This window comes from Photobacterium sp. AWH4_225 (assembly GCF_056158405.1).
Window position 1 is genome coordinate 2,476,987 of the sequence record NZ_JBSWTF010000004.1, and the last position, 57,671, is coordinate 2,534,657.

The window sequence follows — 57,671 nt, forward strand, 5'->3', positions numbered from 1 at the left end:
GTAGAAATACAAAATCGCCCATATAATATTCTGCACCTTAGAGAGGTTTGAATATATAGGGCGATTTTTGTATCTAATAAACAAGCGGTTAAGCTTGTTTCTCTACCCATTCATTACGCAAGCGAGTGATACGCTTCTCTGTTTCCTGCCACTTCGATGTCTTAATCAAGTCCCGATATTCCCCTGTTGGCTTTTTGCAAAGCGATTCAAGTAAAGGAACCTGTGTTTGAGGTAGACCATCCAATGCCTCGATGGCTCCTTCACGGTTGTTACAGAGCATGACCATATCACAGCCTGCTTGTTGGGCAGCGATAGCTCGCTCGCGGTAGCTACCTAGAGCATCTGCACCTTTCATATTTAGATCGTCAGAGAAGACAACGCCTTTGAACCCCATGTCTTCTCTTAGGACTTGTTTCAACCAGTAATTGGAGCCACTTGCTGGTGAATCATCGTAATGATCAAAGATAACGTGCGCTGGCATCATGGCATCGAGAAGTTTTGCTTCGATCAGAGACTGGAAAACGATCATATCGTGTTGCTTGATAGTATCGCGAGGGTCGACTGGCGTCTCGTGATGAGAATCAGCTATGACACCGCCATGGCCAGGGAAGTGTTTACCTGTTGCTGCCATACCGGCTAACTTCATGCCTTTGATAAATTCGGAGGCGTACTTGATCACTTGCTGTGGATCATCTGAGAATGCTCTGTCGCCAATCGCCTTACAGTCAAAGCCGAGGTCTAACACTGGGGCAAGACTAAGATCAATATCCATAGCAAGCAGTTCTGCGGCCATCAACCATCCGCCATCATAAGCTAAAGATTTCCCTTCATCACTTTGGGCAAAAGCTTTGGCTGGTGGAAGTAATGTAAATTCTTCACGGAAGCGCTGGACACGGCCACCTTCCTGATCGACAGCAATAAGGAGAGGGCGCTTAGCCGTATTGCGGATATCTTTGGTCAAGGCGCGAAGTTGTTCACGATCATGGTAGTTACGTGCGAAAAAAATAATCCCACCAACGGTAGGGTGTTGGATGATCTCGCGATCTTCTGCATCTAGCTCATAGCCAGCTACATCAAGCATCAGAGGGCCCATGAATTCTCCTTACGGAATTTATCTAATAATTACAACCAGATAATTATGCCCTATATTCAGGGAATACCATACTAAACACGCTTAATTATAGAGAGATTTGACTCACTATTAGCAAAGCGGCACCTATTGGCGAAAACGAAACTGTATTTTTCTCACAAATAGTGTGCGATTTGGAGACTTATTTTTGTTTCTCAGTGGAAACATTGAGTTTTGTAATGGATTGCATGAGAGGAGGTGTTTTTACTATTTCAATTATAATTATCTGAAATAAAAAGAAAATATTACAGGCTTTTATTTATCTATGATGTAACTGGTTATTGTTGCATTAAAAATGTGATCGGTAGCACTTTAATGCCGCCGTTTGTTCCTTAAACTGTTTCCTTAACAGTCCAATAAAGGAAATGAATGATGTCTACCCTGGTCGCTATTGCTATTACAACTGGAATTCTCTCAGGGATATGGGGATGGGTTGCCGTATCTCTCGGTTTACTAAGTTGGGCAGGTTTCCTCGGTTGTACGGCATATTTTGCTTCCCCGAAAGATGGTATTAAGGGACTATTACTGAGCCTTGCGACCACAATGAGTGGTGTTTTTTGGGCTATGGTGATTATCCACCTTTCAACCTCAGTAGGTATAGAGATCATTGGGTATGTCATTACCGCTGTCGTTGCTTTCTTTATGTGTGTTCAAGCTAAGCAAGCGTGGTTGAGTTTTATCCCAGGAACATTTATTGGCTCATGTGCAACGTTTGCCGCTGCAGGTGACTGGCAGTTGGTCGTACCATCGCTAGTACTGGGTATTGTATTTGGTTATACAATGAAGGCGTCAGGTTTGTGGCTTCAGCAAAAATTGGCTAAGCCAGAGGGAAGCCTTGCGACAGCAGATTAAACCCCAAATTAAATTGAAAAAAAGCCGCTTTAGCGGCTTTTTTTGGTTATGGACATTTGGTTATAGGCAGGGGATGTAAAGGCCGTTGAATTCTTCAATAAGCGGCTTCAGGCTGGTTTTGGCTTGTGATTTTGAAGCGAGAACACATACCCTTAGGCCTTCATCTAGCTGATGTTTTACCTGAGCTTTTAGTGTTTCATCATTATATGGCTCACGATCGGCATCCCGACGGCATAAATCGACAAAAGCATCATCAGCGCCTTCCAAGCTATCTGCTTCACCAGGGTAAAGAACAAATTCAGCTTGCTGCATCAGTCGTAATGCTTTCAATGTCAGCATTTCCGTATCTGTACCTGTTTCTATCAAATACAACGCAGCCTGCGGCTTTTGATTGTGCTGAAGGAGTTCCACAAAAACTTGTTCGAGTTCATCCTTCGTTCTGGCATGCTCAACATCCGCATGGCGGAAAAATAGCTCCCAGAACTTGCGTCTTTCATCAACAGTAGAAAACGTCTTTTTAATTCGTTCCCGTTGCTCACCGGCATAACTGGCGAGTAGCGATAAGTTATGCGGTAGTTGTGTCTCCAGTTTTTCCCGAAGGTAACGAACAAGTACAGGCGAAGCTCCACCACTTGATACCGCGACTTGAATCGGGCTTCTATCAATCATGGAAGGGGTAATAAAGTCACAGTATTCCTTGTCATCGACTACATTTATCCAGATACCGAGATCAGTCGCATCTTCATGGACTTGATGATTGAGGGAGGGGTTGTCCGTAGTTGCCCAGACTTGATATGACCCTACAAGATCACTTTTTTCGTATGACTTATTTTTCCAATGAATATGACCGTTGTTTGCTAATACGGCTAAATGGTTGTGCAATTTAGGAGATACAACAGTAATGGATGCGTCAGCTTTACGAAGTAAGTCAACTTTTCGACAAGCAACTTCTCCACCGCCTATAACTGTTACTTTTCTCTGTTTTACAGAGAGGAAAATCGGGAAATAGTCCATATTAGATATTCTTTCTAGGTATATGTGCTGTCTCTAAGTCACTGACTTGTAGTGATATCTTTTTCTAGCTACTATAAAAACACAAAAATAAAAGGTTTGAAATAATTTGAAACACTTGCTTGGTGAAAATGTTTCAATACACATAACTGTTCAGCTTGGATTAAAGGCATAATGCTAGTTTATGCGAACTATAATGATAGTTTTTTTTGAAACCTTAAATAACCTCAACTTACTCTGATTTCACTAGAATGATTAGACATTTAGCGATAGCTAGAGTGATTGAATATAACAAACTTTAAGCGTAGTTTTTACATAAATTTAAGATGGTCGGCAATATGAATAAAAAACTTATGATAGCGACACTGATAAGCACAAGCCTGCTTGTTGGTTGTGGCGATAAGTCGTCTGGTCCAGCAGGGGGAATGGTTCCGCTGGTTGCAGTACAACCTGTTACTGTGATTGATTATCAACAGGGAAAACAATTTGTTGGTAGGACTGAAGCAATTGAAGATGTGGCCATCACAGCTCAAGTTTCAGGCTACCTTAAAGCGCGTTCTTTCAATGAAGGTGAGGTTGTACAGCAAGGACAAGTCTTATTTGAAATTGAGCCTGCTGCATATGAAGCGCGTGTAGCAAGTGCTGTTGCTGCAATCGCCCAAGCTGAGGCGACATTACAGCGCGCAAACCTGGATTGGAAGCGTGGTCAAAACCTTTTGCCTAAGGGCAGTATTAGCCAATCTGAATTTGACCGCCTAACTGCTGAAAAGCTGAGTGCTGAAGCACAGCTTAAATCAGCTAATGCCCAGTTGAAGGCTGCAGAAGTTGATTTGTCATTTACTAAGATCACTGCACCATTTACTGGCCGCATCAGTGATAGCAAAGCCAGTATTGGTGATCTTGTCTCGCCAAGCTCGGGTGTATTAACCACACTGGTTAGCCTAGACCCAATGCAAGCTTCTTTTAACGTGAGTGAGCGTGAGCGCCTAAACCTTGGTATTGATAGCTTAGACGGTGCTGGAGAAGGCCAAGGCGATGTCGAAGTTGTATTGACGCTGACTAACGGCAAAGAATATAGCGAGCTAGGTAAAGTTGACTTTATTGGTAACCGTATTGATCTTCAGACCGGTACCATCGCCATGCGTGCTAGCTTTGCTAACCCAGAGCAATCTCTGCTTCCTGGCCAACACGTTCAAGTTTTCCTTCGTGAAAAAGAGCCTGTTAAGCGCATTGTGATCCCACGCCGTGCCGTACAAAGTGACCTAGAAGGTGATTTTGTCATGGTTCTGGCTGACGACAATGTTGCCGAGCGTCGTAATGTCGTCCTTGGTCCACAAACTGAGCACGGCATCATCATTGCTGAAGGTATCAACGATGATGACGTTGTAATGACCAAAGGTCTTCAGCGTGTCCGTAACGGTGTGACAGTCCGAGTTGAAGAAACAGGGGCGCAAGAGTAATCATGCTAAGTCGCTTTTTTATCCAGCGCCCTAAGTTTGCGCTGGTCATTTCGATTATTCTGACACTGGCAGGTGCGATAGCCGTACTTAACCTGCCTGTGGCTGAATACCCAAAAATCAGTCCACCGTCGGTGGGTGTAACCGCTTTCTATTCTGGTGCAAGTGCCGAAACCGTTGAAGAGGCGATAGCCGACCCGATTGAAGCATCGGTCAATGGTGTAGAAAACATGATCTACATGTCTTCTAAGAGTGCCAACGATGGTTCATACAATTTGAACGTGACCTTTGATATCGGTACCGACCCTGATATGGCACAGGTTAACGTTCAGAACCGAGTTTCTCAGATCGAGTCAAAGCTACCTGCGGAAGTACGTATGGTAGGTGTGACGGTTAAGAAACGTTCGCCTGACTTGCTGATGGTACTTAACTTCTATTCACCTGACGGTAAGTATGATGACCAGTTCCTGATCAACTACATTAACCTTAATGTAAAAGATCAGTTGGCACGTGTTACAGGTATTAGTGAGGTTAATGTAATCGGTGGTGGTGAATACGCAATGCGTGTTTGGCTTAACCCTGAGAAAATGGCCAACCTGAACCTGACAACCTCTGATGTCAATGCAGCGCTTTCTGAGCAGAACGTTCAGGTAGCTGCAGGTCAAGTAGGTGCTGCACCATACAACAATCCTCAGGAAGTGCAGTTCAACCTGGTAACCAAAGGTCGACTACAGACTGTTGAAGAGTTCGAGAACGTGGTTCTTCGTGCCAACAACGATGGCTCTATGGTCTACCTGAAAGATGTGGCACGTGTAGAACTGGGTAAGAAGTTCTACAGCGGTAACGGTATGTTCCGTGGTCAAGATGCTTCTATCGTTGCGCTAAACCTTCAGTCCGATGCCAATGCACTGGAAAGTGGTCAAGCGGTAATGGACTTGCTTGAGCGCTTGAGTGTCGACTTCCCTGAAGGCATGGAATACGAGACCAGTTACGATACAACCCTTTTCGTTGCTGAATCTATCAAAGGTGTTGTGGTTACTTTGATTCAGGCTATCTTGCTGGTAATTGCCGTAACTTACATGTTCCTGGGTAGCGTACGTTCTACTTTGATCCCGGTTGTTGCGATCCCTGTATCGCTTATCGGTACATTCGCTATCATGCTGGCGGCAGGCTTTACGATCAACACCGTGACCTTGTTTGGTTTGATACTGGCCATCGGTATCGTGGTGGATGATGCGATTCTGGTTATCGAGCAGGTCGATACCAACATGAAGCGCGATCCAAGCCTGACTCCGGCAAAAGCGACGCTGATTGCGATGAAGGAAGTAACTGGTCCGATTGTGACCTCAACACTGGTACTTCTTGCGGTATTTGTTCCAGTTGCCATGCTGCCAGGTATAACCGGTATTATGTATCGTCAGTTCGCACTAACGATCTGTATTTCGGTAATCATTTCATCTATCAACGCATTGACGCTTTCACCAGCACTTTGTTCTCTGGTTCTTAAGCAAGGTGGCGGTAACACAGCACGTTGGTTCGAAGTCTTCAACCGTGGCCTTGAAAAGGTAACTTTGAAGTACGGTGCCATAGCTGGCTTCATGGTTCGAAAAGTTGCACTGCTAGTGACTTTCTTCGTACTTGCAGTTGGCGCGGTAACCTTCCTGTCGAAAACAACGTCTACGGCGTTTGTACCGACGGAAGATAAGGGTATCTTGCTGGTAAATGTTCAGTTACCTGACTCGGCTTCTCTGTCTCGTACCGAAGAAACCACCGAAAAACTTCAGGAAATCCTAGCTGACGAACCAGGTATTGAAGGTATTACTGTTGCAAATGGTTATGCATTCATGACAGGTGCTGCAGCTTCAAACGGTGCGTCTCTGTTCATTAAGTTGAAAGATTGGGATGAACGAAATGCAATGGAAGGGGATCACTCATCTTTTGCAATCTCGAACCGTGTGAATGGCCGAGCAGCTATGGAGCTTCCTGAAGCGATTGTGTTTGCGATGGGTGCTCCGGCGGTACCGGGTATGGGTGCGGCTGATGGTTTCGAGTTTGTGCTTGAAGATACATTGGGCCGAAGCCGAACAGATCTTGCCAATGTTATGGGTGAAATGATCCAGGCTGCCAACCAGCAACCTGAGATCCAATTTACCTTCAGTACATTCCGTGCAAACGTACCTCACTACTATATTGATGTTGACCGTGTTAAAGCCAAGCAACTGGGTATTCCGCTAACGGAAATCTTCCAGACGCTACAGGGTAACCTTGGCTCAATGTATGTGAATGACTTTACCTTATATGGTAAGAACTTCCGTGTAACAGTACAGGCAGACAGTGATTACCGTGATGGTCTAGATGCACTTCAGCGTTTCCACGTACGTTCATCTTCGGGTGAGATGATCCCGCTAAGTACCATTACTTCGGTCGAGCAAGTGTTCGAACCAGATGTTGCATGGCGTTACAACATGTACCGTTCAGCGGTTATCCAGGGCAGCCCAGCTCCGGGTTACTCGAGTGGTGATGCTATCGCAGCGATGGAACGTGTTGCGGCAGAAATTCTTCCTCAGGGCTACCAGTACGAATGGACGGGTATGGCTTACCAGGAAGTTAAAGCGGGTAACCAAGCAATCTATGCTTTCGCACTAGCACTTGTGTTTATTTACCTGTTCATGGTGGCTCAGTACGAGAGTTGGAGTATTCCTTTAGCGATCATCTTGGTGGTACCTGTGGCGACCTTGGGTTCATTCTTGGCGCTGGCACTGACAGGAACGCCGTTGAACTTGTATGCTCAGATCGGTTTGGTTCTCTTGATTGCACTTGCAGCTAAGAACGCCATCCTGATTGTTGAGTTCGCTAAGATTGAGCGCGAAGAGAAAGAGCTGGATATCGAACAAGCTGCGGTACGTGGTGGTAAGCTGCGTTTCCGTGCGGTTAACATGACCTCTTGGTCGTTTATCTTAGGTATTCTGCCACTGATCTTTGCCAATGGTGCGGGTCACATCAGCCAGAACTCTTTGGGTATTTCCCTAACCGGTGGTCTGCTATGTGTGTTGCTGGCAGGTACCTTCCTGATCCCTGGCTTCTTCGCACTGGTACAGCGTCGCCGTGAGAAATTCCATGGTGGCTCAACCAAACTGATCCCACTTGATGATGAGTAACTTGGAAGTGTAATCCTAAGTAATTACATAAATAAAAAGCTCCCTAGGTAGGGAGCTTTTTTTATTCCGTCTTAATCGGTTACTGCTAGAAATCTATTTTACTTTACGACGCAGCAAGGCGAGGGCAGCCAAACTAATCAAGCCTGACAGAGGCAAGCTACCACCACCTGAGCCGCCAGAGTTAGAGCCAGTTTTACTCTGTGGGTCACTCACTTTCTCAAATGGATCAACACTGAAGGTAGGGGTGGTTTGTGAACCGAGATCTAAGCCTGTTCTCAATTCAATCCAATCATAATATGAGGCGAGCTCAGTATATAGGCCGTTTTGTTGAGCATCAGAGTTACCAGCCTCTTTTTCATGGCAGTATGGACCATTGCTTGTTACACCAATTACACGTAAACCAAAATCACTATCATTGATTTTAGTAGGGTTTTGCCAAACAAGCGGGCCACCTGAGTCACCACGACAGACATCTTTTTTAATATCTGGTGTGTTGCTGTCTGCACATACAAAATGAGATTGGCTGCTAAGAGGATATTGACCATAATCACATTGACTCATCGGTATACCGCCTAGTTTGACTACCATCAATTCATCCGGTTGGTCAAAATCAGGCTCCATATAACCCCAGCCAGAAGCAATTAAATTTGCTTTCGAATATCCACTAGCATTCCAAGTGTTAGCGAATTGGCTATTAGCAGTCTCTTGTTCTGCCTGAGTGGCAATTTTGATAGGCTTAGCGACTTCTAGCATTGATCTATCAACTTTCAACAAAGCGATATCGTGGTCTAAATCAAAAACACCGTTGTAGCCATAATGCTTGGTCTTTTCTGTGATCGTAAATTTATACTTTGCATCAATATCATCGGCTGTGTGAGCTTTGTTTTTGATTACATTAGACCCTACTATCAAGGTGTTACTCATTTCAGGAATAATACAGTGCGCAGCGGTTACTGCCCAAAATTCGCTAATTACAACAGCACCACAGCCTGATGTGATATAAGTTCCATCATTGAGTTGTGGTTCCGTGAGAAAAGCGGCTTGCCAAGGCAAAAGTAGGTCATCAGCTAACTTACTGGCTTCCTCGCCATTAAGTATTTTGGTGCTGATCTGTAGTTCTTCGGCAAAAGTTGGTGCTGTGAATGCAACGGCTAAGGCTAGCGCAACTGGGGTGAATTGATTCTTCATAAGATCCTTTTATTTTTCTTTTTAAGCTTAGTTAATGAGTTACTATCAAGTGATGAGTAGCGATGAACCATTACTCAACATGCTTTCAGTGATTTAATGTACATTGTTTTTATGAGGGGTATGTTAAATACTTTTCCTTGTTATTCCAAACAAAAAATCGCTTTGTGTGATATTGGTTTTTGGTTTTATATATTTAATCAATGGATTGGGGCAGTTAGAGGAGAATATTGATCTAATGCAAACCCTTGTCATCTACTGTTCGTGATCAATGGTGTAGCACGTTATACTGCAGTCTGATATTGAGTAATAACAAAGAGTTGCAGTTTATGACTTACAAGCACGTTATTGGCTTTGGGGTGGCGGGAAATTTTGCTGGCCACCTAGAGCAAGCTGGTGAAGACAAAGATTTTTTAGCGGTTGAAGTTAAAGAAGCGGTTCAGCCAAAAGCTATATTTCCATTTTATGTCCCATCAGACAAAGCTGGGTTCCTATCGACTTACCCGTTATCTTCTGATGCCATTATTCCACCTAATGATGCTGATAATCTGCAAATTGAACCTGAAGTCGCGCTGATTTGTGATATCGAATACCAAGACAACAAAGTTGTTGCGATCAAGCCACAGGCTTTTGCTGCCTATAATGACTGCTCAATCCGCAAACCTAATGCGAAGAAGATCAGCGAGAAGAAAAATTGGGGACCGAATACCAAAGGGATTTCATCTCAAGTGATTTCGGTTGATAACCTAAGTGAAGGTGGCAAACTGGATAATTTCCGTATCGCGAGTTTTCACAAGCGTGGCGAAACGATTTCGCGTTACGGTGAAGACAGCCCTGTTGTTGGTTATAGCTATTTCCACGAAAAGCTGCTGAAATGGATTGTTGATCGCATGAATAATCAGCAAGATGTTGGTCCGACGGAGAACATTGCAGACTACCTTGCTGGAGCGGATTACCCGTCACAAGCTGTCATCAGCATTGGTGCAACACGATACACCGAATTTGGTGAGACCACTTTCTTGAAGCCGGGTGATGTCAGCATGGTTGTTGTCTATGACGGGACGGTCTACAACCCTGAAGAGATCACGGCGATGGCGGAAACCCAGACTTTCAAAGAGCAGGGCATCTCTGCTCTGATTCAATCTGTTGCTTAGATTATCAAGAATCTATTAACAAGAAAAAGCACTGTAAAAACAGTGCTTTTTTACTATATAGGTTACAGGGTGACGTGATAGGGTAGTTGGTTGCTGTGACTAGAGTCGCCAGAATACTTCTAAAGAGCCGTTTGAATTTGAGCGATGTTTAGCTTCTTTAAATTCGGCAGTATTAGTTGCAAAACTTAGACTAAGGCCCCATCTAGTCTGATAGAAAACCCCGCCGATGACGGCTGTTGCCTGCCAGTGTTCAACTTTGGTATTGGGTACTTCACTAGGGCGATCCCCATCAATGGTTATATCGTTGAATCGGTAGCGACCTTCTATGCCGGTGAACAGGAAGTAGCCGGATGAGCTGGAAGATAGCACACCAATATCAACGAAATTGCCAGGAGAGAAGCCTGTTGTTCCAAAGTTACCCGCCAGATCTTTACCCCAGCGAGCCACACCCCCAACGGCCAACTCACTTTGGTAGTTACCGACGTTTATTCGGCCCACGCCACTTAAATCGTAATCATCTAGCCAAAAAGCCTGTTTGCGCGTAAGTAGTCGGTGCCCTTGATAGCCGAGGTTGAAGACTAGCGAATTTTCAATCTGATAATCCCAGCCCATAGGCTCATCAGACCCAACTATGTCATGAATGAATTTCTGACCTTGTTCGGCAAATGAGTTAGGACCAACAACGCCTAGCATTAAGCTAAACTTGTCGACAAAAGTTGGCGAGAATTGATATGCGCTGGTTTCTAAAAACAATAAGCCTGCGTAAGGGCGTTCATTTTCGGGTGGTTCAACCGACTCAATGTCTTCCGGTGTCCACATTTGCTGGCCGAGGGTTAAGCTCCAGCCTTGTTTAGTACCATCTTCAAATGGCAAGTAGCGACTTAACTGACGGATAGGTGTTGGGGCTGCTACTGCTAGGTCTGATGTGTAGGGAGAATTGTATTCAAGGAAAACACCGTTGGTGTAATTTTGGTCGGTACCAACTATCCCATCATTGTCCATGGAAAAGGAAAAGCTGCCTGAGTTATATGCCCATACATTGGGAGCGAGGGCAGAAAGGCAAGCGAAAAAAACAGGTGAAAATTGTTTCATTGATAATCCTTTGGTACAACAGCAGGAAGACTATACAAAGTGGATGTGAACAGCGCATTTTTTAGTTTTGTATAAAGCGTTACATGCCAATAGGCGCTTTATGTATGTGCTCATCCAATTATTTACTCATGATATCGAAAGGAAGAGATTTTTCGCTAGCGATTTTAAATATTAAGCGTAAATCTTTGTGAATAAGAAACTAGTTAAGGATTAATATGTCAGTGCTCACAATCACATCGCCACTTGTCTCCGTTTCATGGTTAGATCAACACTTGTCAAATCCGCAGTTGGTTGTTCTTGATGCGTCATGGTTCTTACCTGGCTCAGAGAGAAATGGAGAAAAGGAGTGGCAGGAAAAACGTATTCCTGGTGCGCGTTACTTTGATTTCGATAATAAAGTTGCCCATCCCGATGCTTCTTTTCCTCACATGCTACCTGATGCTGAGCACTTCTCCAGAGAGGTAGAAGCTCTTGGGATCTCAAATGATACCAAGGTTGTGGTCTACGATAGCCAAGGGGTTTTTTCTGCCCCGAGAGTGTGGTGGATGTTTCGAGCGATGGGGCATGATCAAGTCGCCGTGTTGGATGGAGGCTTGCCTGCGTGGGAGCTTGCAGGTCATGAGTTAGAAAGCGATGCGCCACAGCCTTTTGAGCAAGGAAATTTTAAATCTGTATACCAAGCACAGTGGGTTATTGACGGCGATACTTTGGTGCAAAGCCTCAACAAGCCCAGTATTCAAGTTCTTGATGCACGAGCGGCTGCGCGCTTTTATGGTACACAACCAGAGCCAAGACAAGGGGTAAGGAGTGGACATATGCCAAGTGCCAAAAGCTTACCTTTTGGACAGCTGCTCCAAGATGGACACTTCTTGCCCAGCGAACAATTACAGCAGCGTTTTGATGCCGTGAGTGACAATGATCAGCAGTTAATCTTTAGCTGCGGCTCCGGGGTAACGGCTTGTATTCTTGCCTTAGCGGCTGAGCTAGCAGGGCGAAAGCAGTTAACCGTATATGATGGTTCATGGACGGAGTGGGGTTCAACCTATAAATACCCAGTGGTTTAATAAAAGAAAAATGGCACAGTTTTTATGGACTGTGCCTGATGTCAGAAAATTTGATGAGATTAAAGATTAATCCAGAACAGACACGTAGCCACGTTGCTCAATCAAATCCTGGCCGGATGCCGAGGTGACATAATCAACAAACGCCTTTGCACTGTCTTTGATTTTTCTTTCTTTATATAGCATCAAGAAAGGTCGGGAAATTTGGTATTTACCAGACTCTAGGTTATCTAGCGTTGGAGAAACGCCTTCAAAATCGAGAGCTTTGATAGAGGAATCAACTGACCCCAGTGATACATAACCAAGGGCGTGCTTATTGCGTGATACCAGGCTTTTTACCGTGCCATTGGTGTTAACAACAAGTACTTGCGGGTTAATATCAGATACCGTTTGTCCTTCGATTTGCTGGGTCAGCCCCATAAAATCTTCAAAGGAAAAACGTGAGCCGGATGCATTTTCACGGCTTACCACTGCGATTTTTAAATCAGGTCCACCGACTTCCTTCCAGTTGGTGATATCACCGTGGTAGATTTTTTCAACTTGCTCCTTGGTCAAGTTGGCTACCGGGTTATCTTTGTGGACGACAAGTGCAATACCATCATGAGCGATCGTCACTGTAACAATATCAGGGTTGATTTCCTCGGTTTTCAAGTATCGAGAACTCATACCCAAGTCAGCGACATTTTGTTTTACAGCCGTGATGCCTGCCGATGAGCCAATACCTTGAACTTCGATATGGGTATCTTTTTGTTCATTACTATATGTTTCTGCAAGCACTTCAACGATGTGGCTGGCTGAGGTCGAGCCTGTCACCGTAACAGTTTCATTGGCATGTACTGAAAAAGCCAAACTGGTAAGCAGGGCGCAAAGCGTGGTTCTGGTAAGCATTTTAATCTCCAAATAACACCAGAAAAGGTTGGCGCTCATCTTATTACGGCTTTATGACACTAATGTGAAAATTATGCATGTTAATAGAGTGGCTTAACGACAAAATTAGACGTAAGTTGCTCGTTTACCTTGTTTTTCTTGGTACATCGCTCGGTCAGCTTTAGCTAGGATAGAGTCTGGATCACTGAGGTTACCCGGGTAGTAGGGGGACAGGCCAACACTGATATCAATACTAAATTGTTGTCGAGCTGAAGCTGACGCATCATATAGGCTGTTTATCCAAGACTGACATAGCTCGGGGTTATCAGAAGGAAGTAACACAACAAACTCATCACCGCCGATACGATAAATATGGCTGCCTTCAGGCGCAGTTTCATTGAGATAACTTGCTATTTGAATGAGTAGCTCATCGCCACATTGATGGTTGAAGTTGTCGTTGACTTGTTTGAAGTTGTCCAAGTCAATATATGCGAGCATGCCTCGTTGTACATTGATAGCCATTTCGTCGAAACGGCGAAATAGGGCACGGCGATTATTAAGCCCAGTAAGATCATCTTCTAATACCAGTCGACTGAGGTTTTTTTCTAATGTTTGAGAGACTTCAACTTGATGATGAAGTTTTGAAATCAAAGTGCGGTGAATATCTAGCATTTTGATAAAACAAAAACAGATTAAAAATACGCCTATATGGAGGAATATATCGTCACTGGTATCAATTAACCAATGGTCATTAAATTCGGGAATCTCATCAAGAAGATCGGCTGTTACCCCAATGGCATACGTACCAAGGGCTAACTTCATCCACCCCCTCATCTCGGGTTCCATATCTTCACGGAGTAACATGATGATAAGAACCAAAGTTAGAATCGAAACCACGATATCAAGTTTACCGCTTGAAGGGACAAGGGCGGATAACAATATCCCGATACATACAATGATGGCCATACGGGTTGGTAATTTAGAGAGCGTGCTCATGATGGGTAATTCATTAGCTATATCGTGCAGTAGGTTTTATCTTTGCAAAGTCAGCACATAGCCACAAAAGGTTTTCTGTTTTGAGAATGAAAATTTAATTCAGGTCAGCTCTTCTATGACATCGAAGTATTGCTTGAGTTGTTTTTGACCCCTTTGTAGGCCGGGTGAGTCAGTGAGCGAAGCTGTTAAATATACCAAGCGTATAACCAGTGCTAGAAAGAAATAAATACTCACCTTGCATTAAAATATCTGCGAATATTTTGGGGAAAAGTGGTGTAAATACACGTTGTTTGAATTTCTATGCGCTTTATCATGTTTTTGTCTCATAACTACACCTCATTATGTTAAGCCTGTCCCATTTATGAAAACAAAGATTGACCTCTGGTGGCGGGTTGAACTCTTTGATATATAAAGACTGTAACAAAATATTTCAGTTTACAATATTGTAACATTTAGTGGTTTGTGTCTATCCTCATAATAAGTACGAAAGTACAGGGATATGACAACTTAAGAGGTCGGAAATATGCTGACAATGGCGAAAAGAGCGCAGCCAAATAAAGCGCTAGTTTCTGAAAGGATTCAGAAATTAATTAAAGCGTTATCTAATGGCGTCTATGAGCGAGAAGAAACAATTAAATTATGTCTTCTTGCTGCGCTTGCTGGTGAGAGCGTGTTTCTACTTGGTCCTCCTGGTATTGCAAAAAGTTTAATCGCAAAGCGTTTGATTCAAGCGTTCGACAACAGCCAGTTTTTTGATTACTTAATGACCCGTTTTTCTACACCTGAAGAGGTGTTCGGTCCACTTTCTATTCAGGAACTCAAAGATAACGGAAAATACGTACGCCTAGTGGATGGCTACCTACCAACTGCGCAAGTCGTTTTCCTTGATGAAATCTGGAAAGCGGGCCCGGCAATTCTTAATACGCTACTTACCGTGGTCAATGAGCGTACCTTCAAAAACGGTCAAGACGTACTACCTGTGCCAATGCGACTGCTAGTTACCGCCTCCAACGAACTGCCTGAAGAAGATAGCGGCTTAGAGGCATTGTACGACCGGATGTTGGTAAGGGTGTTTGTTAACCGTATTCAGGAAAAACAAAACTTTAAAGCCATGCTAATGGGCGAAGGTCCAAGTATCCAAGAGCTTGAACCGGGCTTAGCGATCACTGATGAAGAATACGACGATTGGCAGACCCATATTGAAGATATCAAACTGTCTGAGGATATCTTCGAGAAAATTTATCAACTGAAGACCATGATTGAGCAGCGAGCTGAAGGTGTTGAACACATTGACGAGCATGAAAGTGAGCTCTATATCTCTGACCGCCGTTGGAAAAAATCAGTTAGGCTGCTGAAGGCGAGTGCTTTCTATAATGGCCGTGATGCCATCAACCCGTTAGATTTGTTGCTGTTACAAGATTGTATGTGGCATAGCCCAGAGTCTCGTAATGTGATCCGAGATATCGTCAGTGATTTTGCAATAGAAAAAGCATTCAATCAGGAGTCGGCCCAGATCAGTGCGACTGATGCGCAAACCATTATTGATGATGTAAATTCAGAAGTTGCGAGTGAATTGGCGGTCAACTTAAGTCGTGAAACCATGATGCGTAAGGAGTGGTTTAAATGTGATTTGAGCGGTGCGAAGCGTTATACCGTCAATCACAATTCACGCATGATCAAGCTTGTTATGTTGCAACAAAACCCATCGGTATCTGAACAGGAAAATGGTGATAGCCGCTGGGTATATGTTGACGGTGATGACTTCGAGAAAAAGATCAAAACTGGTCAATGTGATATCTATGGATTTGTAAATAAAAATGCCCATCTATGCCGCCTTCAGTTTGAAGTGGATGCCCAGCAGCGTTTGGTGATCAAAGATATTGCTAACCGCGCTGTACTGGTTGGTATTGCAGGTGAGAATGGCATTACTCAGGAGCAACAGGCCCATTGGGTAGCAATGGCGGAAAAAGCATCAGTCAAAGTGATGGATGCTGAGCATAATCTGAAAGTGTCCCGCAGTAGCTTCCATGGCGCACTACCACATAACTTTATCGACCCTCAATTACCCGAGCGGATTGAGCAGAGTTTATCGCAAGCAACGGATTCAGTGCATGACCTGAAAATAACGGTTGATAAAAATGTATTCCGTATCAGTCATCTGACTGAGTATTTTGCTTAGCGGGAGAGTAGTTTATGCCGGTTTCTGAAGGTATAAATTTGGCGTTGATGCTATCTGAGTCCGGCATCATCGACAATGCAGTACAAGAATTGATGTTACAGCAACAGATCATTGTTGCGGCAGAATCGAACCCTGGTATTAAGTCTGCGATGAAAAAGCAGATCATGAAATGGCGAGGGCAAGTTCAAAAACGAATGACCAATGTGAGTGTTGAGGAACGCTTTCATCAGGAAATAGAACTTTATCAACAGGCTTGTCAGTGGGAATCAGACCACTTTTTGAATCACATTGATGAGGTGGTAAAACAACTAGAAGGCCATTCGGCGTTCTACTTCAAAGCCAAAACGTTACTGGAGCGGGAGCATCAGAAGCACAATCCGATGTTCCAAAGCTATTTTTGTAGTCAGTGGCATAAGTATCTGACGTTGGCACTGACTGAAGCTCAGCAAATTGAGCTTGAGCAACATAAAGAACAGTTACTTGCTGATTTATATCAGCGTATTGAAACCATGCAACACATGGAGGAAGTCACTGAGGCTGGCGATCCAACCAAAGCAGGGCGCTTGTGGGATATGGCCAAGGCTAAGCTGACAAAAACCGATGTCAGCACGCTAAAAAGCATGGCGCATTTCTTGAAGAAAAATAGTGGCCTGAAAGAAATTGCGGAAAAGCTTGGGCGGATGGCAAATGAAGTCGATGACCCGAACAAGGAGCGGGTACGCTCTGAAGATTTGAAAATGGTCGAAGAGCAAAGCGATAACGTCACCGACGATATTGTGGGTATTCATGAAAGTGATGATTTATCGAAACTGTTGCCTAACGAAGCGATGTTTTTGGCTTACCCAGAATTAGAAGTTGTTTTTTATAAACACCTTGTCGATAAGCGTTTGCTTAATTACAAGGTACAGGGTGCACAGCGTAAGCTGCGCCGAGTAAAAGCCTACAAGCGACAAACCAAGCAGGTTGAGCAGGAAAAAGGGCCATTCATTGTTTGTATCGATGCTTCTGGTTCGATGAATGGTTTTCCTGAGCAATGTGCAAAGGCGTTAGCTTATGGTTTGATGCAAATAGCCCTTGCTGAAGACAGAGATTGCTATGTCATTATGTTCTCGACTCAGCAAATCACTTATGAGCTGACCAAGCAAGATGGTTTGAGTGAGGTATTAAACTTCCTTTCTTATTCATTCCATGGTGGTACAGATCTTGGGCCGGTGCTTGATCAGTCCATAGAGCTGATGTTGAGCGAGAAATATAAAAATGCTGACTTGATCGTTCTGTCAGATTTTATTGCGCCTTCTCAGCCTGATGAAATGATGAAGCGCATTGCAAAACTTAAAGAAAGTAAAAACCGTTTTCACGCAGTTAATTTGTCGAAATACGGTAACCCGGAATTGATGACGATTTTTGATCATTGCTGGTCTTATCATCCATCAAAATTTGGGCGCCTTTTTAAGTGGAAATAAACCACATTTGGCAGAATTAACTACACTCTCTTAGTTGTCTTGGCTTTTGGCGCTCAAATGAGCGCCCTTTTTTTATTTGTCGGCAAAGTATTTGTTGAGGGTCTGGCGCCATTCTGGGCTATTACGGATCTTTAGTAATGCGCGGTTTAATTTTTCCCTGTGAGGACTGTTATTCTCGATGACCAGACCGTAATTTTGTTTTTCAAATTGATACGGTAATACCGATAAGCTTTTATATCTTCCATCTTCTTTCGCTTTTTTGATGAGGTATTTTAAAACAGCATCATCGGCAACGATCGCTTCTACATCACCATTATTAAGCGCTTCTAATAAGTCATTGGTTGACTCATAACTACGATGAACAATGCTATGGCTAGTTAAAAACAGAGAGGAAGTAGACTTAGCTTTAGCGCCCACCGATAGGTTAGCCAGATCATTAGGGCCTTTGATATCGCTACTTATTAAACCGAGGGTAAATGTACTGGCAAGAATGGCAGTGATACTAGCAATGAAAAACGTTGTGAAGACCGCTAACAGAACAGTTAAGACTCTGCCTGTTAGGGTTTTAAACTCGTAATAGTTAAAAGGGCCTTTTGTTATAAAAAGAAGCCCCAGAATGAATCCTTCAACCATTTGGGCGAATTTCGAACGCATAGAATACAGTTTGTCATTCACTCTGTGTTCCAGTAGGTAATAAATACCGCCGACAAAGCCTGCAGCAACGAACGCAATCGCTAGCACAAACCATAGCTTGGTATTGGTGAAAATATTTTTAATTGAAGACAGGTAACCCTGCTGTTTGACCGCGATGGCGAGATGGGTCTCGTAGAAAGAGTGGGAGAAATCGAGCACTTCTTCGCGTTCAGGGGTAATGGATATACAAGACACGCCTATGTTAAGTATATTGTCACTGACTTGCTCTAGTAGTTCACCAAGCTCATGGTGGCTGTAGTTGTAGTCAACGCCGAGCTCGAGGGCAATCTGCTGCCAAAGATAAATACTCAACCCTTCAGGAGGTTGGGATTCACTCTCGATAACAAAGGGGGGACAGTGATATGTGCCCACGTTAACCGTGGAATTGCTGGCTGCAATAGAGGGGAGTGAAAATGATATGAGAGAACTGAAAAATAGCCATACACATAACATAGAGTGATGCACTGTTCGCATAGGGTGATCTCACTTGGTAGAGGGCGTTGTTATTGTTCTTTAGTTAATTATAAACATCATGAAATTTTCACAAGCCTGTCATCCGAGACAACTAGCAAACTGCTCCTAGAGACTCTGTCTGCTGTCAATATTGCTTTCCATTTTATTCGCCACTGCAGCAAAGTTGGTTAGTCAATGAAGTCAATGAGCTATGCTTATTAACAAATTGGTTAATACCTTGATGGACAGCAATGGTTGGCTGGAACAAGAGGAATCTTAACGTTTGGTCAGTCATGGCGAGGAGGGTGTATGAAAGTGTTGGCTGTTTTAGCTGCACTCAGCATCTGGTTTTTCAGTCAGCCTTTACTGGCACAAAATGTTTGGGTGATTGAAATATCCGGAGGGATAGGGCCAGCAACCAGTGATTATGTATCACGTGAAATCGAACAAGCGCACAAGGAACAAGCAAGTTTTATCGTACTGAAAGTCGATACTCCCGGAGGTTTGGATACCTCGATGCGAGATATTATTCGAGCAATAACGACATCACCATTGCCTGTCGCCACTTGGGTAGGCCCTGCTGGGGCAAGAGCCGCCAGCGCGGGGACCTATATACTTCTTGCAAGCCATGTTGCAGCTATGGCACCAGGGACTAATTTAGGTGCAGCAACCCCTGTATCTATAACCGCTCCAGGGGGAAAGGATGATGATTCTGGTGGCAACAACCCGTTTGCGCCTAGAAAAGATCAAGAGCCCAAAGACTCCAGTGATGAAAGCGATGATGATGCTGCCGATGATGGCTCTGATGGTGAAAAGGTGACAGCGAAAACGGCGATGGAGAAAAAAGTCATCAATGATGCCAGGGCTTATATACGTGGTCTGGCTAAACTTCATGGTCGAAATGAAGAGTGGGCAGAAACAGCGGTGACCGAGGCGGCAAGTATTGATGCTGAGAAAGCTCTGGAACTCAATGTCATAGACTTTCTTGCTTCTGACTTAGACGGCCTTATCAGCCAGTCTAATGGCCGTACTGTCATTATCAACGGGCTGGAAGCGAAAATTGAACTTTCAGATGTTGCCTATATTGAGAGAGAGCAGGATTGGCGATTTAAATTATTGTCAGTGATAACCAATCCCAATGTTGCATACATCTTAATGCTGATTGGTATCTATGGCCTGCTGTTGGAGTTCTACAACCCTGGTGTTGGTTTACCGGGCGTGTTGGGCGGCATTTGCCTATTGTTAGCCATGTACTCCCTGCAGATGCTTCCCGTGAGTTACGCAGGGTTAGGGTTACTGCTGCTCGGAATCGCGCTTATGGTTGCTGAGGCATTCAGTCCTAGCTTCGGGATCCTAGGGCTGGGCGGGATCGTCGCTTTTGCACTGGGGTCGGTGATGCTGATGGATACCGAAACACCAGGATACCAAATAGCAATTCCTCTAATTGTCGGTCTGACCGTCGTTTCAGGCGTATTTACCTTTGTCATCCTGAGTTTGTTACTTAAAGCAAGGCGTAAACCTGTTACCACAGGTATGGAAGCCCTTTTAGGACAAGAAGCGGTTGTAGTGAGTGGTTTCCCTGGCAGTGGTCGGGTGCTGGTGGAAGGGGAGATTTGGCAGGCTAATTGTGATGTTGCTCTGAGTAAGGGTGACCGGGTAACTGTTGTTGAGATTAACGGTCTCTGTTTGGAAGTAAACCAACGAACGAAATAAATCTAATGTGCATGGAATAACCTTTTTATAAGGATCAATCATATGATCACATATTCATTAGCAACAATAATTGTACTGGTGTTTGTACTTATTGTGAGCATGTTCAAGGTGCTACGAGAGTACGAGCGTGCGGTTGTCTTCTTACTAGGCCGTTTCTACCAAGTAAAGGGGCCAGGTCTGATCATTATCATCCCAATTATCCAGCAAATGGTGCGTGTTGACCTGCGAACCATTGTATTGGATGTACCTACGCAAGATTTGATCACCCGAGATAACGTATCGGTGAAAGTCAACGCTGTGGTCTACTTTCGAGTAGTTGACCCGAAGATGGCCATTAACAATGTCGAGAACTACCTCGAAGCCACCAGCCAACTATCCCAAACCACGTTGCGTTCGGTATTGGGCCAGCATGAACTCGATGAACTATTGTCTGCCCGAGAGGAATTGAACAGAGATCTGCAGGGGATCTTAGATCAGCATACTGACAACTGGGGGATCAAAGTGGCTAATGTAGAGATCAAGCATGTTGATCTGGATGACAGTATGGTGCGTGCACTTGCCCGCCAAGCAGAGGCTGAACGTTCTCGCCGGGCCAAAGTGATACACGCAACTGGTGAGCTTGAGGCATCAGCTAAATTGCGAGAAGCAGCTGAAGTGCTTAACCAGTCGCCCAATGCTGTGCAATTGCGCTATATGCAAACACTCACTGAAATATCAAACGACAGGACGACGACAATTGTCTTCCCAATGCCAATTGATTTAGTCGAGAAGTTAACTGACGTTATGGCAACGGTGAAGTCTAAAGACGAATAGTTCCTGTAGTATTTTGGTCTTGTGGTTATTTGACCATATTGCCCCTCACCATTGAATTAATGATGAGGGGCGATGTATGTTACGAGCGCTGAAGCATAAAGGTTTGATATTCCAAATCATCAAATTGGCTATCTAGCATGATAAGGCCTGTGATGGTTGTCACCAGCATAGTGACTGCAAAACCGTAACCGTAGAATGTTGGTCCTAGGTCGATACTGATATAGGCCAAAACAAGGTTTCCGACCGCCATCAATAATGTTAAGAATAGGGCTGAATAGCGCTTGTCGAGATAATACATGACGTTAAGGATGGCCATGACCAACACTTGTAGACTGACGCCGACCAAGTCGACATAGAGTAAATGTAAGTAGGCAAGGTCTATGTTCAGAAAATTTAGTATATCTTCTGCCCAAAGAATCAAAAGTGCCAACGTTAGACCCTGTACTTTGAATATTTCATAGATACTTTGCTGGCAGGCAAGCACCATTTTATCTTTCAGTAGATAAATAGAGTCCAGCGTTGCGCCTTCACGAACGGCGTCATAAAACTTCAGACAAGCTTCTGCAAAGTCGGTTTCCATCCTGAGCATAAATACGGCCATGCCTGGCACAATAGCCAAGTAGGCGATAAAGATGGGTAGGTCATAAATATAAGATGCCCGGAAAACGTCGATGACCTGATGCGAGGTCTCATCACGGAACCAGAAAACAAATTTATCTAGCCACACACCAAGGTTATAAAGAAAACCACAGATAATCAGGGAATAGAAGGTTTTCTTATGATTCAAAAATTCAAATGAAATTAATTGGTTAGCAGGGAAGTCACGGATGACGTGGAACAGAAAAGCGAAGGTTAGGATAGCTTGGCACAAGCAAAAGATCATCATCAGGCCAAGTAGTCCGAAGGGCGGTAAATAAATGCTCATTAGAACCATTAATCCATAACAGAACATCATAGTGAAAAAGATTCGATAGTACTCTTTCATGCCGCTTAGGAAAATGATGATTAGCCATTGATTGCAGAGCAAAATAAATGACGTAAAAATAGTCAATTTTTCTACGGGAGTAATGGTGTCACAGATTGCGAGGATGGCCCCACCAACTACTGCAGCAATCATGCTTGTGACCAACATAGAGCCTAATAAGTTAGGGACAATGCGATGATCTTGCTCTGCAAATAATAAGTCAGAGATAAATCGGGTAAGCAGTAGTTGAAATAGGCCACTGATGATTAATGAGCCAGCCATCATATAGGTGACAATGACCAAAAATTGTACGATAACATAGGTCGGAAAAACGACTCCAACACTGATAATACCAATGGTCAGTAAAGCCAGAATTGATAACACCCAAGGTCCAGAGCTGATCAATCCCGCCAACCCATAGGCTTCCAGCATTGATAGCAGCGAGTTTTTCTTTAGAATTTTCCTTAATTCAAATCCGATGCCGGCCACTGATTGCCTCCTTGTATAAACTACGGTAAGCCCCGTACATCATAGGTTCGTCGTAGTAACGTTTGACCCTAATACGGCCTACATCACCCGCTTCAAGCCATTTTTCCCTATTGCTCAGAACTTTAACAATGGCTTGTGCGCCTTCAGCAGGGCTTGCGATGGGAATGATCTCACCTGCTGAGCCTATTTCTGCATCTTCGCCGGCTGAACCGTCTATGATTTCGCGGCAAGCGCCAACTTCAGTTGCAATGCAGGGAATACCGGCGGCCATGGCTTCGAGTAACACTAATGGCTGAGCTTCACTGATGGAAGTCAGCATCATGACACCAAGCTCAGGCATAATCTCCGCAACGTTCTTGCTACCAAGCATTTTAACGTTATCTTTTAAGCCCAAACTTTCAATGAGTAGCTCGCACTCCCGGACATAATCTTGATCCTCTTCGGTTGGTCCAATGATCCAGCCTTCAAGTGTGGGAAGGGTTTCTATAGCGCCACGTATAGTACGTATGAAGGTTTTAATGTCTTTGATGGGAACAACACGACCTACTAAACCGACAACCATTGGAGGGCTATCAGGACGGCGTTGGTAAGCTTCTTCGAAACGCTGGGTATTTATACCGTTTACAATTACGCGAGTCTTATCTGTCGGCGCGCCATCGGTATGTTGTCGTTGTCTGTTACCTTCAAATAATGCCACTATATGGTCGGCTTGGTGATAGGCTGATAAACCTAACTGTTCAAAGAACTGAATCCAGGTTTTACGGGTTGTATCCACCCCTTTATGCATTGATATGTCAATGACACTATGGTTGTCTTTGATCCATGTGGCCTGCGATAAGTCAATTTTTCTTTCTTTGGTGTAGATGCCATGTTCGGTCAAAATAAAAGGGGCTTGCGTTTTCTCTCGGCTCATGGCTCCTAAAAAACCTGCATAGCCAGTAGACACACTGTGAAATAGCTTTGCCTTAGGGAGGTTCTGCGACACTTTTGATAACACGAAAAGGGGTTGGTAAATATTTCGGTAAGTCCAAAAGTAATCGACAAAAGATTGCCTTGGGGCAGATTCTAAATATCTTTCGGTGAGTACTTCCCATGAGGCTCTACTGTATAGAAAGTCAGAAAGTGATAGCTTGCCATTTGTATCCAGAAACTCCGAAACTTCAGCGAGCAGATCACCAGGTATTGGCTCACCTTTCTTTTCAAAGTAAGAGAGAAAACGACTCCATATATTAAACAGCTTACTTTTCCCTGAGCGAGCGGAAGGTTTTACATGACCTTGATTGGATAGCAAATAATGCACCTCAAAACCGACGACGTTATCGGGAAATTCATATGCAGGCTGGTCATAAAAATCAGGGTGACCACCTAGAAAAATTAAATGGAATCGGTATTCAGGTAAACCACAGATAATCTGGTGGACCCAGCTTGAAACACCTCCGCGTACATAGGGGTAAGTCCCTTCTAGCAGAAGGCAAACATCGACTTCATCGTCGCTAGTCTTGGTTTTCTGCTTTTGCCAAGTCATCCCCAGTACTCCTTAATTTGACTGAGTTTGTTTCCTTTCTGTTCTGGGAAATAGCTTATGTACTCTTTTGCTGTTTTGTAATCACCTGATATGTAAGCAGCCTCTGCAAGATAGGGAGCAACTTGTTTTATTAACAGGCCACCATCCATTGCAGCTTTTAGAGCCGGAAGGGCATCGGCAGGACGTTTTTGCTGAAGCATAACACGGCCGAGGAGCAGATTCGCTGATGCGGTTATCTTGATACTGATTGATTGGTTGAGGTAGTTTTCTGCCTGTTCCAAATAGTGGCTACGTAAAATACCTTCAGCGATGCCTAGGTAGCAAAGCTCCCAATACTGCTGGGCAATATCGTAGGCTTTTTCAGCTGAAGGTTTATGCTCAAATTGCTTTTTCGAGAGCGAGATTGACTCATTAATTTGCGTTTCGATGTTTTCCAAAGAGGCGTAAGCAAGTAACCGAACATCATCGGTTAAATCTTTCAAAGCCAGTTGTAGAAGGGGGACTGCATGTTGTCGAGGCAAGTGCCTGATAGCATTAACGGCCATTTGTCTTCGTTCGGGATCTTGGTTATGCAGCAAGATTTCTCGCAGCGCTCCAGAACCAAATTGGGTGCCAATGATTTCCCCTGGACTTTGCGGTAGCTCACTCTTTTCACATTCTTGCCAAGTGATATTTGATTTATGCCTTGGTAAGTAGAGGGCTATCAGTAAGGAAAAACTGGTTCCAATCATCCCTGCGACGGGTAGTAACAAATTGAAGACAAATAAGAACGTAAAAGAGCCTGTAACCGGAGTCTTGTATTTTTTCGGTAAAATTAGCCAGCATAAACCAGCGAAACTCAAGCAGGCCAATGCATGGGCGGTTACAAATGCCAGCCACATTGCAGTTGTCATTGGTTGGGTAACAATGATGTACAGCCCAGAGCTCTCAAAGGCTATGGTCTGAAGAAATAACCATGTCTTCATCGTATGCTCCAAGCTCATCCATTAGTTTTCTGATTTCAGGTCTATCCGTTGACATAGAAAGCGGCCCAATAATGTCGATGTCGTTAATTTCCTCACCGAGTTGGTCTTTGAGTAACTCTTGCAACCTGACGATATATTGTTGGGCATCGTATGCTGTTGTCAGTGGAAGTAATACCGCCAGTGCGGCATTACCTTGCTTAGTCCTGCATGACCAATAAACATCGGCACCCCGGCGATAACTAATTGTATTATCCAACTCTTGATGGTGTCTGCCAGCACTGTCGACACAGACCACAACCGAGCTGTCAGCACCGTAGTGACGTTTGTTATAGCTAGCACGCTTGAGATAATTCATAAACAAATCATTTTGGTGCGGCTGCAAGATTGGCGTAATGATTTCATCACTGAGAAGATCCGCGGCGTAGTTAGCGACAAGAGAAAGTAAGGCCACGTTTGCAGGGGTAAGCATGAAGAATTTTGCATTCTCAGCAATGATAGCGGCTTGAAGCGTTCCGCGTGTGTCCATTAAAGGAATACAAAGCTGATATCGTGATTGATGCACTTGGTTGGCTTCGAGCTTGGCAGGGGACAGTAGCTTTTTGGTGGCTAGCATATCTTCCAACATGGCATCGTTTTCGATTAAACGGTGGTGATCACCGAGTGTGGCTGCAGCTTGCGTGTCAATTTTGCCATTGGTGACTTTATAGATCCCTGCGACTTCAAGACCGCCAATGTCAGCCATGAGGTGAAGGTAGGGCTGGCCTAAGTACTCCAATCGGTGCTCAGCATGTTTTGCCGCTATTTTGTGCAACGTACTGATACTTGATCTCAAGCTGACGGTTTGTCCGGCAGTACGTTGCTCCAGCTGGTCGTGCGACACTTTGAGTAAGTGGTAATTCTGGGTAAAGCTATCAAGCTTTTGTGTCATGTACTGATGGTCAAGGATGTGCTTTTGGTTAATGTTATGCCAGTAATCATGAAACTCACCGGCGATCATCGCTACCATTATCGTCCCGATAGCCAGTGAAAGTGGGTAATAATCCAACATACCCGACGCATTCATAATGGTTGCGAGTCCAGCGGTTGTGAACAATGCACAAATAAAACCTTTAGCAAAGCCGTAACGCAACGCTATGAGTAGCGGGCCAAAGAGAGGCCAGAAAAAGTTTTGCTCGGTAGACGTTGGGGTCAGGGAGTCGGACTCTACCCATACGTAAATTGAGAGAATCGCTATGATGAGGGTTTCGAGCCATACATAGCCACTTCTTGAAAAACCGAGAAAAGCTTTGTTGTTGGTTTTCTTATCCATATAAAACAACCATCGTTTGTAAACAGACTAAACCAGTTAAAGACTAGTCATCTTTTGCAGCAACATTCAGGCCACTGAGCAACTCTTCAATCACTATATGCCCAGTACCACTGACGCTTTCACGGCCCCAGCCGCCACGACTTCCTGATGCTTGCCAGTATGTTATTCCGCTCTTGGCCGATTTTACTTCTAGCGTAATGCCAACGGCGGGCTCACCGTCAAGGCCGCTTTTATAATGCCATTCCTCAACAGAGCCAGTGATCACATAGTCGACAGGTTGTGTGGCAAGCCAGGCTTGTGCTTGTTTCTGTTTGGCGGAATCGTCGAGAATACTTTGCAAGTCATTGACAGCAGATGGAGGGTATTTCACTGCAATGATACCTTTTGCAAAGAGCTGACTACTTAAAATTTGTTCTGCTTTCTCTGCGGCTAGCGGGGTACTTGAGTGATTATACATCGGCATAATTGCCCAGCTGCTATCAGCAGGAAATTGATTACTGTCTGTCACCTGGTAGCTACTACAAGCACTCAGTGTTAAGAGGCTGGCTAGGGTAAGTATCTTTTTCATCATAGTCATCCTTGTTAAATTCGATTTAGGTTAAAAGCCATAGTAATAGCCTATTGATACTTTTAATGACTCATCACCATTTCTGTCTTGGCTCTGCCAGTCTGTACTTAAATAGAGTTCGTCATTGCCGAAGATGCGCCAACCTAAGCCCGCGCTTAAGGTGACATCGATTTGCGAGCTTGAAAAGTTATAGCCCAGCGAACTGTCGAACCAATATCTAGGGGAAGGCACCGTTGCGCCGGGCTGGCCCGGCTCGCCATGCCAAACGCGTTGGCCGATACCAATACGTTGGTATTTGTCTTCGATAAAATCACCGCTGGTAAGTGGTGTGCTTTCATTGTTCCAGCGGTTGATGCCTGTTAATGGATCATCACTGAGATTCACACTTTGCATGGTGACATCGGCGTATACCTGCCAAGCTGGGTCGGCAAAGAAAAACTGCTCTGCAAAACGCAAGTTTAAGTCCCATCCCTGGCCAATTTCATCATCAAAACGGGTAGATAGGTCGTGTAGGTTAAATTGGAAGGCGATGGACTCCCTTGCCGTTGGTTGGTACGCAAGGTTAAAACCAAGCAAGTTGTCTTGGCCTGCAATATTCAGCAACTGACTGGCTTCGATGTGGCTATTAAGGCCAAACCGGAACCCAAGGCGCAAATAATCATCGACAGCAAATTGGTACTCACCATTTAAGCCGAGTCGTTGATCACCGATGCCATCGGCAAGATCAACCCCCAAGGCCCAGTAACTTTCGCTCATTTGATGTTGATATCGACCGCGCAAACGGAACTCATTGTCAATGTCGGTATTGGCTAATTGATCCGGTGAGCCTGCACGTTGGTGGTCAATGCCCAAGCGCCAGTTGCCGTGATAATGTGGTGAGTAATAATCTAAGCTCGAACGGTCGACATCCCAGTGAGTAATTTGGGTTTGTTGAGCCCGAACGCTATGTGTCTTCGTAGGATGTTGCAGTACATGTATACGACGTAACTGGTTTTCTGCAGTTTTATCAGCCATCTTGCCAACATTGGCTTGGCCTTGTTGCCAGGCTTCTTGGTGTTTACCAATAAACTGCAAGGCGACGTTTTCATCGGCTTTAGGCAAGTTTACTGAGCGCGACAATATCTCTTCAACCGCAACGCGATCCTTTTTCTGCAGTGCCAATGACAGCTGCTGCCATTCGGGTATTTTATAGTGTCCAAAGGCAGTTCTTTGCTGCCAGAATAGTATTTTTTCACCGTGGCTATGGGCAAGATAATTACCAAATAACTCACTAATGTTTGAGTCCGTCGGGTTAGACAAGGCGTTTTCTTCAATGAGTTGTGAAGCTACACGTTCACTAATAAACATCTCAACAAGTGAGCGATAGCTAATATCGCCATCAGGTAATGCGAGTAATTCATCAGTTTTACTTTTGAGTAAGTAGCGACGCAGTTGGAACGCTTTTTCACCACTACCTTGCTGTTCAAGCAACTGTGCATAGTTCAGTAACACAGAAGGCTCAGCAGAGGCGTCATTAAGCAGTATTTGCCTATACCAAGCATCAGCATCGTGGTTGAAGCCAAGTTGTTGGCTGGCGCTGGCAAAGGCTAGCCAGAGATCTCGCTCAGCTGCCAAGGCGTGTTTGTATTGTAGATAAATTTGCTCAAGGGTTTCAGTATCACCTTCACTGAGAGCAAACCATATTAGATTGCCTACTGCCGATGTATTGAGTGGGTCTAACTGTAATACGGCCAAATAGAGCTGCTTAGCTTGTTCAGGATCACCTTGCCATTCTGCCAACACCGCTTGATAGGTTAGCAATTCAATATTCTGATTGAGAGAAGAGTTTTGCTTACCAAGGCTTATAAGCTCGGACAAAAGAGCCTCATCTTTTATTTCAACAGCGTGTCTTAAAGCAGCAAGAAGTAACTCTGGATTCTGTGTTTTATCATATAGTGCAAGCAACTGATCGAGGTTTTTATCATTTAGCGGAGACATAACATTGATGAAACGGTAGGTATCAATGTTGGTGCTGGCCCGCGCTGCCAGCTCTGTTTGTGAGGCAACAGAGATTACACGGTTGTTGGTCTCCCATGCCAGTGAAGAGACTGCTTCGAGATAATCATCATCAGCTTGCTGCCAGCCTGTCGGGTTGATTAGGGTATTCAGTGCCAGCTTAGGTTGATTTAACATGATATGAGCATTAGCAATTCGCTCAGCTTCAACGAAGTTAAGCGAGCGTCTTTGCTGAAGGCGGTTACCATACCTGATCACTGATTGATGATCACTACGGTAACTGTACAAGCGGGTAGTGTGGCTCAGTAAGTCTGCGTCATATGGCCGTTTTGCAAGTAAGGCGAGCAGACTTCGGAAAGCTGCAGTGGTACCTTCGCCTTTTTCGAGCGCATTCAGCCAAGCACTATATTCAGCCGGGTTAATGAGATTATGAGCAGCGAGTTGTTTGAATAAACGCCCTTCATTAAGGATATCACCGAGCGCTCTGGACTCATCAATACCCGCGCGAATGTGCTTAGCACTAGGGCTTAATGAAACTAGTTTTAAGCTAACCGATTGAGCTTTAGAGATTTCCCCTTGCCAGCGGTATATCTGATGAAGCAATACAAAATGGTTTTGATTGGGTGATAACTCGATTGCTGCTAATAAGAGCTCTTCTGCCAGTTCTAGCTCCCCCAAAGCGATAGCTGTATGCGCAGTTTGTGCATACAGCTCAGATGTTGGTGTGATGGTCAGTAAATGGCGTGAGAGCGATAAGGCGATATCAAGATTACCGATTTGCTTGGCGTGGTTTACTCCAGCCGTCAAAAAGTCTGGGTTGTTATAAAGTTCGCCTCTGTAGCTGGTAAGGAAATCCCTGCTGAGTTGCGACTGGCCACTGATTAGCATTAAGTCGAATAACTTTTGTGCATGAGCAAGATCTTCAAATTCACGAAATGCATCCAGACTTACTTTTAGTGAGCTGTCATAGTCTTCACTTTGTAAGGCAAGTGAAACCAACTCGTCGTATGAAGTCTCACCACTTTGCTGGTGGGGGTATAGGTAACTGAAACCTTTGTCTGGCATCGACAGAGAGATAGCCGTATCAGCAAATTTCCTTGCCAGCTCAGCTTCAGGAACGTAATCAATTTTATCTAACAGGGCCAATAGATCATCATTAGCTTGTTTTTTCAGTTCAGGGTTGTCTTGATAAGTTTGCTCTAGAAGCAGACTAAGGTAGCGGCCAATTGCTCCCCAGTCATCTTTACCTTCTGTTGTTTTGAGGATATTTTCAAGCAGTAAGGTGGCATCTTCCAGTTGCCCCGTAGCGGCATAGTTATCAACGATCTGTTTGATAATGGCGCGGTTTTTAGGATCGTCATTATAGAGCTGCTCTAGAAATGCCAATGACACTTCAGGTGAAGATGAACGGGCGATAAGCTGGATAAGCATGGATTTCGACGGCGCAACAAGCCACAACGCCCATAATGAGGTTGCGGTTAACACCACAAGGGTGAATTTGTTGATGAGTCTTATCCTTGGCTTATTCTTATCTTTTGCCATCGCTTATTGTTTTTTCCTTATCCCTTGTCCTAAAGCATTTGGCACTTCAGGGTGCCTTGCAGTAAGCCTTTCTGTGAACTTGATAATTCGATATTTCCCTTTCCACGGCTTTTGGTGGTTAATTTGACCCCACTAAGGCTTTGACAATTTTTAGCCCCTCTAACGACCATCTTCAGCGGCATGTGAGACAATACAGACCAGTCAATTGTATTTTTTGTTACATCCCACGTTACCAGTTTGCCGTTACTGCTTTTGAGTTGTAGCTCATTTTCTGGTGTATTCGCCGTACTAAAACGGGTCTTGGGCTGCTTCAGGATCATAAACTTGCCATCTGGGCCAGTATTCCAACCAGCAAATTGACTTCCTCTTGGGTAGCCCAATGGCTCAGGTAGACGAACACTAGCAATACCAGTACTGGTTACCTGCCATTGCCCATCAAGCGTTCGCGCAATGCCAGTTTCATAGAGTGCGCTGGCTCTTGTTGCATATTCACTCAAATAAAGCGGTGTCGCTTCTTGGTTTAAGGCCCAGTCATAGACTTTCTTCAGGCCATTAAGAGAGGCTGGGTAGGCTCCTGAATACATATGGTAGTAGATGCTTATACTTTTTAAGCGACGAGGAGAGCCTAAAATTTCAAATGTCTCAACAGCGCGACTGTAGCCATCATGATGTTCAGTCCAAAGGTTGGTGTAGAGATTTTCATTGAGGACTGGCGCATAAACCTGTATTGCACTTGGGTACCAAACTATGGTGGGAGAAACTTGAGTAAAGTTATTATTGCCCCGAACGACATAGGTATTTCCACCATTAACGTTAAGGACATTAGCTTGTTCAGCAATAGCCAGGATTTCCTCTGTTGGATCCGCGCGGCCAGACCACAATATGAGCTCTGCTTTTTTTCCTTTTGGTGCTAGCTCTCTATTGATGTAGTTGATCGACCCTAAAATCTCGTTGTAGTAATCCACGGTATAGTTTGGGATTGGAAGGTTATCGCCATACTGCTTGGTTTGGATATTGGCGGAAAAATCCCAGAAAAATGGGTGGCTAAAGGTATGGGAAGCAATTTCTATGTTTGGTAGACGAAAAATGTCGCGTGCAATGGCTTCCAGTTTGTCACTTTGGTCAGGGTACAAACCGCGTTTGCCAACTTCGCCTTCAATCACTGAAACGGTTTGGGGGATGTCGTATTTTTTAAAGACATAGTCATTGAGCACCTCAGCCGTATAGGGTTTGCCAGGGAACCATGCTTTGGAAGGGAAGCCATCACCGTCGACGTGACTGGTCAATATACGTAGGCCAGATTCGGTGGTTGCATCAGCGGCAGGAATAGGTGGTAAAGGGAACAGCTCATTGATCAACCGGAATGGGTCAATGATCCATGTTTCGCTGCCATTGGCGAGGCTCATCACCGGGAAGGGAGATAAAGCCGCGCCTCCCCAAGGTGCTTTGAACAAAACGGCTGTTGACTCACCCTTGTTATTCCCAAAAGAAATTTCACTGCTCACACCAATTTGTGCTGGTTGCCAAATAGTGTGTTTTTCAAACTGGCTGAAAGATGCTGGATAGAATTGTTTCGTCCAGCTTTGGCCTTGTTGTTGAGTGATATTGCCAGTAAGTTCACCTTTGCTAGCGATGCCTAGTTTGGACAGTAGAGTTTGATTAGTTGGTAGTGTATTGAGAAATAAAACTGGGCGTTTACCCACTAGAGAATTGATCCAGGTTTGAAGTAGGGGCACCTGTCGATAACTTGCTTCTTCTAACCAGAAAAAGAAACCAGCATATCGGCTAATATCGATATTGTTGAAATTGGTTGTGCGTACATCCACGCATTCTGGGACATAACCATAATATTCAATGGGCATCGACATCATTCGGTGACACTGTGACGTTACCATGCGGCCAAATTGACTGTCATAGAAACCGAGCACACGTTTTGCAATAGGTTCTATCGTACTGATACCGAACTCATAGAGTAGCCCGTCACTGATATATGGGGTATAGCCTTCATCAAGCAAGCGTTTGGCGGCTCGTTTTTGGGCTTCACGGTTGCTGGCTGGCAGATAATCGATGACAATCGCCTCAATGCCCGCTTTTTTTACTTCTTCAAGCTTACCTGTTAGCCACTCTCGATCTGATGCTGGCACGAGCTGATAACTATCCGATACTGGGTCATAGCTGTTGTACATCGATTCGGCGGCTAAGGCGTAAGGCTTGAAAGATAGTTGGTCCATGACTTCAAAGCCGCGGTTGAAAATAAGTAATGGCTTTTTCGGTAGGGCATTTAATCCTTCAAGGATCTGACTAAGTGCTGCTTGTTGTTTCTTGGCTTCTGCGGGAGATTTTGCAAATAAGGTATAGCTATCGAGCGTATCGAGAAAAATCCCGTCAAAACCGCGCTTAGTAAGCATTACTGCTTGCTCGATAAGGTAGGTTTGCCATTCTTCTGTCGATAAATCCATTACATGGCTAGACCAGTTAGGATTGATAAGCGGAGATAGTCCTTGGAGCTTTTCTGGTAGTTGTTTGCCATCATACTCACCAATACTGAGATAGGCGAATATCAAAGAATCGGCCTTTTGCAGGGTAGATATTTGTTTATCTGTGATTAGGGCTGGGGTTACAACGACACGGTCGTAATTAATCAACTCCCTTATAGAATCTATATTGTTGTAGTAAAAAGCGACTGATTGACTAGCTTGAACCTTACACAGCGGCAGGAATAATAATAGTAAAATGAGTAATGTGCGTTTGATGACATCCATGTGCAACCTCGTCCTTTAGTCGCTCAGTCCTTAATAGCATTGTTAATGCTTCATATGTAATAGTAAAGTTAAGATTATGAAAATGTACAATTTTATGTAAGATTGTCACGAAATTTTTCTGAATCAAGTGGCATATTGAAATTATTAGCTGCTTGTTAGGCTGATTTTTAACCAAAGTTAATCCTTCGGCGGTTCTAAAGCGCTACAGTTTCAAGTAGGATACTTTTCTTTTTGGCCTTAGGCCGAGCAAAACTCCAAATAGAAAGCGATATGTCACAAAAACATAAGCAGAAAGCGCCGAGTAAGGGGCTGCATCCACGAAACCCTCACCGAGCCCGTTATGATTTTGACAAGCTGATCAAAAGCTGTTCGGAATTGTCGCCATTTGTTGAAAAGAACCCTTATGGTGATTTGTCGGTTAACTTCAGTGACCCGTCTGCCGTTAAAATGCTCAATCGCGCGTTGCTTAGTCACTTTTACTCGGTTTCCTATTGGGATATTCCGGCTGGTTTCCTTTGCCCGCCTATCCCTGGCAGGGCTGATTATCTGCACTATATTGCTGATTTATTAGCTGATTCCAACGGTGGCAAGATCCCTAAAGGAAAGGCTATTAAAGGGCTTGATATCGGAACTGGCGCCAATTGCGTCTACCCAATTATTGGTCACCGAGTCTATGGCTGGCAATTTGTCGCTGCTGATGTAGATCCTATCTCTGTAAAATCAGCCAAGTTCATCGTTGATTCTAATCCTACCTTGAAAGGTGGGATCCAGTGCCGTTTGCAGCAAAACCCAGATCATATTTTTACCGGTATGATCAACGACAATGATCTGTTTGATTTCACTCTATGTAATCCGCCATTCCATACCTCGCTCGAGGAAGCTATGGCAGGCAGTGCGCGCAAAGTGAAGAACCTAAAAGCCAATTCTGAAAAGAAAGGTGGGCATAAGAAAGCCGGGCTAAAAAAAGAAAGTCACCATAAAGGTTCTAAGCAGGAAGTTCAGTCTCATGCCATGAGTAGCAAAAAGCCAGTATTAAACTTCGGTGGGCAAAAGGCAGAGTTGTGGTGTCCGGGAGGAGAAGCGGCCTTTATCAAGCGAATGATCAACCAAAGTACTGAGAAGGCCAATCAATGCTTTTGGTTTACTACCTTGGTATCGAAAAAAGACAATCTGTCTTTAATCTATAAGCAGCTGAAAAAGGTTGGGGCAGTTGAAGTCAAAACCATAGATATGGCGCAGGGGCAGAAACTAACACGTTTTGTTGCTTGGACATTTCTGTCAAAAGAACAACAAGCGCTGTGGCGCAAGACTCGCTGGATTTAATAACCGAATTTGGATAGACAGCGCTCCCGATACAAATAGTACCTATTGGATATATGGACAGTCAGAGCGCTGTATCTAATTACATGTTGGGGTAGTTAGGACCGCCACCGCCTTCTGGTGGAACCCAGGTAATATTCTGTGAAGGGTCTTTAATATCACAGGTTTTGCAATGGACACAGTTGGCAGCATTGATCTGAAAAGCAGGCTTTCCTTCTTTTTCAATGATTTCATATACCCCTGCAGGACAATACCTTTGGCTAGGCTCATCAAAGCGTTCCAGGTGCAAGTTTATAGGAATAGCACTGTCTGTTAGAAGCAAATGACAGGGCTGATTTTCCTCATGTTGGGTACCTGACAGGAACACCGATGAGGGTTTATCAAAGCTCAGCTGACCATCAGGCTTTGGGTACTCAATAGGCTGGTGGTCGCTAATAGGTTCAAGACACTCATGATCGGGTTTATCGTCTTTAAGTGACCACTTGAAGGATTTCCTAAACCATTTTTGCTCGATAGAAGCTAGCGTCCCACCAATTAACGTTCCAAAGCGGTGGATCTCCGCGCCAAAGTTACGCGATTCATGCAGCTCTTCAAATAACCAAGAATCACTAAAAACCTTGTCATACCCTGGTGCGGTTTGATGTAAGCCCTGTTCTAATTCATGAAAGACGGCTTCGGCCGCAAGCATGCCTGACTTCATACCGGTGTGACTGCCTTTAATTTTTGCCATGTTTAACGTGCCTGCATCGCAACCTACCAACACTCCTCCGGGAAACTGTTGCCTTGGAAGTGATGAAAGGCCGCCTTTGGTAATGGCTCTTGCACCATAGGCAATACGCTGACCTCCTACCAAATGTTGGCTGAATAAGGGGTGATGCTTGAGCTGCTGGAACTCATCAAAAGGGCTTAGATACGGGTTGTGATAGTTAAGATCGACAATTAACCCAACAGCGACTTGGTTGTTTTCCAAATGATACAAAAAACTGCCGCCATTGGTGCCGGTTTGACTCAATGGCCAGCCAACGCCATGAATCACATGTCCGGGTTTGTGGTGTTCCGGAGGAATTTCCCACAGTTCCTTGAGGCCAAGGGCGTAATGCTGAGGTTGTTTACCATGGTCGAGATGAAACTGATCTATCAGTTGTTTTCCTAAGTGGCCGCGTGAGCCTTCGGCAAAAATGGTATATTTTGCATGCAGCTCAATGCCAGGCTCAAAAGCGGTTTTCTGTTCCCCGTGCTTATCCCGTCCCATGTCTTTGGTGATGACACCTGCGACCATGCCTTGGTTGTTATAGAGAATTTCATTGGCGGGGAAGCCGGGGAAGATTTCGACACCAAGCGCTTCAGCTTGCTGTCCCAGCCAGCGGCAGAGGTTACCGAGACTAATGACGAAATTGCCAATGTTCTGAAGCGTTTCCGGTACCAGGGGTTCAGCAACAGTAATGTAGTTGAACTCATTTGTTAGGTAGCAGAATTTATCATCAGACACTGCGGTGTGCAGTGGTGCTTCCATTCGCTCCCAGTCAGGGAAGAGTTCATCCAGTGCCTTGTGTTCAAATAGTGCTCCTGAAAGGATATGGCTGCCGACTTCGGCACCTTTCTCTATGACACAAACCGATAAAGACACATCATTCTCATTAGCCAGTTGCTTCAGCCGACAGGCGGCAGATAGTCCGGCAGGGCCAGCACCAACAATCACAACATCAAACGACATGCTTTCTCTTTGCTGCTCTGAACTCATGCTTCAATCCCTTACTGAACTGCGCTTGGTTAAAATATAGTCCAGTTGACGTAAACGTAAACTCAACTAGGCTCAAAGAATAAATCATTTGCAAGGTTTAACAGCCTTGGTTTGATAAGGAAGTGCCTGTGAAAGTGTATGTTGCGATCAAGCGTGTTATTGATCCTTACGTAAAGGTAAGGGTGAAAAATGATGGCTCTGGCGTGGAAACCGCCAATGTGAAAATGTCGATGAACCCTTTCTGTGAAATCGCCGTGGAAGAAGCGATCCGTCTTCGAGAAGCCGGTCATGCTGATGAGGTTGTTGTCATCTCTGCAGGAGATGTTAATTGCCAAGAGCAGTTGAGAACGGCCTTAGCACTAGGAGCGGATAGGGCAATTCATATAGAGTGTGATGCTGTCATTGAACCTTTGTCTGTAGCAAAGCTGCTTGCAGCAGTAGCAAAAAGAGATCAGCCAGATTTGCTTATTTTAGGTAAGCAATCCATTGATACTGATAACAATCAGGTCGCTCAAATGCTGTCCGCTTTGCTTGGTTATCCTCAAGGTACTTTTGCATCTGACATCGATATTTCAAGTGACAATGTCACAGATGGCGGTCAACGCGCACTTAATGTCACCCGTGAGGTTGATGGTGGGTTGGAAACACTCCAGCTCGTTATTCCTGCGGTGTTGAGTACAGATCTTCGTCTCAATGAACCTCGCTATGCGTCTTTGCCAAATATAATGAAAGCCAAGAAAAAGCCTTTGGATATCATCACCCCTGACGACTTGGGTGTGACTATCGATAACCATCAGGACATTCTTGAGGTGATGGCACCAGCACAACGCTCTGGCGGGCTGAAAGTAAACTCGGTCTCAGAGCTTGTCGATAAACTCAAAAACAGTGCGAAGGTGATCTGATGACAGTACTTGTAATTGCAGAGCATGATAATCAGCGCCTGTCAGGGGAAACGCTCAAAGCAGTTGGGGCGGCATTTTCATTGCATTTACCCATTGATGTTTTGGTGATGGGTTACCAGTGTCAAAAGGTCGCTGATGAAGTATCGCGTATCGATGGGATCAACCGAGTTTTGATGGCGGATAATTCCATTTACCAGTATCAACTGGCTGAAAACAGTGCCATGTTGATAACGGAACTTTCAGCTGAACATAGCCATATCATTGCACCAGCCACGACGTTCGGTAAGAACCTGCTGCCGCGGGTGGCTGCTTTACTCGATGTCGGGATGCTGTCTGATGTCGTAGCGATCGAGAGTGCTGATACTGTGGTAAGACCCATATATGCGGGGAATGCATTAGCACGGGTACGCTCAAAAGACAGTAAGATTTTGATGACGACACGTGGGTCGGCGTTTGAGGCGGCTCAAATGTCAGATAGCCAGGCGGAGCAAAAGTCACTCGACATCTCTATCGCCAATGTGTTGAGTGAATTTGTGGAGCGACAGGCTTCTGAGAGTGAAAGGCCAGAGCTAACCGCTGCACGCGTTGTCGTCTCGGGAGGCAGGGCTCTTGGAAGTAAAGAGAACTTTGCTTTGATTGAAAAGCTTGCCGACAAACTCGGTGGTGCTGTCGGTGCTTCAAGGGCAGCTGTTGATGCAGGATTCATCTCCAATGATTATCAAGTCGGTCAAACCGGCAAGATAGTTGCCCCTGAATTATACATTGCCGTGGGTATTTCTGGCGCGATCCAACACCTTGCCGGAATGAAAGATGCCAAGGTCATTGTGGCAATCAACAGCGACCCTGAAGCGCCTATATTTGAGATCGCAGACTATGGCTTGGTCGGTGATTTATTTGAAATCCTGCCTGAGCTTATCGACTCGGTGTAAACACGCTGTACCGATTTGCTTAATCTATAATTTTCCAGCCGTGCAGCTCAGCCATATGGGTTAGCGCGGCCCAATCTTTCTTCTCTTCTTGCACCATCCAGTCAATAAATCGAGTGACGGTGTCACCTTTGCTAACGGTTTGATAGTAATACTGCCAGGTACTGTTAGTGACGATGGTGGCCTCGGTAGGCAGCTTTAAATACCCTTGTTGAAGTTCATGAACAACCAACATCAAGTCAGTAATGGTGACCCCTTGCCCGGCAAAGCAGGATGTTAATGCCATATCCAATGTATTGAAGGTCAATCCATTTTTGTTGATTTGATCAGTCCGGTCATTACGGGTAAGCCATTCGCGCCAATCACACTGGTCAGACGTTGGGTGCAGGCGCGGATAGTCGGCTATCAATTCATCAACAGATATTGGCTCTTCGGTTTTGGTCAATAACTCGGAGTAGACAGGGGCGAGATATTCTTTTCTGAAGAAATTGGGCATATTGGCGCTTTTGCCGATTTCAGGCACATTATATATCGCAATATCACAGTCATCCTCCTCTAACTGCAACAGTTCATTGCTGTGGCCCATGCTTGATGACAAGACAATATTGACATCAGGATTGAGTGATTTAAAGGAATGCAAACGTGGGATCAGCCAGCGTACGGCGAAGCTCATGGCAACTTGTACTCGTAATGTTCCGGTTTCCTTGGCCTTCAACTGGCGTATGGTTTGGTTTAGCTCGCTGTATTGACGGGTGAGCAATAAAGCAATCTCTTTCCCTTGAGCAGAAAGTTCCAATGCTCGGTGGTGGCGGATGAACAACGCAAAACCAAGTTGTTCTTCTAACTGTCTGATTTGGCGACTTACTGCACTTTGCGTTACGTTTAATTCTTCTGCTGCCAGTGTGAAGCTAAGATACCTTGCCGACGCTTCAAACACTCTAAGTCCATTCAAAGAAGACGGCAGTAAATTGTGTCTTTTTTTCATTGTCAGCCTCGTGGGCAAAGGAAAATGTTTTCAATAACACTCTTGCATGAGTTTTATGAATGCTAAGGTACTATAAATGTCGTTTGAAACACAAATCGGGAAAATTTACATTAGTGATATCTCTGCAGTTTGATGGCTGTATCGCACTTTTAGCTTACTTTTTCTTGCTTGAAACTTTGTTAGTAGGCCGCCTTTTCTGCCATCTCTGAGATCCCTGTCTGTTTTGCAATGCTTTAGTGTTTCGTGGTGAATAATGAAAAAATTAATCAGCCTGGCAGTGCCGCTAATTATTTCTCAGCTGGTTGCTCAATTATTGGTTTTTACCGATGTGTGGATGATGGCCCAACTTAGTATCCTCGCCATAGCTGGCGGCGGTCTTGGTGCGGCAGTCTACTCAATTGTCTTCACCGTGGCGGGTAGTACCGTAGGTTGTGTCGCTAACTTAATTGCAATTGCATATGGCAAAAGGTTGAAAGACACCCAGAAAGGTGATGCCGAAGTCAGCATCTCACTCAAGAGTGGCCTATTGCTTTCGGTTATTCTGACAGTGACCCTGTTACCGATTTTCTTTTGGATGGATGGTTTGCTGCTCAAAGCAAACCAAGACCCAGAAACAGTCGTGCTGGCAGTCGATTATTTGGATGCGTTGAAGTGGGCAATGCTGCCAACGCTAGTATTACTGGTATTACGTAGCTTGGTCAGTGCATTCGGTGATACCCGTTCTGTGATGGTGATGTCTATTGTCACGGTAATTCTGAATGTACCTTTGAGCTATTTGATGGCCTTCAAGCTAGAAATGGGGTTGGCAGGTCTTGGCTATGGTACCGCATTGGCTGCGTTCATTGTGATGCTGGGCTATGGCTACTGGGTATTCACTCGCAACAAGTACCGCCACTACAATCCGTTTACCAATTGGCATGAGTACCGTTTAGGCATTCTTGTCCCGTTAATGGCCATTGGCGTGCCGATCATGATTGCGACCTTGATGGAGCATGCTCTGTTTTCTACAGCAGCCTTGTTGGCGGGTACCTTAGGCGCGGTGTCATTGGCTATACACCAGATCGCTCTGCAGTGCCTGAACTTATCATGGAACGTCGCATTTGGTTTGTCCCAAGCAGCATCTATTTTGGTCAGTCAGCATGTCGGCCAGCAAGAGCCTGCGATGGTTAAGCGTTATGCCAAACAGGGCTTGTTGCTGGTAACGGTAACCAGTGCTGTATTCGGTGCATTCTTGATTGCAAAGCCAGAGTTTTTGACTTTCGTCTTCAACGTTGAAGGTGATGCGCTAGCAGAAGAGCTGGTTTCAGCTCTGCCAAGTGTGATGATTATGGTCGCGGCTTGCTTTGTTGTAGATGCTTGGCAGTTGGCGGCTATCAGCATTCTGCGTGGTATGAAAGTGGTCAAAGCGCCGACGGTAACAACAGCTATCGGCTACTGGCTTATTGGCTTGCCATCGGCATGGTTACTGATGAATCTGTTTGGATTGGAAGGTGTTTGGGGCGGACTTGCAGTAGGCCTGGCAGCGACTGGTTTGATGCTGCTGTTCATTTTGCTACGTGAACTTCGCAAGCTCGAAGGGCGTTATGCACAAAGCCATGAAGATCACAGCAATGAAGCTCTCAGTACTAAAGAGCATGGCGCTGCGGTGATACCTTCTTAATAGCTGTTATAAAATCGTACGGATACCTTCCGTACGATTTGCTGTGTCGGCGGTCAATGGTTATACTCTTTATGTACGGAAGGTTTCCGTACTAATGGAGGTTAATATGGCAACAGCGCGACTAGACCTGCGTTTAGATGAAGAAATTAAAGCCAAAGCCGAAAAAGCGTCAGCCTTGCTAGGACTGAAGAGTTTGACGGAGTATGTGGTTCGTCTTATGGACGAAGATGCAACTCAGGTGATTGCTCAGCATGAAAGTATCACCGTGGATGGTGATGTGTTTGACCGGTTTGTTGATGCTTGCGATAAGGCCAAAGCGCCGAATAAAGCGTTACTCGATGCAGTAGACTTTGCTGAAGAGAAGGGCTTTAAGTAAGTGAGTTGGTCAAAAGAGTTTATCGAGCTAGATAAAAAACAGCATGATCGTACATCGTTTGACTGTGGAGAGCCGGAGCTAAACAACTTTATTCAGACTCAGGCGGCAAAACATATGCAGGCAGGTATTAGCCGGACCATGGTATTACCTGCCTTACTTCCACTGCCTAATCAAAAGTTACCTATTTGTGCTTTTTACAGCATTGCCCCGAGCTCTATCTGCCGTGATACCTTGCCTGCGGCAATGGCAAAAAAACTGCCCAAGTATCCCATTCCAGTGTTTTTACTTGCCCAATTGGCTGTTCATCATGAGTACCACGGAAATGGCTTAGGGAAAGTCAGCTTGGTAAAAGCCTTGAAGTACCTATGGCAGGTCAATGCCCACATGAGGGCGTATGCTATCGTTGTGGATTGTCTTAGCGCTGAAGCGGAATCCTTCTATACCAAATATGGTTTTGAAGTCCTGTGTGAGCACAATGGCCGGGTGAGGATGTTTATACCGATGAAAACGGTCGGTCAGCTGTTTGAAGGGCGCTGATCGTCCAGAGGCCGCCAAATATCCTGAAAAAGCCGGAATGAAACTTCCGGCTTTTTTGATCATCGCAAACGGAAAACGTCGGTTTGCTGGTCATTTTTTACTTCGGCGAAGCTTCTAATGAAAGGACCTTGTTGGCGAACTGCTTCTGGTAGACGGTCGATCACTGCTTTCGCTTCTTGTTTGGTGGCGAAATCTCCGTAAATCACGGCATACCAGCGTCCACTCTGGCTCTTCTTCCAATTTACCCAAATTGGCTGTTGGCCTTGAATATGATTGATGTAGTTACGAACGTCAGCTTGACGTTCTTCTGTTAAAGCCAGAACCTGAATGGTGAAGCGATCTGGGTTCAGGTGGCCATAGGCTTCTTCTGTTGTCATCTGGCCGATGCACTGGCTGTCAGTGTGTGTATTTTCAGTTGTTGAACAGCCGGCCAATAGAAGCACAGCTAATATTGCAAAAATCTTTTGCATTAAAACTCCTTGGTAAATCCCTGAATTTTATTTTTATAAGCGACAATTTTATCAACAATGATAAGGGGATGTTTGATATTACTCGTTGATAACGGGCTGTTTGCCGAAGATGCCAGCAATACATGCCGAAATTATCACCAATAGCGCCAGGCAGCAGAGCACAAGGCTGCTAGGTTGTTGAAATTGTATATAAAGTGTCTGATTTGCTTGCTCAAACTTCACTTATCCTAAAAGTTGAAACTAAGGTGTGACTATTCTAGCGATTTATTATTATACTGTACATATATACAGTTTGTTGAAGAGCGTTGGAGATGAAGGTATTTCCTTACTTTATCGAAGGTGTGAAGTGTGGTTTTCCATCACCCGCAGATGGCCATCAGGAAGAGCTCGATTTAGAGAGCTATATGATCAGAAACCCGAATGCGACTTTTTTTCTCAGAGCATCGGGTGAGTCAATGGTGGGAGCGGGAATCTATGACGGCGACTTGTTGGTAGTAGACCGAGCAGAGCCTGTGGTTCCGGGTAGAATTGTCATCGCCCGCGTATATGATGAGTTTACCTGCAAACGACTGATGCGTCATGAGGAAGCATGGTGGTTGATTGCCGAAAACCCGAATTTTAAACCCTTTCCTATGCCAGAAGATTCTGAAATCTTCGGCGTAGTAACTCGTAACGTACATAATTTATTGGGTTAAGCAATGGCAGCACTAGATGGATACCGTGATCAGGTATGGGCATTGGTAGATGCTAAAAGCTTTTACTGTGCCTGTGAGCAGCTGTTTGATCCGAAGTTGGTCAATAGGCCATTAGTGGTGTTATCCAATAATGATGGCTGTTGCGTTGCGTTGTCATCAGAGGCCAAAGCACTAGGAATAAAACGTGGTGCACCTTGGTTTAAGATTGAGCGTGAAGCCAGGAAAATGGGTGTCGAGGTAAGAAGCTCAAATTATACCTTGTATGCCGATATGAGTCGTCGCTTCATAGAAGAGTTGCATCGATTCTCGCCACATGTCGAGCAGTATTCCATTGATGAAGCTTTCGTCAGGCTTGATGGCTTCAAGTTAGATGGTCTCACCCAGTTTGGCAAAGAAATCCGAGACACCATTTATTCGCATCTTGGCTTGCCAGTAAGAGTCGGCATAGGTTCAAGCCCGACTCTGGCCAAACTAGGTAACCAGGCAGCTAAACACTATGAGCAACGGGTCCGCGGTGTTATTCAAATTGACTCCGAGCAGCGACGTCGATGGTTGTTAGAAAGATGCACAGTTCAGGATATTTGGGGAGTAGGCGCTAAGACAGCGACTCGTCTGCAAACCAGTGGGATCAGTACGGCATTGCAACTTGCTGAGCAGAATCCAGCCGATATGCGTCGGTTATGGAATGTCGGGTTGGCCCGAACAGCGCTAGAGCTGCAAGGGGTTTCCTGTATCGACCCTGGTGATATTGATGAGAAGCGAAAGCAGATTCTGTCTAGTCGTAGTTTTGGTTCAGATATCAGTGATTTGGACGATTTGAAATCAGCCCTCGCTTTTCATTGCCAGCGAGCGGGGGAAAAGTTGCGGCGTCAACATAGCCAAGCGAATGTCGTGGGTGTATTCCTTCGTACCAACCGGTATAAGGACCTGCCGCAACATAATATCAGTAGTGCTAGGGAGCTGATGTGCCCAAGTCAGGACAGTTATAAGTTTCTTGATATTGCTTTGGAACAACTCGAGTCTATTTTTCGCCCTGGTTACGCCTATCAGAAGATCGGCGTCATTCTGGACGGTTTAACCGACTCAAACAATGATCAGTTCCAATTTGATATGTTTGATACCAGCGCATTAGATGAAATGAAGCGCAGAGATCTAATGGCTATCACCGATCAGATGAATGCCAGATTCAAGAATGGGGTAAAGCCCGCCTCAGTGATTGGCTCAACGAACTGGCACATGCGCCAGGCCTTTCGTTCCAATCGATGGACAACACGCCTCGATGAGCTGCAAGTTGCCAAGTGTTGATGTCATATAACAAATGTGAATGTTATAGAGTGAAAGCGAATTTCTGAATTCAGACAATTAGTTAATAATTATCATCACAAAATCATGAATGATAAGAGGTTAGGATGTTTGTTTGGATAGGGATAGTGAGTAGCATTCTGATCGCCTCATCGTTCACCACCGGGCTTATGAGTGCAGTGTTAGATCTTTCTGCCTTCGTAATTATTTTAAGCTTGGGGATCAAGCGGCTAAATGCAAAGAAAAAAAATAAAAGCCATGTAGCGCAACACCCCAGTGATGAGTTACAACGCAATCAGGTCAACGTTGACTTTAAAGACGAAGTGAAACAAATCAACAGCGTTTCTGGAAGAATGGACATTACACCGTAACGCCGGGTTGTAGTGTCAGTCACGGTAAACCGCTTTTACATTGAAAAACAGCGAATTCAGAGTGAATTCGCTGTTTTGTCATTTGAAGCTCGCTGTTTGATTTAAAAAATCAGGAAGCCCGTAGGTCTCTAGGTTAGTTGGATATAGGCCAATGAGCCGCCACCGATACAAACCCAGAGCAATACCCCGAGTAATAGAGGCTGGATACCTGCCGCTCTTAGCTTTTGGATTGTGATACCTGAGCCGATCAAGAATAGGCAAACAACCAGAACGCGCTTAGACATCGAGAATATAGCAGTGTAGAGCGGTTGGAAATCAGGTAGCAGGTAAGCCACACCGATAGCTAAGCAGTAAAACAAGATGAAAAATGGCACGCCAATTTTCTTACTGTTGCCTTTGAACATTAAAGCACTTAGAAAAGCGATTGGGATAATCCACAGGGCGCGGGCCAGTTTTAATGTTGTTGCTGTCTTCAACGCCTCATCACCATAGGCACCTGCGGCACCTACTACTGATGATGTGTCATGAATAGCAATTGCCGCCCATGTACCGAATGCATGTTGGCTCATCTCTAGAGAATGGCCAATGACCGGAAAGATAAATAAAGCGATAGCATTAAGAACAAACACCGTGGCTAAAGCCAGTGAGGTTTGGTCGTCTTTGGCATTAATTGCAGGAGCAACAGCAGCAATAGCGCTACCGCCACAAATCGCTGTACCTGAGGCGATCAGATGGCCCGTTTTCTGCTCGATACGCAGTAATTTAGTCAGAACATAGCCAAGCAATAGCGTACAGAAGATAGAGGCTACAATGAGGCCTAATCCTTGTTTACTGGCTTCGATGGCTTGATCTAACTGGATTCCAAAACCGAGGCCAATGATGGAATAGGAAAGCAGCTTTTTAGTCAAAGCCGCCAAGTTAAATTGGGATGGCACTAGGCCAAATGTTGCCAAGGTGAAGCCCAGGACAAGTGCTATAGGAGAGCTGACTAAGGGAAACAGACACAGCAGTGCGACTGCAATGAAGATACCATCGGTCTTGGAAAGCTTATTGAAAAAAGAGTGAACTGCAGACATTGGTTTCAATTATGAGTAAATCGTCGCAGGAGTATATGCGCAAAGAGGAGTAAGGATAATTATAATATTTTTATGCCGGGGTTAAGTTTTACTTAACATCTTGTTCGGCGATATTGAACTGAGTCGTATCTTCATACCTACTTTCTGATCCACTTACCCGATGAGTCTTGATAATAATTCCCTGGAGATGTGCGCTCTATTGCTTTCTTATGGGCGATATGCCCAACTTCTTTGACCGTTAGGCCGTGGGAAACAGCTATCTTTTTGAAGGTGTTGGTTCGGCGGTTGTTTACTTCGGAAACCAGACTTCTTACTTGCTGAGAGGGACGAGCAGTAACAGGGGCGATGAGACCCGTGTTGGCTTCACCAACAAGGCCTTGATCCTTGGCTTGCTGAAGGTCGAGAGCAAATGCACTAAAAGCAAGGAAGAAAGATAGGAAGAAGAGCAGAACTCGCGTCATGGCATACTCCCTGCCAACTCAAAAGACATCATCATCATTAAACAGCTCATCGATTTCCTTATCAACTTTAATGCGAATCTCGTGTTCTATTTTGACATTTAAATTAACTTCTATCGGCTTTTCAGAAGCGGTAACTTGTACCGTTGGTGTACAGCCAGATAGTGCTGTAAGTGATAATACCGAAAGCATGGCGATAAAAAATGGTATATAAAACAGCTTAAGTTGGATATCCATTGGTTACAACCTTTTGTGGACCTCATACCCATCTGCCTTAGTTAAGAGACAGGGTGACAGGCGCGTCCAGCCATTTGATTTTTTAAATTCAAGCGCAAAAATGCTACTTATCCACACCAATCTGCTTTAAGAACATATTTTCCAGCTTTGATGCATTTATCATGTTCAACGTTTTTAGTAGAGCTGGAATGTTTTCTTCTATGCTGAGGTTCAGATTAATCGGGCGACCGGATAAAACATCTGGGTTGCGCCCCTTAAACTGTGATCTGGCACTCAGTTGTCCTTCTTTAGAATAGTCTAGATTAACCTTGAGCGAGTGGTAGTTATAATTTTTGAGAATTTTGCTCACAACTAACAAGCTATTCTCACCAGCGGCTTCTACGTTCTGATCGATGGCTGATCCTTCTTTGTATTTTAGGATCCCGCCAGGGTAACGCGCATGAAGCTTGCCTGCTTTAATCACTGGGGCGCTTTGTTCTAATCCAAAAGGCAGCACGCCATCAACGATGCCGGTCATCTCTATATCTTTAGCTTCTATTGCCTCAATCAACTTCTCAAGCTTAAGGCCATGAACCTGAATTGGGCTAGCGGGTATTTCTGACAGTGAGTTACTGACCACATTGTGCAAGCTAATATCACCACCAAGCAAATAAGCCTTGGCCCGGTGGAGTTTGTAGAAAGGTTTGTGAGTGTCAAACTCAAGCAGGGCATAGAGGTTTTCTAACAGAATGCCTGCATGTAAGTAGCTGACATGCAGGCTGATTGGTTGACGTGAGCGAATACCGTGATTGGAAATGTCGACAGTGAGAGAGACATTGAGGTCAGCATAATGTATGTCATGAATATAGCCACTCAAGTTGTGCGTATATAAACCAACCTGACCTTTCCACTGGTTTTCTTTTATGGATATTTTTGCATCGAATCCCAATGAGCCTGCATAGATATCATGATCAACTGGCAACTTTGGCAGATAGTATTTCTTCAAGGATTGCTTGCTGGAGAACGGAATATCATTACGGTGTAACTCAATATTGGTTTGTTGCCGCGGTATCGAATAATCAACGGTATAGACAAACAAGGTTGTATGGCGTTTGTTCAGTATACTCCCTTTGAATCGAGCTTTAGTTGGGGTGATGTTCAGTTTACCTTCCGTGATGGCCCCAGGCAGGCGCTGGTTATTTTGATTTAAGGAAAGGTGGATTTGATAGCTTGAGGTCAGGGTGAATACAGAATTGCTCTCAGGAGATAAATTCAGGAGTAAACCAAGATTGGAAAAGACGGAGGACAGTTGACCGTTGTAGCGTTGAACGGGTAATTGATTGATGTTTTGTTCTCGTCTAATCGCGGCGATTTCGACATCGGAGGCATCATCTGAGGTGATTAATTTTAGCGCTGAAAGATTATCAGCATTGATGACGATGTCACTTTCCTTATCTGTGAATATGGATAGGGCTGTCGTTTTTTCATTCCGGAAATTTTGCTCTAATCTGATTAGGTCTGCTTTTACATTGACGTTATCGGCTTCTGCTTCTATCCATTCCCCCTGATGTTGAACCCGCATTTTTCCTATGTTGACTTGGCTATCGATTATTTGCATGTCTAGCTTATTATCAGTCCAATTACCAGAAAGCACAGACTGCAGTTGGGTGTTCTCAATATTGATTGTGGGGCTGGGAAATAACTGAGGGATCACAATGTTGATATTACTTTTCGCGTGACACTGTAATGTTAAATCGCTGTTGAGGAAGGGTATCTGGCATTGTAGGAGAGAAAAATCGATGGCGAAGTCATACCCGAATTTATCATTGCGAAAATGAAGCTGCTCACTGCGTCTATCGAGGCCTAACGCGATATTGCCATCAAGATAATCTGCATTAAACGTTAGCGCTCCATCTGTGTTGAGTTCAAGCAAGGAAACAGCAGACTTTGAATCCTTTTTTTGATTCATCACTTTATGTTGGAAGGCAAAGCGGTTTAGCTCGACGTTCACCTTTTCCGGTAAGCTGACTTCTAGTGAGTAACTGGCATGCTCAACATCTCTAAAATGAAAGGGATCGCCTTGCTTGGTTGAGCCGTTATCCTTGAAAGCCAGTGATGTTTGTTTAGCTGAAATTACAATAGGCTTGGTTAGCTCAGCGCTGGGAATATCATACAGCTTCAGTCGATCAGTGAGATCTTGTGTCCGCTTGAACTTTGCTTCGCAGTGAAACAGTTTAGGTAACGGGCTGATGAAGTTGATATCAGCTTTGCAGTCAAGTTTGTTGCCTTTGGGGCCAATAACGGTTCCAGTAAAGTCTGCGTCGTTCTGTGTTCGGTGTTTTATCAATACATTGATATCGTATGGATTCTCCGGGCCGAGGGCTTTACCCTTTAAATGCAATTTGGCTTGTTTATCCGGCCGGTTTTGGCGGACTCTAGGGGTATCCAATACCAGTTTGGCATCCATGATTAAGTTGCCATAAGTGAAGTGGCTGACTTTTAAATGCTTTAACGGCAGTTGCGCTAAATTGGCAATAGCGTGTCCTAAGTGTAACCCTTCGTGAGTTTCATCTGGTTTTTCCAGAAACTCTGGTAGTTCCGTTGGCTGGGCGAAGCGTAGCTCCTCTGCCAGCAATCGCATACTTTTAGTAGGCTGGTTGAGGTCAACAGTTAAGGCGATGTCGTTTCCTTGCTGTTGAAAACGCGCAACGTCTGTAGGCCATTTTGGTACCAGCGAATCTATATGAACTGCTAATGGAATTTTATTGCCTTGCCAGCTAAGTGAAAAATGCCCATTAGTGAAACCGACAGGGTAGATGTTCTGGCCGATATCTTGCGGTAGGAATAACTCTAAATCAGAGGAGCCAATAATGCCGGTAAGAGTGACAAACGGGTCGGTGGTAAGGACAAGCTGTAAATCATTGACAACCTGTGGGATCTGGGTGCCGACTGTATTTTCGATAGTGACAGATGCTTGTTCACTGTGAGCACTGAACACGTAAGGGGCGGACAGGTCAGTTAGGTTAAAGGTGATGTCATTGAAAATAATGTCATTAAGTTCAAGCCCGTGGGGTCTTATCGCATTTTGGATATCCGGCGCTAGACGCACGACGGTATGTGGAGACAGTAAACGCCAAGATGAGGTAGAAATAGCGCTTTTGTCATCGGCAAAATGTTCCAGTGATAGCTTCTTTATGGTTATCGCCGTTTTATTTACAGCAATAGAGAGCTCGTCTATTTGAATCCGTTTTCCTATGTGGATGCCAGAAATAGCATTGATTTCAATTCCTTTAGAAGCCAGCCAAGGAGGGATGAAAATAGCCAGCATGACAATGGCGAAAACGATAAAAAACAGACCATAGATGAACATACGCACATACCGATATCGGCTGGGCTTTGAGGGCGTTGGATTGTTATTGTTGCCTACAGCATTATTCATATGGCTATTTTTATCTGACCAACATAAATGATATGTGACAATTCTAAGCATAACCGCTAGGTAGAAAGTTGTTAGAAATATTGTATAAATCAAGCACTTCAAAAGGAATTTTGGTGTGGTTGATTCTACTGCGTGTAAGAAAGTTTACTCATCCAGTATAAAATTTTGCCTTTCTCTGAAGTCGCTGAAATCTTGTGATTTTTTTATTGTTTTTTTGCCAGTTTTTGCCTGATATCACTGATGTTTGATGGTGTGTATTTGAAGTTATTAACTGGAATTGCGTATTAATGAAGAGGAAGTGGCTGATTGGTTGTTTTTGATAGGTTGATTGTTTGTGACAAAACTGAGACAAAGTGAGGACAATAATAGAAAATCATCAGGATGTGATTATGTCAGAAACCTCTCCAGTACAGCCATCTCCCTCGGGATCTCTCTCTTTGGGTAAGTTAATTCGCTCATTAGGCCCAGGTGTCATGATGGCAACCGCAGCTGTCGGTGGCTCCCATTTAGTCGCCTCTACCAAGGCTGGTGCAATATACGGATGGCAGCTTGCCGCGTTGATTTTGCTGGTAAACCTTTTGAAATACCCATTTTTCCGAGCTGGCGTTCAATACACTATGGGAACAGGCAACAGCTTGGTCCAAGGGTATGATGGGATGGGACGCGGTTATCTTTGGGTGTTTACAGGGCTAAGTTTGATCTCCGGTGTGGTAAATACCGCGGCCTTACTATTGTTTAGTGCAAGCTTACTGGGGTACTTCTTACCATTCAGCCTGTCGCTACCCGTGTTATCAGGCATTGTTGTTATTGCCTGCTTGGTGATTTTGATGGCTGGCCACTATAAGGCCCTAGATAGCCTTTCTAAAATCATAATGGCGGTATTGGTCATTGCTACGCTCTCTGCAGTAGTAATTGCTGCGGGCAAGGGTAGTGTCGCCCCGGCAGACTTTGAAGCACCTTCTGCATGGTCCCTTGCTTCTATTGGTTTCATTGTCGTGATGATGGGCTGGATGCCGGCACCTATCGAGATTTCCTGCCTGACGTCACTATGGCTCAAGAGCCAGCGCAAAGAGCAGCAAGTGACGGCTGATTCTGCATTGTTTGATTTCAATGTCGGTTATATCGGTACTGCTGTGCTTGCTATCGTATTCCTTTCGCTGGGTGCGCTTGTTTTGCATGGTAATGGGACTGAGCTAAAAGCATCGGGTATCGGGTTCTCTCATCAATTAGTGAGCATGTACGCGTCAACCATTGGTGAGTGGTCTCGCTACCTGATTGCGGTTGTGGCTTTCTTCTGTATTTTCGGCAGTACGATTACGGTTATTGATGGTTACGCCCGTTCTTTGGCAGAGGCTCAATCGCTTCTACAATCAAAACCGGTTGGACAACGTTCATTCCACAATGGCTGGATGGTATTTATTGCGATTTCAGCGATGGGGATCATTTTGTTCTTTAGCTCTGCTTTAATGCCGATGCTTGATTTCGCCATGATATTGGCATTCATGACGACACCGATTTTTGCGCTACTGAACTACCAGTTAGTGTCTAAAGCGGAACTACCCGTGGCCCTTCAGTGGTCGAAGCGAATGAAAGCTCTGTCTTGGGTTGGCCTGACATACTTGTTTGGATTCTTGGCCGTATTCATTTGGTGGAAATGGTTGATGTAAAGCATCACAAAAAAAGAGCCGGATACAGACAGGACGTAGGTATCCGGCAGATTCCATATGGGTTGGTGAGTTATAGTTATAAAAATTCGTTTGTTTATCGTTTGAGTAGGCTTTTATCCAGCTAGAGCTGGGTCGCTCAGGGTTTCTTCATTATTTTTAGTTTGAGCAAGGTGTTTTTTCTTCGGCACAGTTAGCTCATGGTTAATCTGCTTAATCCCTTCAATCAGTGCGTTATGCACCACATCAGTCTGGTCGGCCTCAAGCGCATGCAATGCCCTAAATAACAGCTTCTGTAGTTCGATAACTTGTTCATTGGCATGATCCAACTCAATAGATTCCAATGAAATAAGGTCATTGATGTGCTTCGCTGAACCGGGCTGAGAAACTGAAAGTTGGCTTGAGATAATTTGAGAGGTGCATAACTTTAAGTAAGAGAGGGTCTGGGTTAGCGACTGCGAGGGTTTATCCATCCGAAAACTCCTTGATGTTTCATCATGTATAGTCATATAAGCATGATGAGATCCGTTATTGATAGGAAATGCTTTGCACAAAAGGGTTGTTGAAATGTTGCTTTAGCTTTAATAGCAATCTAAATCAGTGTGAAAAGAGAGAACTTGGCTTAGATCAATATGAACGTAAACAAAGAGTTATGACAGGGAAGGTTTAGTCATTTTTATGACTAACTTATCACCTTGGTATGAAATTTTACCGGGGAAATACAAAAGAATTTGAATGAATATTCTGTGGCGTGAATAAGGCGTGTTATAGCAACACGCCTTGAGTGCCAGAATCGTCTGACGAATCCACTTTGGTTGATTTAAACGTTAATAAAGCTTTTAAAGCTATTTAAAATAGCTTTCCCAACTTGCCGTCACTCGCTCAAACTCTTCAATGCAAATCTCTTCTCGTTCCGTTTTAACTTCTGATTCTAGATCTTGAAATAGGGTCTGATGCTTTTTGGGATCACTGCCGTAAATCAAACATAGGCTGTAATAGTAGCGTTGAATATCCAAACTGTGTTCATCAATAAAATCTAGATCATCAAAACTGTCGATTTGCTGATCTTCAATAGCGAATAGGTTTGCAGCATGTATCGCTTGGCCATCACCATCTTCAACGTAATTGAGCATGAGAACATTGGCAAAACTATCTGCAGCGTCCTCTTCTTTACCGACAATGGGGACTTGGTTCAATGCAATATAAGCATGTCCAACTTCATGAAGTAGAGTGTGTAATAGAGCACCTTCCGCTGCCTGGTAAACATATTGGCTGTCTTCCTTGGATAATTCAGTTTGCTCCATATTGTCATGAAAATCAGCGGTAAAATTGTCAATCATTTCTCGCCAAAAGTGATAAGGGATTTCTATTTGATTGGATTCGGGATCGTATAAGGGACCATCTTCGGTACCAAAGACAATGTTCACTGGCTCGGCGAGAATAAACACTGAGTCTGACAACATATGGACTGTCTTGAGGGAGTCAGTCTGCCTTATTTCTTGAATAGTTTGTTGGTCAAGCTCATCTAAGCTAGGAATGAATGTATAGCGAATGGTAGGAAGTTCATCACTCATGCCTTTATTGGGAAAGAGACCGAAAAGACAAACCAATAGCAGTAGAAACATAAGACAATAGCTATACAGGGTATTGCGATTGTGAATACTGTTAGAAAAATCCATGTACAAATCCTAGCTGTTTTCTGAATGCTGGTGAGTATGACTCATCAGCATAAGTGATAGAGTGATCTTAACGCTATTACATGAAAAATGAGCAATAAATTATGGATTTGCTAAGCGAGGATCGATAAGGTGAAATATCAATAACTATTTATTGATGATTATAAAAACAAGGAGAGAAGGTGAACAAGCTATTGTCTTTTGAAGCTTTGATGGTGCTAGACGCTATTGAGCGAAGAGGAAGTTTTGCTGCGGCATCAGAGGAATTAGGCAGAGCGCCTTCATCTTTGAGTTATCAGGTTCAAAAACTCGAGCAAGATTTGGACTTGGTGATTTTTGATCGATCTGGTCACAAAGCGGTATTTACTAAGGCTGGGCATCTCTTGCTTGAAAGAGGTCGGATGCTACTCACTGCGGCAGATGAGATGATTGCCGATGCCAGTGCGTTGGCACATGGTTGGGAATTGGATATCACGATTGCTTATGACGGCTTGGTCAAAGTGGATGCTTTATTTCCGCTAGTAGAAGGGTTGGCTCAGCAGAGTAAAACCCGTGTCCGCTTCCAGGAAGAGATCTTAGCCGGTTGCTGGGAGGCATTGGCCCAAGACCGTGCTGACATCCTTATTGCTCCAGCACCTACGGTTGCTCCCCCTGAAGCTAAGATTCAAACACTAGGAACCATAGATACTATATGGGTGGCGCATCCAGACCATCCGATCCATAAACATAAGTACCCGTTAGATCCTATGATTAGAAAGCAGTATCGCGGCATTGCAGTTGCTGATACGGCAAGGAACCTACCACCTATAACCTACAATATTCTCGATGATCAGCCATTACTGACCGTGTCTTCAATGCATGACAAGCTGCTGGCTTTGAAAGCAGGGCTCGGCATTGCAACTATGTCATACAGCTATGCTAAAGAAGCGATTGATAGTGGGGAGCTGGTGGTGATTGGTGATGATCCAGTTCATGAGCTTGAATTGGTGATCGCTTGGAATAGAAGTCGAATGGGTAAGGCAAAATCATGGTGTATTCAACATATTACCTCACTTTGGAAAAAGCAGGCTAAGAAATAACTCGCTCTGCAACTGCGTGGTTGTGTGTTTTTTGAACGCTTTTGTGGTGTGGTGGCGTAAAAAGGTAAGTCAGATTTCCTGTAATTTATATCATGCAACCTCCAATTAGGAGGAAGCATGAAATTAAATACTACCGAATTTTCAGATGATTTTGACCATTGTGAATACCTAAAGACCTTCATGGCCGATCTTCAATTCGCTATTGATGAGCAGGATTGGGATGTTGCTATCGATTTTGCCCAGAACCTGCTATCGACAGTTATCGTTCTGAAGGAAGAGGAAGTAACATCTCAACGATTCCATCTTCCATCTGAATATCGATCTCGAAGCCAACTTTTTGGGCAAGCATGATCATTCCCCGGTTAGAGGGCATTGTCATACCTGTAATTCGTCGTAAACCGGCCTCGCGGCAATATCGAATGATCTTATTCATCAATATACTGCCAAGGCCGACTCCCTTAAGATCCGATCGCACAAGGATGGCAAACTCGGCCTCAATATTCTCAGGGTCCGACAAGGCCCGGGTAACCCCGATAATAGACTCTTCCGGCTCACCCTTGTCATTGGTTGACTGTTGTACGGCAACAAACGCCATTTCACGGTCGTAGTCAATCTGGGTAAGATTTGCCAGCGCTTCGTGGTTAAACTCCCCGACATCAGAGAAAAAGCGCTTATAGAGATCTTCAACCGAGACTTTAGCGATAAACTCAGCGTGTTGTGGCTCGTCTTCCGGCAAAATTGGCCGTAGCAAAATGCACTCACCATTCTTCAGTGCGACAGTTTCTTCAAGCTCTTTAGGATAAGGACGAATGGCTAAACGTTCTTGTCGATTACCTTTAAACTGACGCAGCGTCATTGACGCATCAATGACTGTCATCTCATTACCGGTAGCCAGTAGCGGATGGATATCAAACGACTCTATCTCAGGGCAGTCAATAATGAGCTGCGATGTTTTTACTAATAGGCGGCAAAGCGCGGGAATATCAATTTTTTCAGGTAAATTCCGCTGCGTAATCTTGCCGGTTTTAATTGCATTGATCACCATATAGCGCGCAAGTGCCATGTTTAACGGCGGGATACCAACCGCAGCATTTTTATGGATGTCCCAATCGCCGGCATCTTCTCCCAGTAAAATAACAGGGCCAAAAGTCGAGTCGTGATGGACTGATAAACGTAATTCCTGAGCGCCAGCTCGTTTAGCCATCCTCTGTACTAACAAGCCATCAATTCGTGCATTTGGATATTCCAATGACACCCGATCAAGAATAGCCTGCGCGCCGTTGGCGACTTCTTCCGCCGTACGTAAATACAGTAGTACACCATGGACTTCTGATTTGTGGGGAATATCCGGTGAGCGAAGTTTAACTGCAACAGGATAACCAATTTGGTTGGCGATATGTGCAGCTTCAGCAGGATCACTGGCTATCCATGTTGGAAGGGTTGTGAATCCATATGCTTCTAACACCGGTCTCACGTCATGCGTTTCAAGTTGGGTAACACCTTGTGCGAGTAGGTGATTGACCACGTCATGGACATGTTTGGGGTTGGCTTTAGTTTCGCCGAAAGAAACCGGGGTTTCCATCAGTTGTTTTTGGTTTCTGCGGTATTCCACTAAGTGCATGAAAGCCGAAACCGCACTTTCAGGTGTACGATAAGCAGGGTAGCCAGCTTCGGTGAAAATCTTACGTGAAACAATGGCCTCATCTTCGCCAGCCCAGTTGGTCAAGATATTGAACTTACGAGTTCTTGGGTGGGAATTTAACACTTCCACTAAACGTTTAGCTGTTTCGTTGCCTGCCGCTATTGCAGATGGTGAGTGCATAATTAGCAGTGCATCAAAATCATCACTGTCTAATAAAATTTTAACGGCTTGCTCATAGCGATTGATATCTGCATCACCGATGATGTCGATCGGGTTAGCCTTGGACCAGCATGAGGGCAAAATGGCAGACAGTTTGCTGGTGGTCTCATCACTTAATTGAGCCAGTTTACCGCCTCGATCAGCAAGTGCGTCGACTGCCATAATGGCAGGGCCTCCGCCATTAGTTAAAATCGCGAGACGTTCTCCGCGTAAAGGGACAGAATGGGCAAGGGTTTCGACCGCAGCAAACAGCTCGTGGGTATTGTTTACTCGCAGCATCCCCGAACGACGTATCGCCGCATCATAAACAGCATCTAAGCCAGCAGGCGAGCCCGTGTGCAAGAAAGCGGCTGCACTGCCTGCTTGGGTTCTACCGCTTTTTACCACAAGGATCCGGCGGTTTCGTGCAGCAGCTCGCGCCGCAGACATAAACCTGCGTGCATCTTTCACCGAATCAATGTAGAGCAGAATAGCTTCGGTTTTGCTATCGCGGCATAAGTTATCAAGAAGCTCCGCGAAGTTGATATCACAAGCGTCACCAAGGGAAAGAAAGGTAGAAAAACCAACATTCTTATTTTTCGCCCAATCGAGGATAGTGGTACACACGGCAGCAGACTGTGAAATAAAGGCGATATTGCCTTTATTGGCGGCAATGGGCGAAAAAGACGCATTGAGGTTTATCCAGGGCAGTATGAGTCCCATACTGTTCGGCCCGACCAAGCGCATATTAAACTGTCTGGCAACGTCAAACATGCGTTGCTCCTCAGTTTGTCCATCGGTAACGATGTTGGCCATACCCGCGGCAAGCACTATGGCAACTTTTACACCTTTTTCACCAAGCTGACGGATGATCTCGACATTGCGGTGAGCATTGGTACAGACAATGGCTAAATCTGGCACTCGGGGTAGGCTATCTATGGTTGGATAGGCAAGGACACCGGCAACTGCATCATATTTTGGAGTGACGGGCATGATAGGGCCATGGAAGGATCCTGATAGGAGGTTGCGGATCACCACATTACCGGCTCTATTAGGGCTATCGGAGGCACCAATCACGGCGATTGACTTGGGTTTGAGCAGTTTATCTAATCCGTCCATATCACAACTCTTTTTGCCAATGCTTTCCAATGAGTGTAACTAAACAGCTACTGAGTTTCTGGCAAAAGTACGTGAGCTGTGATCAATGCCTAATATCAATCAATTAGCTAGAAGAGGAGCTGTCACTTAACGAGGTTATTGGGAATGGGGTGTGGCAGGTCCTTTGCCACAAGACTCAATTTATGAGGGAAATTAGATCTGGTATTTTGACTTGTCGCCAATATCGTAGTGCATTGGCATACGCCATTTAGAAAATGCCGCAACAGCTAACAAAATGGCCCCTGTCATGCTAAATGCAATACTGATCTGTGACTGGTTGAAAACCAAACAGAACCAGAATCCCGCCAAAGCGAGAGGTGTGAGTAATAGTGGTTTTAATTGAAAGCAAAAATACTCTTTAATGGCCAGGGCACTAAAAGAAAAT

Annotated in this window: 45 protein-coding genes (1 of these 45 running past the window's edge); 20 read left to right on the plus strand and 25 right to left on the minus strand. The window is 44.6% G+C overall.

All coding sequences use genetic code 11. The features are described 5' to 3' along the window. Positions 1 to 88: 88 nt before the first annotated feature. Positions 89 to 1,093 carry a beta-N-acetylhexosaminidase gene (gene nagZ / locus ACXAD4_RS28415; RefSeq protein WP_475245488.1) on the minus strand — a complete coding sequence of 335 codons (1,005 nt, stop codon included), beginning with the start codon at positions 1,091 to 1,093 and terminating at the stop codon, positions 89 to 91. 408 nt (positions 1,094 to 1,501) lie between these two features. Here nagZ and ACXAD4_RS28420 point away from each other — a divergent pair, with 408 nt between their 5' ends. Then, positions 1,502 to 1,981, plus strand: coding sequence for a DUF1097 domain-containing protein (locus ACXAD4_RS28420; RefSeq protein WP_475245699.1), 480 nt, complete (start codon positions 1,502 to 1,504; stop codon positions 1,979 to 1,981). 60 nt (positions 1,982 to 2,041) lie between these two features. Here ACXAD4_RS28420 and ACXAD4_RS28425 read toward each other — a convergent pair whose 3' ends face one another. Then, positions 2,042 to 2,995 (minus strand): precorrin-2 dehydrogenase/sirohydrochlorin ferrochelatase family protein, encoded by a 954-nt coding sequence (locus ACXAD4_RS28425; RefSeq protein ID WP_475245489.1) that lies wholly within the window; start codon positions 2,993 to 2,995, stop codon positions 2,042 to 2,044. A gap of 335 nt (positions 2,996 to 3,330) precedes the next feature. On the opposite strand from ACXAD4_RS28425, the gene ACXAD4_RS28430 reads away from it, so the two are divergent. Beyond that, positions 3,331 to 4,452 carry an efflux RND transporter periplasmic adaptor subunit gene (locus ACXAD4_RS28430; protein ID WP_475245491.1) on the plus strand — a complete coding sequence of 374 codons (1,122 nt, stop codon included), beginning with the start codon at positions 3,331 to 3,333 and terminating at the stop codon, positions 4,450 to 4,452. A gap of 2 nt (positions 4,453 to 4,454) precedes the next feature. Continuing rightward, positions 4,455 to 7,607, plus strand: coding sequence for an efflux RND transporter permease subunit (locus tag ACXAD4_RS28435; RefSeq protein ID WP_475245492.1), 3,153 nt, complete (start codon positions 4,455 to 4,457; stop codon positions 7,605 to 7,607). A 93-nt stretch (positions 7,608 to 7,700) separates the two neighbouring features. Here ACXAD4_RS28435 and ACXAD4_RS28440 read toward each other — a convergent pair whose 3' ends face one another. Then, positions 7,701 to 8,795 (minus strand): S1 family peptidase, encoded by a 1,095-nt coding sequence (locus ACXAD4_RS28440; protein WP_475245494.1) that lies wholly within the window; start codon positions 8,793 to 8,795, stop codon positions 7,701 to 7,703. 326 nt (positions 8,796 to 9,121) lie between these two features. Here ACXAD4_RS28440 and ACXAD4_RS28445 point away from each other — a divergent pair, with 326 nt between their 5' ends. Then, complete coding sequence (locus ACXAD4_RS28445) at positions 9,122 to 9,946, plus strand: DUF5718 family protein (protein ID WP_475245495.1); 825 nt, start codon at positions 9,122 to 9,124, stop codon at positions 9,944 to 9,946. Between the two features lie 99 nt (positions 9,947 to 10,045). Here the strand turns inward: ACXAD4_RS28445 and ACXAD4_RS28450 are convergent, their stop codons facing one another. Then, the gene (locus tag ACXAD4_RS28450; RefSeq protein WP_475245496.1) at positions 10,046 to 11,038 is read right to left on the minus strand and encodes a lipid A deacylase LpxR family protein; all 993 of its coding nucleotides are present in this window, start codon (positions 11,036 to 11,038) and stop codon (positions 10,046 to 10,048) included. A gap of 215 nt (positions 11,039 to 11,253) precedes the next feature. On the opposite strand from ACXAD4_RS28450, the gene ACXAD4_RS28455 reads away from it, so the two are divergent. Then, a complete protein-coding gene (locus tag ACXAD4_RS28455; RefSeq protein ID WP_475245497.1) occupies positions 11,254 to 12,102 on the plus strand; it encodes a sulfurtransferase in 849 nt (282 codons plus the stop codon). Positions 12,103 to 12,168: 66 nt separating this feature from the next. On the opposite strand, the gene ACXAD4_RS28460 is transcribed toward ACXAD4_RS28455, so the two are convergent. Together ACXAD4_RS28460 and ACXAD4_RS28465 are read right to left on the minus strand one after the other, a co-directional pair. Next, complete coding sequence (locus tag ACXAD4_RS28460) at positions 12,169 to 12,987, minus strand: phosphate ABC transporter substrate-binding protein (RefSeq protein ID WP_475245498.1); 819 nt, start codon at positions 12,985 to 12,987, stop codon at positions 12,169 to 12,171. A 105-nt stretch (positions 12,988 to 13,092) separates the two neighbouring features. After that, positions 13,093 to 13,962, minus strand: coding sequence for a GGDEF domain-containing protein (locus ACXAD4_RS28465; RefSeq protein ID WP_475245499.1), 870 nt, complete (start codon positions 13,960 to 13,962; stop codon positions 13,093 to 13,095). 523 nt (positions 13,963 to 14,485) lie between these two features. Here ACXAD4_RS28465 and ACXAD4_RS28470 point away from each other — a divergent pair. Together ACXAD4_RS28470 and viaA are read left to right on the plus strand one after the other, a co-directional pair. Beyond that, positions 14,486 to 16,141 (plus strand): ATPase RavA domain-containing protein, encoded by a 1,656-nt coding sequence (locus tag ACXAD4_RS28470; protein WP_475245500.1) that lies wholly within the window; start codon positions 14,486 to 14,488, stop codon positions 16,139 to 16,141. Positions 16,142 to 16,155: 14 nt separating this feature from the next. Further along, positions 16,156 to 17,604: an ATPase RavA stimulator ViaA gene (viaA, locus tag ACXAD4_RS28475; RefSeq protein WP_475245501.1), complete on the plus strand. Its 1,449-nt coding sequence runs from the start codon at positions 16,156 to 16,158 to the stop codon at positions 17,602 to 17,604. Positions 17,605 to 17,676: 72 nt separating this feature from the next. Here the strand turns inward: viaA and ACXAD4_RS28480 are convergent, their stop codons facing one another. Further along, a complete protein-coding gene (locus tag ACXAD4_RS28480; protein ID WP_475245502.1) occupies positions 17,677 to 18,750 on the minus strand; it encodes a transporter substrate-binding domain-containing protein in 1,074 nt (357 codons plus the stop codon). 309 nt (positions 18,751 to 19,059) lie between these two features. On the opposite strand from ACXAD4_RS28480, the gene ACXAD4_RS28485 reads away from it, so the two are divergent. After that, on the plus strand, positions 19,060 to 20,463 hold the full coding sequence (locus ACXAD4_RS28485; RefSeq protein WP_475245503.1) for an NfeD family protein: 1,404 nt from the start codon (positions 19,060 to 19,062) through the stop codon (positions 20,461 to 20,463). Between the two features lie 42 nt (positions 20,464 to 20,505). Beyond that, a complete protein-coding gene (locus ACXAD4_RS28490) occupies positions 20,506 to 21,276 on the plus strand; it encodes a slipin family protein (RefSeq protein WP_475245504.1) in 771 nt (256 codons plus the stop codon). Between the two features lie 79 nt (positions 21,277 to 21,355). Here the strand turns inward: ACXAD4_RS28490 and pelG are convergent, their stop codons facing one another. The 7 genes from pelG to ACXAD4_RS28525 are packed head-to-tail and all read right to left on the minus strand — an operon-like array spanning position 21,356 to position 33,395. Then, a complete protein-coding gene (pelG, locus tag ACXAD4_RS28495) occupies positions 21,356 to 22,672 on the minus strand; it encodes an exopolysaccharide Pel transporter PelG (protein WP_475245505.1) in 1,317 nt (438 codons plus the stop codon). Between the two features lie 37 nt (positions 22,673 to 22,709). Further along, on the minus strand, positions 22,710 to 24,254 hold the full coding sequence (gene pelF / locus ACXAD4_RS28500; RefSeq protein WP_475245506.1) for a GT4 family glycosyltransferase PelF: 1,545 nt from the start codon (positions 24,252 to 24,254) through the stop codon (positions 22,710 to 22,712). Then, positions 24,251 to 25,219, minus strand: coding sequence for a hypothetical protein (locus tag ACXAD4_RS28505; RefSeq protein WP_475245507.1), 969 nt, complete (start codon positions 25,217 to 25,219; stop codon positions 24,251 to 24,253). Before ACXAD4_RS28505 ends, pelF begins: the two co-directional genes overlap by 4 nt. Next, positions 25,182 to 26,528, minus strand: coding sequence for a PelD GGDEF domain-containing protein (locus ACXAD4_RS28510; protein WP_475245509.1), 1,347 nt, complete (start codon positions 26,526 to 26,528; stop codon positions 25,182 to 25,184). The genes ACXAD4_RS28505 and ACXAD4_RS28510 overlap by 38 nt, the downstream gene beginning before the upstream one ends. A 43-nt stretch (positions 26,529 to 26,571) precedes the next feature. Then, entirely contained in the window at positions 26,572 to 27,096 is a 525-nt protein-coding gene (locus tag ACXAD4_RS28515; RefSeq protein ID WP_475245510.1) for a hypothetical protein, read from the minus strand. A gap of 30 nt (positions 27,097 to 27,126) precedes the next feature. Next, positions 27,127 to 30,633: a tetratricopeptide repeat protein gene (locus ACXAD4_RS28520; protein ID WP_475245511.1), complete on the minus strand. Its 3,507-nt coding sequence runs from the start codon at positions 30,631 to 30,633 to the stop codon at positions 27,127 to 27,129. 29 nt (positions 30,634 to 30,662) lie between these two features. Beyond that, positions 30,663 to 33,395: an endo alpha-1,4 polygalactosaminidase gene (locus ACXAD4_RS28525; protein ID WP_475245512.1), complete on the minus strand. Its 2,733-nt coding sequence runs from the start codon at positions 33,393 to 33,395 to the stop codon at positions 30,663 to 30,665. A 270-nt stretch (positions 33,396 to 33,665) separates the two neighbouring features. On the opposite strand from ACXAD4_RS28525, the gene rlmF reads away from it, so the two are divergent. Next, entirely contained in the window at positions 33,666 to 34,718 is a 1,053-nt protein-coding gene (gene rlmF, locus ACXAD4_RS28530; RefSeq protein ID WP_475245514.1) for a 23S rRNA (adenine(1618)-N(6))-methyltransferase RlmF, read from the plus strand. 79 nt (positions 34,719 to 34,797) lie between these two features. Here rlmF and ACXAD4_RS28535 read toward each other — a convergent pair whose 3' ends face one another. After that, positions 34,798 to 36,429 (minus strand): electron transfer flavoprotein-ubiquinone oxidoreductase, encoded by a 1,632-nt coding sequence (locus ACXAD4_RS28535; protein ID WP_475245701.1) that lies wholly within the window; start codon positions 36,427 to 36,429, stop codon positions 34,798 to 34,800. A gap of 155 nt (positions 36,430 to 36,584) precedes the next feature. On the opposite strand from ACXAD4_RS28535, the gene ACXAD4_RS28540 reads away from it, so the two are divergent. Together ACXAD4_RS28540 and ACXAD4_RS28545 are read left to right on the plus strand one after the other, a co-directional pair. Further along, the gene (locus ACXAD4_RS28540) at positions 36,585 to 37,358 is read left to right on the plus strand and encodes an electron transfer flavoprotein subunit beta/FixA family protein (RefSeq protein ID WP_475245515.1); all 774 of its coding nucleotides are present in this window, start codon (positions 36,585 to 36,587) and stop codon (positions 37,356 to 37,358) included. Then, on the plus strand, positions 37,358 to 38,287 hold the full coding sequence (locus ACXAD4_RS28545) for an electron transfer flavoprotein subunit alpha/FixB family protein (RefSeq protein WP_475245517.1): 930 nt from the start codon (positions 37,358 to 37,360) through the stop codon (positions 38,285 to 38,287). Before ACXAD4_RS28540 ends, ACXAD4_RS28545 begins: the two co-directional genes overlap by 1 nt. A 19-nt stretch (positions 38,288 to 38,306) precedes the next feature. Here ACXAD4_RS28545 and ACXAD4_RS28550 read toward each other — a convergent pair whose 3' ends face one another. After that, positions 38,307 to 39,269 carry a LysR family transcriptional regulator gene (locus tag ACXAD4_RS28550; protein WP_475245518.1) on the minus strand — a complete coding sequence of 321 codons (963 nt, stop codon included), beginning with the start codon at positions 39,267 to 39,269 and terminating at the stop codon, positions 38,307 to 38,309. A 253-nt stretch (positions 39,270 to 39,522) separates the two neighbouring features. Here ACXAD4_RS28550 and ACXAD4_RS28555 point away from each other — a divergent pair, with 253 nt between their 5' ends. The 3 genes from ACXAD4_RS28555 to ACXAD4_RS28565 all read left to right on the plus strand — a co-directional run bounded on the left by ACXAD4_RS28555 (position 39,523) and on the right by ACXAD4_RS28565 (position 41,842). Then, a complete protein-coding gene (locus ACXAD4_RS28555) occupies positions 39,523 to 40,929 on the plus strand; it encodes an MATE family efflux transporter (RefSeq protein WP_475245520.1) in 1,407 nt (468 codons plus the stop codon). 106 nt (positions 40,930 to 41,035) lie between these two features. Continuing rightward, positions 41,036 to 41,305, plus strand: coding sequence for a type II toxin-antitoxin system TacA family antitoxin (locus ACXAD4_RS28560; RefSeq protein WP_317520101.1), 270 nt, complete (start codon positions 41,036 to 41,038; stop codon positions 41,303 to 41,305). Beyond that, the gene (locus tag ACXAD4_RS28565; RefSeq protein WP_475245522.1) at positions 41,306 to 41,842 is read left to right on the plus strand and encodes a GNAT family N-acetyltransferase; all 537 of its coding nucleotides are present in this window, start codon (positions 41,306 to 41,308) and stop codon (positions 41,840 to 41,842) included. It abuts the gene before it with no gap. Positions 41,843 to 41,901: 59 nt separating this feature from the next. On the opposite strand, the gene ACXAD4_RS28570 is transcribed toward ACXAD4_RS28565, so the two are convergent. Then, positions 41,902 to 42,312, minus strand: a complete 411-nt coding sequence (locus tag ACXAD4_RS28570; RefSeq protein ID WP_475245523.1) for an SPOR domain-containing protein — start codon at positions 42,310 to 42,312, stop codon at positions 41,902 to 41,904. Between the two features lie 311 nt (positions 42,313 to 42,623). Between ACXAD4_RS28570 and ACXAD4_RS28575 the strand changes: the two genes are divergently transcribed. From ACXAD4_RS28575 to ACXAD4_RS28585, 3 genes are all read left to right on the plus strand, one after another. Continuing rightward, positions 42,624 to 43,007: a LexA family protein gene (locus ACXAD4_RS28575; RefSeq protein WP_475245525.1), complete on the plus strand. Its 384-nt coding sequence runs from the start codon at positions 42,624 to 42,626 to the stop codon at positions 43,005 to 43,007. Between the two features lie 3 nt (positions 43,008 to 43,010). Then, the gene (locus ACXAD4_RS28580) at positions 43,011 to 44,312 is read left to right on the plus strand and encodes a Y-family DNA polymerase (RefSeq protein ID WP_475245526.1); all 1,302 of its coding nucleotides are present in this window, start codon (positions 43,011 to 43,013) and stop codon (positions 44,310 to 44,312) included. Between the two features lie 104 nt (positions 44,313 to 44,416). Continuing rightward, positions 44,417 to 44,680, plus strand: a complete 264-nt coding sequence (locus ACXAD4_RS28585) for a hypothetical protein (RefSeq protein ID WP_475245527.1) — start codon at positions 44,417 to 44,419, stop codon at positions 44,678 to 44,680. Between the two features lie 128 nt (positions 44,681 to 44,808). Here the strand turns inward: ACXAD4_RS28585 and ACXAD4_RS28590 are convergent, their stop codons facing one another. From ACXAD4_RS28590 to ACXAD4_RS28605, 4 genes are all read right to left on the minus strand, one after another. Then, entirely contained in the window at positions 44,809 to 45,756 is a 948-nt protein-coding gene (locus ACXAD4_RS28590) for a YeiH family protein (RefSeq protein WP_475245528.1), read from the minus strand. 137 nt (positions 45,757 to 45,893) lie between these two features. Continuing rightward, the gene (locus ACXAD4_RS28595) at positions 45,894 to 46,217 is read right to left on the minus strand and encodes a YdbL family probable chaperone protein (protein WP_475245529.1); all 324 of its coding nucleotides are present in this window, start codon (positions 46,215 to 46,217) and stop codon (positions 45,894 to 45,896) included. Between the two features lie 18 nt (positions 46,218 to 46,235). Next, on the minus strand, positions 46,236 to 46,451 hold the full coding sequence (locus tag ACXAD4_RS28600; RefSeq protein WP_475245531.1) for a YnbE family lipoprotein: 216 nt from the start codon (positions 46,449 to 46,451) through the stop codon (positions 46,236 to 46,238). Between the two features lie 103 nt (positions 46,452 to 46,554). Continuing rightward, positions 46,555 to 49,869 (minus strand): intermembrane phospholipid transport protein YdbH family protein, encoded by a 3,315-nt coding sequence (locus ACXAD4_RS28605; RefSeq protein ID WP_475245532.1) that lies wholly within the window; start codon positions 49,867 to 49,869, stop codon positions 46,555 to 46,557. 389 nt (positions 49,870 to 50,258) lie between these two features. On the opposite strand from ACXAD4_RS28605, the gene ACXAD4_RS28610 reads away from it, so the two are divergent. Next, positions 50,259 to 51,536: an NRAMP family divalent metal transporter gene (locus ACXAD4_RS28610; RefSeq protein ID WP_475245533.1), complete on the plus strand. Its 1,278-nt coding sequence runs from the start codon at positions 50,259 to 50,261 to the stop codon at positions 51,534 to 51,536. A gap of 113 nt (positions 51,537 to 51,649) precedes the next feature. Here the strand turns inward: ACXAD4_RS28610 and ACXAD4_RS28615 are convergent, their stop codons facing one another. Together ACXAD4_RS28615 and ACXAD4_RS28620 are read right to left on the minus strand one after the other, a co-directional pair. Then, positions 51,650 to 52,006, minus strand: a complete 357-nt coding sequence (locus ACXAD4_RS28615) for a hypothetical protein (protein ID WP_475245534.1) — start codon at positions 52,004 to 52,006, stop codon at positions 51,650 to 51,652. 372 nt (positions 52,007 to 52,378) lie between these two features. Then, the gene (locus tag ACXAD4_RS28620; protein WP_475245536.1) at positions 52,379 to 53,212 is read right to left on the minus strand and encodes a DUF4344 domain-containing metallopeptidase; all 834 of its coding nucleotides are present in this window, start codon (positions 53,210 to 53,212) and stop codon (positions 52,379 to 52,381) included. A 179-nt stretch (positions 53,213 to 53,391) separates the two neighbouring features. Here ACXAD4_RS28620 and ACXAD4_RS28625 point away from each other — a divergent pair, with 179 nt between their 5' ends. After that, the gene (locus ACXAD4_RS28625) at positions 53,392 to 54,288 is read left to right on the plus strand and encodes a LysR family transcriptional regulator (RefSeq protein WP_475245538.1); all 897 of its coding nucleotides are present in this window, start codon (positions 53,392 to 53,394) and stop codon (positions 54,286 to 54,288) included. A 259-nt stretch (positions 54,289 to 54,547) separates the two neighbouring features. Here the strand turns inward: ACXAD4_RS28625 and ACXAD4_RS28630 are convergent, their stop codons facing one another. Together ACXAD4_RS28630 and ACXAD4_RS28635 are read right to left on the minus strand one after the other, a co-directional pair. Next, positions 54,548 to 57,247 carry a bifunctional acetate--CoA ligase family protein/GNAT family N-acetyltransferase gene (locus ACXAD4_RS28630; protein ID WP_475245540.1) on the minus strand — a complete coding sequence of 900 codons (2,700 nt, stop codon included), beginning with the start codon at positions 57,245 to 57,247 and terminating at the stop codon, positions 54,548 to 54,550. Positions 57,248 to 57,439: 192 nt separating this feature from the next. Next, positions 57,440 to 57,671, minus strand: partial view of a DUF2301 domain-containing membrane protein gene (locus ACXAD4_RS28635; RefSeq protein WP_475245541.1) — the end only. Its footprint extends 278 nt past the window's final position; 232 of the gene's 510 nt are visible here — the last part of the coding sequence; its start codon lies off the right edge, out of view — the gene reads right to left on this strand; it ends in the stop codon at positions 57,440 to 57,442.

Coding starts and splice junctions, on each gene's coding strand:
- nagZ (WP_475245488.1), bottom strand. CDS start 1,093: ATGGGCCCTCTGATGCTTGATGTAGCTGGCTATGAGCTAGATGCAGAA.
- ACXAD4_RS28420 (WP_475245699.1), top strand. CDS start 1,502: ATGTCTACCCTGGTCGCTATTGCTATTACAACTGGAATTCTCTCAGGG.
- ACXAD4_RS28425 (WP_475245489.1), bottom strand. CDS start 2,995: ATGGACTATTTCCCGATTTTCCTCTCTGTAAAACAGAGAAAAGTAACA.
- ACXAD4_RS28430 (WP_475245491.1), top strand. CDS start 3,331: ATGAATAAAAAACTTATGATAGCGACACTGATAAGCACAAGCCTGCTT.
- ACXAD4_RS28435 (WP_475245492.1), top strand. CDS start 4,455: ATGCTAAGTCGCTTTTTTATCCAGCGCCCTAAGTTTGCGCTGGTCATT.
- ACXAD4_RS28440 (WP_475245494.1), bottom strand. CDS start 8,795: ATGAAGAATCAATTCACCCCAGTTGCGCTAGCCTTAGCCGTTGCATTC.
- ACXAD4_RS28445 (WP_475245495.1), top strand. CDS start 9,122: ATGACTTACAAGCACGTTATTGGCTTTGGGGTGGCGGGAAATTTTGCT.
- ACXAD4_RS28450 (WP_475245496.1), bottom strand. CDS start 11,038: ATGAAACAATTTTCACCTGTTTTTTTCGCTTGCCTTTCTGCCCTCGCT.
- ACXAD4_RS28455 (WP_475245497.1), top strand. CDS start 11,254: ATGTCAGTGCTCACAATCACATCGCCACTTGTCTCCGTTTCATGGTTA.
- ACXAD4_RS28460 (WP_475245498.1), bottom strand. CDS start 12,987: ATGCTTACCAGAACCACGCTTTGCGCCCTGCTTACCAGTTTGGCTTTT.
- ACXAD4_RS28465 (WP_475245499.1), bottom strand. CDS start 13,962: ATGAGCACGCTCTCTAAATTACCAACCCGTATGGCCATCATTGTATGT.
- ACXAD4_RS28470 (WP_475245500.1), top strand. CDS start 14,486: ATGCTGACAATGGCGAAAAGAGCGCAGCCAAATAAAGCGCTAGTTTCT.
- viaA (WP_475245501.1), top strand. CDS start 16,156: ATGCCGGTTTCTGAAGGTATAAATTTGGCGTTGATGCTATCTGAGTCC.
- ACXAD4_RS28480 (WP_475245502.1), bottom strand. CDS start 18,750: ATGTTATGTGTATGGCTATTTTTCAGTTCTCTCATATCATTTTCACTC.
- ACXAD4_RS28485 (WP_475245503.1), top strand. CDS start 19,060: ATGAAAGTGTTGGCTGTTTTAGCTGCACTCAGCATCTGGTTTTTCAGT.
- ACXAD4_RS28490 (WP_475245504.1), top strand. CDS start 20,506: ATGATCACATATTCATTAGCAACAATAATTGTACTGGTGTTTGTACTT.
- pelG (WP_475245505.1), bottom strand. CDS start 22,672: ATGCTGGAAGCCTATGGGTTGGCGGGATTGATCAGCTCTGGACCTTGG.
- pelF (WP_475245506.1), bottom strand. CDS start 24,254: ATGACTTGGCAAAAGCAGAAAACCAAGACTAGCGACGATGAAGTCGAT.
- ACXAD4_RS28505 (WP_475245507.1), bottom strand. CDS start 25,219: ATGAAGACATGGTTATTTCTTCAGACCATAGCCTTTGAGAGCTCTGGG.
- ACXAD4_RS28510 (WP_475245509.1), bottom strand. CDS start 26,528: ATGGATAAGAAAACCAACAACAAAGCTTTTCTCGGTTTTTCAAGAAGT.
- ACXAD4_RS28515 (WP_475245510.1), bottom strand. CDS start 27,096: ATGAAAAAGATACTTACCCTAGCCAGCCTCTTAACACTGAGTGCTTGT.
- ACXAD4_RS28520 (WP_475245511.1), bottom strand. CDS start 30,633: ATGGCAAAAGATAAGAATAAGCCAAGGATAAGACTCATCAACAAATTC.
- ACXAD4_RS28525 (WP_475245512.1), bottom strand. CDS start 33,395: ATGGATGTCATCAAACGCACATTACTCATTTTACTATTATTATTCCTG.
- rlmF (WP_475245514.1), top strand. CDS start 33,666: ATGTCACAAAAACATAAGCAGAAAGCGCCGAGTAAGGGGCTGCATCCA.
- ACXAD4_RS28535 (WP_475245701.1), bottom strand. CDS start 36,429: ATGTCGTTTGATGTTGTGATTGTTGGTGCTGGCCCTGCCGGACTATCT.
- ACXAD4_RS28545 (WP_475245517.1), top strand. CDS start 37,358: ATGACAGTACTTGTAATTGCAGAGCATGATAATCAGCGCCTGTCAGGG.
- ACXAD4_RS28550 (WP_475245518.1), bottom strand. CDS start 39,269: ATGAAAAAAAGACACAATTTACTGCCGTCTTCTTTGAATGGACTTAGA.
- ACXAD4_RS28555 (WP_475245520.1), top strand. CDS start 39,523: ATGAAAAAATTAATCAGCCTGGCAGTGCCGCTAATTATTTCTCAGCTG.
- ACXAD4_RS28560 (WP_317520101.1), top strand. CDS start 41,036: ATGGCAACAGCGCGACTAGACCTGCGTTTAGATGAAGAAATTAAAGCC.
- ACXAD4_RS28570 (WP_475245523.1), bottom strand. CDS start 42,312: ATGCAAAAGATTTTTGCAATATTAGCTGTGCTTCTATTGGCCGGCTGT.
- ACXAD4_RS28575 (WP_475245525.1), top strand. CDS start 42,624: ATGAAGGTATTTCCTTACTTTATCGAAGGTGTGAAGTGTGGTTTTCCA.
- ACXAD4_RS28580 (WP_475245526.1), top strand. CDS start 43,011: ATGGCAGCACTAGATGGATACCGTGATCAGGTATGGGCATTGGTAGAT.
- ACXAD4_RS28585 (WP_475245527.1), top strand. CDS start 44,417: ATGTTTGTTTGGATAGGGATAGTGAGTAGCATTCTGATCGCCTCATCG.
- ACXAD4_RS28590 (WP_475245528.1), bottom strand. CDS start 45,756: ATGTCTGCAGTTCACTCTTTTTTCAATAAGCTTTCCAAGACCGATGGT.
- ACXAD4_RS28595 (WP_475245529.1), bottom strand. CDS start 46,217: ATGACGCGAGTTCTGCTCTTCTTCCTATCTTTCTTCCTTGCTTTTAGT.
- ACXAD4_RS28600 (WP_475245531.1), bottom strand. CDS start 46,451: ATGGATATCCAACTTAAGCTGTTTTATATACCATTTTTTATCGCCATG.
- ACXAD4_RS28605 (WP_475245532.1), bottom strand. CDS start 49,869: ATGAATAATGCTGTAGGCAACAATAACAATCCAACGCCCTCAAAGCCC.
- ACXAD4_RS28610 (WP_475245533.1), top strand. CDS start 50,259: ATGTCAGAAACCTCTCCAGTACAGCCATCTCCCTCGGGATCTCTCTCT.
- ACXAD4_RS28615 (WP_475245534.1), bottom strand. CDS start 52,006: ATGGATAAACCCTCGCAGTCGCTAACCCAGACCCTCTCTTACTTAAAG.
- ACXAD4_RS28620 (WP_475245536.1), bottom strand. CDS start 53,212: ATGGATTTTTCTAACAGTATTCACAATCGCAATACCCTGTATAGCTAT.
- ACXAD4_RS28630 (WP_475245540.1), bottom strand. CDS start 57,247: ATGGACGGATTAGATAAACTGCTCAAACCCAAGTCAATCGCCGTGATT.